50 protein-coding genes and 1 rRNA gene (1 of these 51 cut by a window edge) are annotated in these 56,839 nt (G+C 67.5%); 35 read left to right on the top strand and 16 right to left on the bottom strand.

What is annotated here, in order from left to right; genetic code table 11:
• Both hisG and ABZ004_RS32935 read left to right on the top strand, forming a co-directional pair.
• Positions 1-332 carry the 3' end of an ATP phosphoribosyltransferase gene (hisG, locus tag ABZ004_RS32940; RefSeq protein WP_355685113.1) on the top strand. Its footprint begins 514 nt before the window's first position, so only the last 332 of its 846 coding nucleotides appear in the window; its start codon lies off the left edge, out of view; it ends in the stop codon at positions 330-332.
• 4 nt (positions 333-336) lie between these two features.
• The gene (locus ABZ004_RS32935; RefSeq protein WP_355685112.1) at positions 337-822 is read left to right on the top strand and encodes a PH domain-containing protein; all 486 of its coding nucleotides are present in this window, start codon (positions 337-339) and stop codon (positions 820-822) included.
• 44 nt (positions 823-866) lie between these two features.
• On the opposite strand, the gene ABZ004_RS32930 is transcribed toward ABZ004_RS32935, so the two are convergent.
• From ABZ004_RS32930 to ABZ004_RS32920, 3 genes are all read right to left on the bottom strand, one after another.
• Positions 867-1,754, bottom strand: coding sequence for an aldose 1-epimerase family protein (locus tag ABZ004_RS32930; protein WP_355685111.1), 888 nt, complete (start codon positions 1,752-1,754; stop codon positions 867-869).
• Between the two features lie 65 nt (positions 1,755-1,819).
• Positions 1,820-2,491, bottom strand: coding sequence for a hypothetical protein (locus tag ABZ004_RS32925; RefSeq protein ID WP_355685110.1), 672 nt, complete (start codon positions 2,489-2,491; stop codon positions 1,820-1,822).
• Entirely contained in the window at positions 2,478-2,978 is a 501-nt protein-coding gene (locus ABZ004_RS32920; protein ID WP_355685108.1) for a hypothetical protein, read from the bottom strand. The genes ABZ004_RS32925 and ABZ004_RS32920 overlap by 14 nt, the downstream gene beginning before the upstream one ends.
• Positions 2,979-3,066: 88 nt before the next feature.
• Here ABZ004_RS32920 and ABZ004_RS32915 point away from each other — a divergent pair, with 88 nt between their 5' ends.
• Complete coding sequence (locus ABZ004_RS32915; RefSeq protein ID WP_355685107.1) at positions 3,067-3,555, top strand: SseB family protein; 489 nt, start codon at positions 3,067-3,069, stop codon at positions 3,553-3,555.
• 162 nt (positions 3,556-3,717) lie between these two features.
• Here the strand turns inward: ABZ004_RS32915 and ABZ004_RS32910 are convergent, their stop codons facing one another.
• Genes ABZ004_RS32910 through ABZ004_RS32900 form a run of 3 tightly spaced genes read right to left on the bottom strand, consistent with a single transcriptional unit; the run spans position 3,718 to position 7,357 of the window.
• Positions 3,718-6,189 (bottom strand): ABC transporter permease, encoded by a 2,472-nt coding sequence (locus ABZ004_RS32910; protein ID WP_355685106.1) that lies wholly within the window; start codon positions 6,187-6,189, stop codon positions 3,718-3,720.
• The gene (locus ABZ004_RS32905) at positions 6,186-6,926 is read right to left on the bottom strand and encodes an ABC transporter ATP-binding protein (RefSeq protein ID WP_355685105.1); all 741 of its coding nucleotides are present in this window, start codon (positions 6,924-6,926) and stop codon (positions 6,186-6,188) included. The genes ABZ004_RS32910 and ABZ004_RS32905 overlap by 4 nt, the downstream gene beginning before the upstream one ends.
• Positions 6,923-7,357, bottom strand: coding sequence for a hypothetical protein (locus ABZ004_RS32900; RefSeq protein ID WP_355685103.1), 435 nt, complete (start codon positions 7,355-7,357; stop codon positions 6,923-6,925). The genes ABZ004_RS32905 and ABZ004_RS32900 overlap by 4 nt, the downstream gene beginning before the upstream one ends.
• 162 nt (positions 7,358-7,519) lie before the next feature.
• On the opposite strand from ABZ004_RS32900, the gene ABZ004_RS32895 reads away from it, so the two are divergent.
• Positions 7,520-8,251, top strand: coding sequence for a TetR/AcrR family transcriptional regulator (locus ABZ004_RS32895; RefSeq protein ID WP_355685102.1), 732 nt, complete (start codon positions 7,520-7,522; stop codon positions 8,249-8,251).
• A gap of 509 nt (positions 8,252-8,760) precedes the next feature.
• Here the strand turns inward: ABZ004_RS32895 and ABZ004_RS32890 are convergent.
• On the bottom strand, positions 8,761-9,933 hold the full coding sequence (locus tag ABZ004_RS32890) for a glycosyl hydrolase (RefSeq protein WP_355685101.1): 1,173 nt from the start codon (positions 9,931-9,933) through the stop codon (positions 8,761-8,763).
• 141 nt (positions 9,934-10,074) lie between these two features.
• A complete protein-coding gene (locus tag ABZ004_RS32885) occupies positions 10,075-11,094 on the bottom strand; it encodes a LacI family DNA-binding transcriptional regulator (protein ID WP_355685100.1) in 1,020 nt (339 codons plus the stop codon).
• A 127-nt stretch (positions 11,095-11,221) separates the two neighbouring features.
• Between ABZ004_RS32885 and ABZ004_RS32880 the strand changes: the two genes are divergently transcribed.
• From ABZ004_RS32880 to ABZ004_RS32855, 6 genes are all read left to right on the top strand, one after another.
• Positions 11,222-12,514, top strand: a complete 1,293-nt coding sequence (locus tag ABZ004_RS32880) for an extracellular solute-binding protein (RefSeq protein ID WP_355685098.1) — start codon at positions 11,222-11,224, stop codon at positions 12,512-12,514.
• 27 nt (positions 12,515-12,541) lie between these two features.
• A complete protein-coding gene (locus ABZ004_RS32875) occupies positions 12,542-13,420 on the top strand; it encodes a sugar ABC transporter permease (RefSeq protein WP_355685097.1) in 879 nt (292 codons plus the stop codon).
• A complete protein-coding gene (locus tag ABZ004_RS32870) occupies positions 13,417-14,334 on the top strand; it encodes a carbohydrate ABC transporter permease (RefSeq protein ID WP_355685095.1) in 918 nt (305 codons plus the stop codon). The genes ABZ004_RS32875 and ABZ004_RS32870 overlap by 4 nt, the downstream gene beginning before the upstream one ends.
• Positions 14,335-14,372: 38 nt before the next feature.
• Positions 14,373-15,716: a discoidin domain-containing protein gene (locus ABZ004_RS32865; RefSeq protein ID WP_355685093.1), complete on the top strand. Its 1,344-nt coding sequence runs from the start codon at positions 14,373-14,375 to the stop codon at positions 15,714-15,716.
• Positions 15,717-15,845: 129 nt separating this feature from the next.
• Entirely contained in the window at positions 15,846-16,559 is a 714-nt protein-coding gene (locus tag ABZ004_RS32860) for a TetR/AcrR family transcriptional regulator C-terminal domain-containing protein (RefSeq protein WP_355685091.1), read from the top strand.
• Positions 16,556-17,701 carry an NAD(P)/FAD-dependent oxidoreductase gene (locus tag ABZ004_RS32855; RefSeq protein ID WP_355685089.1) on the top strand — a complete coding sequence of 382 codons (1,146 nt, stop codon included), beginning with the start codon at positions 16,556-16,558 and terminating at the stop codon, positions 17,699-17,701. Before ABZ004_RS32860 ends, ABZ004_RS32855 begins: the two co-directional genes overlap by 4 nt.
• A 5-nt stretch (positions 17,702-17,706) precedes the next feature.
• Here ABZ004_RS32855 and ABZ004_RS32850 read toward each other — a convergent pair whose 3' ends face one another.
• Positions 17,707-18,717 (bottom strand): AraC family transcriptional regulator, encoded by a 1,011-nt coding sequence (locus tag ABZ004_RS32850; protein ID WP_355685087.1) that lies wholly within the window; start codon positions 18,715-18,717, stop codon positions 17,707-17,709.
• A 65-nt stretch (positions 18,718-18,782) separates the two neighbouring features.
• Between ABZ004_RS32850 and ABZ004_RS32845 the strand changes: the two genes are divergently transcribed.
• Positions 18,783-19,037, top strand: coding sequence for a DUF4242 domain-containing protein (locus ABZ004_RS32845; RefSeq protein WP_355685085.1), 255 nt, complete (start codon positions 18,783-18,785; stop codon positions 19,035-19,037).
• A gap of 47 nt (positions 19,038-19,084) precedes the next feature.
• On the opposite strand, the gene ABZ004_RS32840 is transcribed toward ABZ004_RS32845, so the two are convergent.
• On the bottom strand, positions 19,085-19,861 hold the full coding sequence (locus ABZ004_RS32840) for an arginase family protein (RefSeq protein ID WP_355685084.1): 777 nt from the start codon (positions 19,859-19,861) through the stop codon (positions 19,085-19,087).
• Positions 19,862-20,193: 332 nt separating this feature from the next.
• Positions 20,194-20,622, bottom strand: coding sequence for a DUF1844 domain-containing protein (locus tag ABZ004_RS32835; RefSeq protein WP_355685082.1), 429 nt, complete (start codon positions 20,620-20,622; stop codon positions 20,194-20,196).
• Positions 20,623-20,956: 334 nt separating this feature from the next.
• Between ABZ004_RS32835 and infC the strand changes: the two genes are divergently transcribed.
• From infC to ABZ004_RS32815, 4 genes are all read left to right on the top strand, one after another.
• Complete coding sequence (gene infC, locus ABZ004_RS32830; RefSeq protein ID WP_112243537.1) at positions 20,957-21,646, top strand: translation initiation factor IF-3; 690 nt, start codon at positions 20,957-20,959, stop codon at positions 21,644-21,646.
• 89 nt (positions 21,647-21,735) lie between these two features.
• On the top strand, positions 21,736-21,930 hold the full coding sequence (gene rpmI / locus ABZ004_RS32825) for a 50S ribosomal protein L35 (RefSeq protein ID WP_112243535.1): 195 nt from the start codon (positions 21,736-21,738) through the stop codon (positions 21,928-21,930).
• 76 nt (positions 21,931-22,006) lie between these two features.
• Complete coding sequence (rplT, locus tag ABZ004_RS32820; protein ID WP_355685080.1) at positions 22,007-22,396, top strand: 50S ribosomal protein L20; 390 nt, start codon at positions 22,007-22,009, stop codon at positions 22,394-22,396.
• Positions 22,397-22,426: 30 nt separating this feature from the next.
• Complete coding sequence (locus tag ABZ004_RS32815) at positions 22,427-23,245, top strand: RNA methyltransferase (protein WP_355685079.1); 819 nt, start codon at positions 22,427-22,429, stop codon at positions 23,243-23,245.
• 41 nt (positions 23,246-23,286) lie between these two features.
• Here the strand turns inward: ABZ004_RS32815 and ABZ004_RS32810 are convergent, their stop codons facing one another.
• Positions 23,287-23,985, bottom strand: coding sequence for a TetR/AcrR family transcriptional regulator C-terminal domain-containing protein (locus ABZ004_RS32810; RefSeq protein ID WP_355685077.1), 699 nt, complete (start codon positions 23,983-23,985; stop codon positions 23,287-23,289).
• Positions 23,986-24,043: 58 nt separating this feature from the next.
• Here ABZ004_RS32810 and ABZ004_RS32805 point away from each other — a divergent pair, with 58 nt between their 5' ends.
• The 9 genes from ABZ004_RS32805 to ABZ004_RS32765 all read left to right on the top strand — a co-directional run bounded on the left by ABZ004_RS32805 (position 24,044) and on the right by ABZ004_RS32765 (position 42,817).
• Positions 24,044-25,561 carry an MFS transporter gene (locus ABZ004_RS32805; protein ID WP_355685075.1) on the top strand — a complete coding sequence of 506 codons (1,518 nt, stop codon included), beginning with the start codon at positions 24,044-24,046 and terminating at the stop codon, positions 25,559-25,561.
• Between the two features lie 213 nt (positions 25,562-25,774).
• Entirely contained in the window at positions 25,775-26,491 is a 717-nt protein-coding gene (locus ABZ004_RS32800) for a hypothetical protein (RefSeq protein WP_355685073.1), read from the top strand.
• A gap of 212 nt (positions 26,492-26,703) precedes the next feature.
• On the top strand, positions 26,704-27,813 hold the full coding sequence (gene pheS / locus ABZ004_RS32795) for a phenylalanine--tRNA ligase subunit alpha (protein ID WP_355685071.1): 1,110 nt from the start codon (positions 26,704-26,706) through the stop codon (positions 27,811-27,813).
• On the top strand, positions 27,813-30,362 hold the full coding sequence (gene pheT / locus ABZ004_RS32790; protein WP_355685070.1) for a phenylalanine--tRNA ligase subunit beta: 2,550 nt from the start codon (positions 27,813-27,815) through the stop codon (positions 30,360-30,362). Before pheS ends, pheT begins: the two co-directional genes overlap by 1 nt.
• A gap of 231 nt (positions 30,363-30,593) precedes the next feature.
• Positions 30,594-32,141 carry a gamma-glutamyltransferase gene (locus ABZ004_RS32785; RefSeq protein ID WP_355685068.1) on the top strand — a complete coding sequence of 516 codons (1,548 nt, stop codon included), beginning with the start codon at positions 30,594-30,596 and terminating at the stop codon, positions 32,139-32,141.
• A gap of 131 nt (positions 32,142-32,272) precedes the next feature.
• Complete coding sequence (locus ABZ004_RS32780; protein WP_355685066.1) at positions 32,273-33,253, top strand: glycosyltransferase family 2 protein; 981 nt, start codon at positions 32,273-32,275, stop codon at positions 33,251-33,253.
• Between the two features lie 5 nt (positions 33,254-33,258).
• Complete coding sequence (locus ABZ004_RS32775) at positions 33,259-35,574, top strand: hypothetical protein (RefSeq protein ID WP_355685166.1); 2,316 nt, start codon at positions 33,259-33,261, stop codon at positions 35,572-35,574.
• A 101-nt stretch (positions 35,575-35,675) separates the two neighbouring features.
• Complete coding sequence (locus tag ABZ004_RS32770) at positions 35,676-41,522, top strand: Ig-like domain-containing protein (protein WP_355685064.1); 5,847 nt, start codon at positions 35,676-35,678, stop codon at positions 41,520-41,522.
• A gap of 329 nt (positions 41,523-41,851) precedes the next feature.
• The gene (locus ABZ004_RS32765) at positions 41,852-42,817 is read left to right on the top strand and encodes a hypothetical protein (RefSeq protein ID WP_355685062.1); all 966 of its coding nucleotides are present in this window, start codon (positions 41,852-41,854) and stop codon (positions 42,815-42,817) included.
• On the opposite strand, the gene ABZ004_RS32760 is transcribed toward ABZ004_RS32765, so the two are convergent.
• Genes ABZ004_RS32760 through ABZ004_RS32750 form a run of 3 tightly spaced genes read right to left on the bottom strand, consistent with a single transcriptional unit; the run spans position 42,795 to position 44,636 of the window.
• Positions 42,795-43,331, bottom strand: a complete 537-nt coding sequence (locus ABZ004_RS32760) for a GNAT family N-acetyltransferase (RefSeq protein WP_355685060.1) — start codon at positions 43,329-43,331, stop codon at positions 42,795-42,797. The two genes, ABZ004_RS32765 and ABZ004_RS32760, sit on opposite strands and share 23 nt — an antisense overlap.
• 31 nt (positions 43,332-43,362) lie before the next feature.
• Positions 43,363-44,250 carry an RNA polymerase sigma-70 factor gene (locus tag ABZ004_RS32755; RefSeq protein ID WP_355685059.1) on the bottom strand — a complete coding sequence of 296 codons (888 nt, stop codon included), beginning with the start codon at positions 44,248-44,250 and terminating at the stop codon, positions 43,363-43,365.
• An 8-nt stretch (positions 44,251-44,258) separates the two neighbouring features.
• The gene (locus ABZ004_RS32750; RefSeq protein ID WP_355685058.1) at positions 44,259-44,636 is read right to left on the bottom strand and encodes a hypothetical protein; all 378 of its coding nucleotides are present in this window, start codon (positions 44,634-44,636) and stop codon (positions 44,259-44,261) included.
• 96 nt (positions 44,637-44,732) lie between these two features.
• Here ABZ004_RS32750 and argC point away from each other — a divergent pair, with 96 nt between their 5' ends.
• The 8 genes from argC to ABZ004_RS32710 all read left to right on the top strand — a co-directional run bounded on the left by argC (position 44,733) and on the right by ABZ004_RS32710 (position 52,708).
• Positions 44,733-45,764, top strand: coding sequence for an N-acetyl-gamma-glutamyl-phosphate reductase (argC, locus tag ABZ004_RS32745; protein ID WP_355685056.1), 1,032 nt, complete (start codon positions 44,733-44,735; stop codon positions 45,762-45,764).
• The gene (gene argJ / locus ABZ004_RS32740) at positions 45,761-46,960 is read left to right on the top strand and encodes a bifunctional glutamate N-acetyltransferase/amino-acid acetyltransferase ArgJ (RefSeq protein WP_355685055.1); all 1,200 of its coding nucleotides are present in this window, start codon (positions 45,761-45,763) and stop codon (positions 46,958-46,960) included. Before argC ends, argJ begins: the two co-directional genes overlap by 4 nt.
• Complete coding sequence (gene argB, locus ABZ004_RS32735; protein ID WP_355685054.1) at positions 46,957-47,865, top strand: acetylglutamate kinase; 909 nt, start codon at positions 46,957-46,959, stop codon at positions 47,863-47,865. Before argJ ends, argB begins: the two co-directional genes overlap by 4 nt.
• Positions 47,862-49,064 carry an acetylornithine transaminase gene (locus tag ABZ004_RS32730; RefSeq protein ID WP_355685052.1) on the top strand — a complete coding sequence of 401 codons (1,203 nt, stop codon included), beginning with the start codon at positions 47,862-47,864 and terminating at the stop codon, positions 49,062-49,064. The genes argB and ABZ004_RS32730 overlap by 4 nt, the downstream gene beginning before the upstream one ends.
• Before the next feature lie 115 nt (positions 49,065-49,179).
• The gene (argF, locus tag ABZ004_RS32725; protein ID WP_355685050.1) at positions 49,180-50,103 is read left to right on the top strand and encodes an ornithine carbamoyltransferase; all 924 of its coding nucleotides are present in this window, start codon (positions 49,180-49,182) and stop codon (positions 50,101-50,103) included.
• Positions 50,082-50,615, top strand: coding sequence for an arginine repressor (locus ABZ004_RS32720; protein ID WP_355685049.1), 534 nt, complete (start codon positions 50,082-50,084; stop codon positions 50,613-50,615). Before argF ends, ABZ004_RS32720 begins: the two co-directional genes overlap by 22 nt.
• A 10-nt stretch (positions 50,616-50,625) precedes the next feature.
• A complete protein-coding gene (gene argH / locus ABZ004_RS32715) occupies positions 50,626-52,032 on the top strand; it encodes an argininosuccinate lyase (protein ID WP_355685048.1) in 1,407 nt (468 codons plus the stop codon).
• 10 nt (positions 52,033-52,042) lie between these two features.
• Positions 52,043-52,708, top strand: coding sequence for a DNA-3-methyladenine glycosylase (locus ABZ004_RS32710; RefSeq protein WP_355685046.1), 666 nt, complete (start codon positions 52,043-52,045; stop codon positions 52,706-52,708).
• Here ABZ004_RS32710 and ABZ004_RS32705 read toward each other — a convergent pair.
• Positions 52,705-53,664 carry an LLM class flavin-dependent oxidoreductase gene (locus tag ABZ004_RS32705; protein WP_355685044.1) on the bottom strand — a complete coding sequence of 320 codons (960 nt, stop codon included), beginning with the start codon at positions 53,662-53,664 and terminating at the stop codon, positions 52,705-52,707. The genes ABZ004_RS32710 and ABZ004_RS32705 overlap by 4 nt on opposite strands.
• Before the next feature lie 75 nt (positions 53,665-53,739).
• Between ABZ004_RS32705 and ABZ004_RS32700 the strand changes: the two genes are divergently transcribed.
• From ABZ004_RS32700 to ABZ004_RS32690, 3 genes are all read left to right on the top strand, one after another.
• Positions 53,740-54,777 (top strand): phosphatase domain-containing protein, encoded by a 1,038-nt coding sequence (locus ABZ004_RS32700; protein ID WP_355685042.1) that lies wholly within the window; start codon positions 53,740-53,742, stop codon positions 54,775-54,777.
• Between the two features lie 48 nt (positions 54,778-54,825).
• A complete protein-coding gene (gene tyrS / locus ABZ004_RS32695) occupies positions 54,826-56,130 on the top strand; it encodes a tyrosine--tRNA ligase (RefSeq protein ID WP_355685040.1) in 1,305 nt (434 codons plus the stop codon).
• A 623-nt stretch (positions 56,131-56,753) separates the two neighbouring features.
• Positions 56,754-56,839 (top strand): 16S ribosomal RNA (locus ABZ004_RS32690); the annotation flags it as partial.

Genomic DNA, 56,839 nt, shown 5'->3' with positions numbered 1-56,839 from the left:
AACCAATCCTTAAATCACAGGCTGTCCTGATCCGGCGCAACGGGGTCGCGCAGCCGGCCGGGCTCGAACAGCTCGTCCGCCGGCTGGAAGGCGTCCTCGTCGCGCGCAACTACGTGATGATGGACTACGACATCCGCGCCGAAGCGGTCGAGGCTGCCAACGAGGTCGCGCCCGGTCTCGAGTCGCCGACGGTGTCACCCCTTCATCGCGAAGGCTGGGTCGCCGTCCGCGTGATGGTGCCCCGAGCCGAAGCGCAGCGGATCATGGACCAGCTCTGGGAGATCGGTGCCCGTGCCATCCTCACCACCGACATCCACGCCTGCCGGATCTGACGCCATGGGCGACGCCGTGAAGCACGATCCTGAGAAGGCGAAGCCGCTGTGGACCTTTCATCCGGCGATCATCGCGATGATGACCGCGGTGATGGGGGTCTGCATCGTCGCGGTCTTCGCGGTGATCTGGTTCCGGTTCGACGCCGAGTCCCGGGCGACGTTCTCCTGGTTCCAGCGGCTGACGTTGCTGGCGTTCTTCGGCGTGGTGCTGTGGCTGCTCTACCGGATGGGGACGGTCCGCGTCACGGCGTACGAGGATGCGCTGGTCGTGCGGAACGTCTTCAAGTCGTATCGCTTCGGTTGGACCGAGGTGAAGAAGCTTCGGTTCAACCCGGGCGATCCGTGGCTCCAGCTGTTCGATGCCGACGGCAACCGACTCGGCGTACTGGCCGTGCAGGCCTCCGAAGGCGGCAGGGCGAGCGCCGCGGCCAAGCAGCTGGCCGCGGTCGCCCGCTCGCACGGCGCCGGCTCCACCGCTGAGCCGGCCTGACCGCGGTCCGGCCTAGCAACGGTCCGTTCTAGCAACGCTCCGTTCTAGCAGCTGATGCGGAAGGTCGTGGTGTGCTCGTCGCCCGGCTTCAGCACGATCAGGTCTTCGCCGCTGATGAACGCGTCCGGCGGGCACGTCATCGGCTCGACCGCGAGCCCGGCCCGCCCGATCGCGCTCCCGCTATAGAGCTGCATCCAGGGCGTGTCACTGGTCAGTACGGCGCGATTCCCGCTGTCCGGATCAGTCAGCGTCACCGACCAGACCGGAGGCAATCCGGTGAACGCGTTGTCGATATCGAGGTCCTGCAGCAGCCGCGCCTTGCCGAACTCGTACTGCGAACCCGCAACCGCCGCCGTTCCGATCGGACTCAACCGGTCCGGCGTCACCTCGAGCCACTTCTCGGCCGTGAACTCCAGCTCGCACTCGTCGATCTTGCGCCCGACGCTGAGATAGGGATGCGTGCCATACCCGTACGGCGCGTCGCTCGCGCCGATGTTGGCCGCTGTGGCCGTGACGGTCAGCCCCTCGTCGCCGAGCCGGTAGGTGATCCCGAGATCGAGCTGGTGCGGGTACCCCGGCAGGCCGTGCAGCCGGTGCGCCACCTCGACCACGGACTCGTCGATCCCGTCGTCGACGCGCTCCCAATTGGCCCAGCGGGTCAGCCCATGGATCGCGTTCGAGCGGGCCGGCTCGCTCAGGTACAGCTGCTGGTCGACGCCTTGGAAGGTGTACTTCCCGTCGGTGATCCGGTTCGGCCACGGGAACATGTGCTGCCCGATCCCGGCGTGCGCACCTTTGTCCTCGGGATATCCGACCAGCAGCTCGCGCCCCTGGTAGGTCAGCCCGCGCAGCCCACCTCCGACACTCACCACGGTCCCGCTGTATCCACCGGCCCGGATGGTCCACTGATCGCCCGACGGCAAAACGCTCATGAACTCATCCTTACCCACCGCTACCGCCGCTGTCCGCTACAACCACGTGACGGACACCACGGCCCCTACGATGCGGCGGAGTCGTGGACGAGGTTGACCGCCTTGGCGATCAGTTCGAGCTCGGGGTCGTGCGGGACCGACGGCGAGCCGTCGACGACGACGTTCGCGCGGGCGCGGGTGTGCTCGGCGGCGAAGTGGTCGCGTTCCCAGCGCATCCAGTCGAGCCAGCGGTCGCGCAGCGCCTCGCCGTCGCGGGCGATGCCACGGTCAAGCCGGACCTCGTTACTGGTCTCGATCCAGACCCGCAGCGACTGCCAGGGATCGGCATCGCGGTCGGCCGAGGTGACACCCTCGACGATCAGCAGATCCAGGGTCACCGGTACGACGTGCAGTTCGGCGTACGCGCCCACGTTCCAGTCGTACCGCCGGTACCGCCCCTCGCGGCCGTCCGCGAGCCGCTTGAGCACATGGTCGCGGAGCAGCCCGAAGCCACGGACGGCTCCGTCCCACCCGTCGTACAGATCGTCCATGTGGATGATCAAGGTGTGAAGGTCGCGGGCCTCGGCGCGGGCGGCGAACCGCGCGGCCAGGGTGCTCTTGCCGGAGCCGGCCGGACCGTCGATGCTGATCAGCCGGGTCCGGCCGAGCCGGGCGGGCGTGGTCTGGACGTGGTCGAGCAGGCTGTCGATGGTCAGGGGAGTGACTGGTTCGCTGGTCAGGCGGTCAGTTGATTCCATGGCGTTTCAGGATGTCCTCGATCTCGTCGAACTCCGACGACTCCTGCTTCGAAGCCTTCGCCTTGGAGGCTTTGGCAGGCTTGCTGGCAGGGACGGAGGCCGAGGCGGGGGCCGGGCCGGTGGCGGTCAACTCACCAGCGGCGGGCTTGGACTTCGGTGTCTTCTCCGCGGACTTGCTCCCGCCGCGGCCACGGGCGACCCCGGACACGACGTACAGGACGACGGAGACGCCGAACAGCGCGACGCCGGCCCAGACGGACGGGTGGAAGACCAGATGGGTGAACCACGTCACCGTGGACCTCACGATGTCCCAAAGCAGCTTCAGCAGACCGGTCATGTACAGGGAGACCGGCAGCAGCGACCAGGCGACGCCGCGGGTCCCGGCAGCCAGGCCGCGGCGTTTCCAGGCGAGCCACGAGCCGATCAGGCCGAGCAGGGTCAGACCGACACACAGCGGCAGCATCGTTGCACCATCGAAGTTGGACACATCCCCAGGCTCGCACAGGTAGCGCAGGATCCAAGAGGGGAACAGCCCTGACGCCACCCTGAAACCGTGCTCCGGGGACAATGGGCGGGTGCAACCAGAACGCCGCTTGGCCTTTACCGGGTTCGACCACGACGACGGGTCGGTTGATCCCGCGCTCGGTGCCGCGCTGGTGGCGCGCGATCAGGGGGCGATCCTGCTGGCTCTGACCAAGGCGCGGCTGCTCGTGCCGGTGGTGGCGATGCTGGGCGAGGTCGAGTACGACGAGCGGGGGCTCGCGCACGACAAGACGTCCGACATGGCGGTGGCGCTGCTGCAGGGGCAGGACGGGCGGAACGCGCTCCTGGCGTTCACGAGTACGGAGAGCCTGGCTCGGTGGAGTCCGGAGGCTCGGCCGATGCCGGCTCAGGCGCAACTGGTGGCTACTGCCGCGGTCCAGGAGGGTGCGGCGGCGATCGTGCTCGACGTAGCGGGTCCGGCGCCCGCAGTACTGGAGACCGACGACGTACGCCGACTCGCCGCCGGCCTCCAGGTGGTACGCCTGGAAGACGGCGGCTACGCCTGGATCACCCCCGCCTGACCTCAGGAGCCCTGGCACTCCCGCACTCCACCTCGGAGCACCCACCTCGGAGCACCGCCGCGGAGCGCCGCCGCGGAGCGCCGCCACGGGGTGCCCGCCACGGGGTGTCCGCCTCAGGGCACCGGGTTAGGCGCGGTTGCCCGGGCTCCGTGCGCCCTGCGTTTACCCGGCGGGGGAGTTGACTGCGTCCATTGGCTTGGGGCGCATGGCGATTCGGCCGGCGATGGCGGTGACTGGGAGGACCAGGAGGAGGACCAGGGCGACCCAGGCGCCTAGGAGCCAGAGCGGGCCTGACGGGAGCGGCCAGCCTCGGGTGGCGATGGCGATGGGGAAGATGCTGAAGCAGGCGGCTGCGACTCCGAGAACCAGGCCCATCGCGGCGATGATCAAGTTCTCCAGGTAGAGCATCTTGGAGATCTGCTTGCGGGTGGAGCCGGTGAGGCGCTGGAGACCGAACTCCCGCCGCCGGTCCAGCACTGCGACTGCGATCGTGTTGATCGACGCGATCGCCGTGTACGCGATGGCGATCGCCGCCAGCAGGTAGCTGATCCACGCATCCACCCCGAGCCCGGCGTCGTAGTCGGCCGAGAGCAGGTCCCGATCACCCATGGTTGCCCCGGGCCAGTTCTGCAGATCGAGATTCAAGGCTTTGACTTTGGTACGCACCAAGACCTGACTGGGCAGCCCGGAGGTGGTGTGCTGCGCGAGCAGGTCAGCCGGCAGGATCAGCGACTCGTACCCCGAACTGCCGTCGACCAGTGCCACGATCTTCACCTTCACCAAGGCGTCGTCCCCCAGCCGTACTCCGAGTTCGTCGCCGACCCCGACCTTCAGCTTCTTCGCCGCCTTCGGAGGAATCGCGATGCTCTGCCCCTTCAGATCGACCAGCGATCCGGCCCGGACCTTTCCCTTGTAAACAGGCCCGTTGATGCCGAGCAACGGCCACGGGTCACTCGTGTGAGTCGTGTCGTACGGCTCCTCGATCCACCCCTTGCTCCGGACCAGCTCGGACGCCGCGGACACACCTTCCGTACTGCGTACCTGGTCGAACAGGCCGGCCGGGATCCCGCCCGAGGAGCTGGTCACCACCACGTCGGCGTGCAGGTTGTCCGTGTAGGCCTCGACAGCCGCCTTCTGCTGAGTGGTCTGCGAATAGATGTTGCCCAGGGCAATCGCTGAGGCGAGTGTGATCGGCACCAGGATCGCCGCGAACTGGACGGCACGGACCCGGAGGTTGATGACCGCGAGGATTCCGCTCACACCTTGGTTCTCGAGATAGTTCGTGATCCGGGTCGTGAGCAGGGCGCGGATCACGATCGGGCCGAGGACCGCGACGGCGATGGAGCCGGTCAGCACCGCGGGGCCGCCGATCGCCGCCGCGTTGGTGGGGCTCATGAAGATCGTGGAGACGCCGACTCCGACCGTGGCGGCGGCGAAGACCGCGCCGATGACGAGGCGGACGCGGCTGATCGTGACGGGCGGGACCACGGCTTCGTTCAAGGCTTGAATCGGCCTGATCGCCGCTGCCCGGCCGGCGGCGAAGCCGACCGTCACGCGGAGGATGACCAGCGTGAGGAGCGCGGCTCCGGCGAAGGGGAGGATGCTCTGGTCGAAGCGGAGGGCATTCGGGACGATTCCGTTGTCCGTGAGCAGGCCGAAGATCCAGCGGCCCATCGTCCGGCCGAGGAGCAGACCGCCGGCTAGCGCTGCTAGGGCGACGAGCATGGTCTCGGCGATCACCATCTTGCGAACCTGGGCCGGGGTGGCGCCGCTGGCTCGTAGCAGGGCGAGTTCGCGGCGGCGCTGGCGGACCGACAGGCCGATCGTTGCGGAGACCACCAGTGCCATCACCACGGCGACCATGCCACCGAACACGCCCGACAAGATGATCAACGGCAAGCTGGTTGCGATCCCTGCGAACTCGGCCGCGCCGCGCTCGTCACCGGTCAGCGCCGAGACGCCGGTGGGTAGGTCGAGTCGCTTCGCCAGGACCTTGGCAGAGGTGCCGTTCGCCGGAAAGATGCCGAGGGCATCGACCCGCGTACCGGCGTACCGGGTGGTGTCGTCGGCCGAGAAGAAGATGGACGGTACGTCGACCCGACGGCCCGGCGTGGCGATCCCGGCGAGCGTGAACTCCCGCACCTCACCGAAGACGATCACGCGTACTTTGTCTCCGACACTGACTTTCTTTGTCAGCAGGCTTGGGTCGAGTACGACCTCACCGGGCTTCGGGGCTTGTCCCGTGGTCAGGGTGTAGGGGGTGAGGGCGGCTGCGGTCCAGGGGTGGCCGAGTTGGGTGTCTTTGCCTGGAGCGATGACCGCGGGGAAGGAGATATCGGGGACGACCTTGCCGACGCCCGGCGTACGGGACAGTTTGGCTGCGAGTGTGGGGTCGACGCCGTGGTGTTCGGAGTAGGCGACCGAACCGGAGCCGTTCGGCGGGTGGTACGCCGGGCGGCCGGTCACCACGATCGGGGCGGCGGCCAGTCGCTGCGGCTCGGCGTTCAGGCGCAGGCCCGTCTCGAGCAACCCACCGGCCGCTGCCATCAGCGAACTGCCGAGCAGGACGGCGACGAAGATCGCCAGGAACGCTGCCGTCCGGAAACGCAAGCTGGAAAGGGCAAGCCTGATCATGTCGGCACCTTCGTTCTGGACAACTTGGCGAGCACAGCGGCGACGCCTTCGGCGGTCGGGGAGGGGGTTTCGAAGACGATCCGGCCATCGACGAGGAAGACCACCTGGTCGGCGTACGAGGCAGCGACCGGATCGTGCGTCACCATCACGATCGTCTGGCCGGCTGCCCGGGCCTGATCGCGCAGCAATTGCAGTACTTCGGTCGCCGTCTGGGTGTCGAGCGCGCCGGTCGGCTCGTCCGCGAAGGTGATCGCGGAGGAACCGGCCAGCGCACGGGCGATCGCGACCCGCTGCTGCTGACCGCCGGACAGCTCGCTCGGGCGGTGCTTGGTCCGGTCGCCGAGCCCGACCCGGCGGATGACCTCGGTCACCCAGGCGTCGTCGGGCCGGCGGCCGGCCAGCGTCAGCGGGAGGACCACGTTCTGGCGAACGGTCAGCGCGGGCATCAGGTTGAACGCCTGGAAGACGAAGGCGACATGTTGACGACGCAACGCGGTGAGGGCGGTCTCGTCGAGTCCGCGTAACGGCGTACCGGCCAGTGACACTTCGCCGGACGTGGGTTCGTCCAGCCCGGCCGCGCAGTGCAGGAGCGTGCTCTTGCCGGAGCCGGACGGACCCATCACCGCGGTGAAGCTGCCTTGCGCGAAGCCGTAGGTGACTCCGTCGAGGGCGGTGACCGCGCTGGGACCGGTGCCGTAGATCTTGTGCACATCGGTGAGCTGGACCGGGGCGCTCATCGGACCGCCACCAGCTGCGACTTGCGGTGGTAGGCGGACTCGTTGGTCCACCACAGGATCGCGACGACCGTGCCGAGGCCGACGTCCGACCACAGCCACCACGGCCAGTCGATGTGCCCGAACCCGGCCAGAACCAGCCAGATCACGAACTGGACGACGCAGACCACCAGCCAGCCGGCCGACGCGACCTGGAGTGCTGTCGCCAGGCCCTTGGACGGCTGGCGCTCGAGGCCGTCGAGGACCTGCCGGAGGTCGCCGCGGGTTCGGGCGGCTTCGAGCAGGTCGTGGCGTTCGGTCGCCTGCGGGAGGTGCAGGGTGCCTTGCCGTGCGGCCTTGTCGATCGTGGCGTGGGCGTGCTCCTTGTCGGCGGCGGTGAGCGGTACGTCGTACGGGGCGAGCAGCGGGCCGAGGGTGCTGAGCAGGTTGTTCATCGCGGTGTTCCTTCGCTGGAGGAGGAGTGCTTACGATGAAAAGCGTAGGGGTTGAACAGTTTCGCAGCCGAGGAGTTCAGGACCCGTTTCGATGGTGGTGCTAGGCCCACTCTTTGCCCGGAGGTACCGACGTCGGCGGGGAAATGCGGAAGGATGAGTGCCATGGGCGAGGTGACGGGTGACGGCGAGCGGTTGCCGCCGGGGCTCGCGCTGTCCTGGGGTGTGTACCCGGTCCAGCGTCGCGGGCCGAAGCCGGCGCTGACCGTCGAGCAGATCGTGGCCACCGGCATCGAGTTCGGCGACAGTCAGGGGTTCGAGGCGATCTCGCTGCAGAAGATCGCGGCGCATCTCGGGGTCAGCACGAACGCGATGTATCGCTATGTACGGTCCAAGGACGAGTTGATCGTGCTGGTTGCCGACCAGGCGTGGGGGCGGGCGCCCGCGTCGATCGTGCAGGCGGGCGGGTGGCGCGAGGGATCACGTGCTTGGGTGCAGGCACAGATCGACCGGTACGCCGTACGCCCATGGTTGCTGGAGGTGCCTATCCGCGGCGCCCCGGTCACGCCGAATCTCCTGCACTGGTTGGAGACCCTGCTCGTCGTACTGCACGACACGGGGTTGAGTCAGCACGACATGCTCGGGTGCGCGGTGCTGTTCGACGGGCATGTTCGCAGCTATGCCAACCTCTTCCGGCAGCTCGCGGCTAGCGATTCAGCTCCTGTTGAGTCTCAGGCGGTTGGTGAGTTCCTGGTGCCTCGGTTGATCTCTGCTGGTTACGACAAGCTTTTGTCGCTCTACACCAACCAGGAGTACGAAGACAGCGTCGACGACGACCTCGACTTCGGCCTCACCACAATCCTCGACGGCATCCAGTCCCTCATCGACCGCAGCTGAGTGGCGACCTTCGACAACTCCGTTGGATCGCGGACCTGAACCCGGGGGTCCGGACATGAACCCGGGGGTCCGGACATGAACCCGGGGGGTCCGGACATGAACCCGGGGGGTCCGGACATGAACGCGGCGCTGCGGACCTGAACGCGGGGGTGCGGACACCCTTCTCGGGGCGGGGACACCCCATCGGGAGTGGGGACATGGAGTGAGCTGTCCGCGCCCCCGAAGTGGGGTCCGGACTCCCGAGACGTGTCCGGACTCCCGAGACGGTGTCCGGAGTCCCGACATGGTGTCCGGAGTCCCGACATGGCGACCGGACTCCCGACATGGCGCACAGACCGGCGGCGGTGTCAGGACATGAAATGCGGGGGTTCGGACACCTTGTCGGAGGTGGGGACATGGAGTGAGTTGTCCGGGCTCCCGAGATGGTGTCCGGAACTCCGAGATGGCGTTCACGCCCTGCCGCCCGCAGCTAGTTGCTGGTGCCGTCGGGTGGGCGGGGGACAGGCAGGTTAGTTGCTGGGGAGGGTGATGTGGACTGGGCCGGTGGTTCGGGCGGTTACCCAGGCTTGGTGGAAGGGGCTGCCGGGGGCTAGCTCGGCGCGGCGGTCGGGGTGGGTGCGGGGGTTGATGGGGGCGGTGAGGGTGGTGGCGGGTGCGGGAGTCACGCCGTTGGTGCGGATGTCGGCGATGACTGAAGCCAGCGCTTCGGCGGCTGGTTTGCGCTGGTGGTCGACGGTGAAGAGGCCGAGGTCGTACTCGCGATCGGGGAAGTCCAACAGGCGTCGGTCGATGTCATGGGACGACCACCAGGTGATGCCCCAGAGCGCCGGGTTGTGGACGACGGCTTCGACGGTACGGCGGGTGAATTCGGCCTGGAGATCGACGGGGATGTCGGGTCCGGGTACGCCGATCTCCTGGAGCCAGACGGGGCGCGCGGGGTCGAGCGACGTGGCGGCGGCAAGGCTGACCAGGTAGTCGGCGTGGGTGAGGGTGGCGGGGCCGAGCGGGCCGTCCACTCGGGAGACCCCGTTGAAAACCCACGAGTGGACGGTGCTCAGCTCACCCAGATCGACGACGTCGACCGGGTGGAACGGGTGGTCCGGCTTGTACCAGGCGTCGTCGAACAGCGAGTGCAACGCCAGTACGTCGGGCGCCGCCTTCTTCACGGTCTCCAGAAGATCCTGCGCCCAGCTCGCCGACGCCACCGGAGTCGTCGAGCTGTCCGGCCAGAGGTTGTTGACCTCGTTCCCGAGGGTGATCGCGAAGATGTTCGGACGCGTGGCCACCGCACCGGCCACCGCCTCGCAGTACGACGTCAGCCCGTCGCGAACCTCCAGGTCTTGGAACAAGCTCCGACGGTGCCAGGTGAGGACCCACGACGGGAGGAAGTCGAAGCTGCTGAGGTGACCCTGGACGAGGTCGACCGCAACACCGAGCCCGTACTCCGCGGCCGCGTCGATCAGGTCGAGCAGGTCGTCGATCGCGCGCCGGCGGATGATCGCGCGGTTCGGCTGGATCCAGGGCCAGATCGGGAACACCCGGACGTGGTCGAGGCCCAGGCCGGCCAGGTCGGCGAAATCCCGGCGGACCGCCGCGCCGTCGTAGTCGAGCCAGCTGTAGAACCAGCCGGACGACGGGACGTAGTTCGCGCCGAACCGGGGCGTGACGGGATCCGAGAGCATGACAGCGATGCTAAATCGGTTTAGCCCAGAATGCCAACCATCGTGGCTGAGCCCGGCGCGAAGGTGATGGTAAGGGAAGGCGCTGGATCCGGCGGGGAGGTCCTGAGTGGGTGTGGCTGGGGTGCGAGCGCGGCGGGAAGGTCAGTGGGCGGGGGGAGCGGTGGATTCGCGGACGGTGAGGACCGGGTCGGCGGTGCGGCGGTTGATGGTGGCGGTGGGGGTGGCGATGACTTCGAGGAGGACCTCGGCGGCCTGCCGGCCGAAGTCGAAGGTGTCCCGGGACAGCGCGGTGAGGGCGGGGTGCATGAGCTGGGTGAGGATCGAGTCGTCGAAGGCGACGATCGACAGGTCGCCCGGCACCGAGACGCCCATCTCCATCGCGACGCCCAGTCCGGCGACCGCCATCACGTCGCTGTCGTAGACGATCGCGGTTGGCCGCACCGCCTGGGAGAGCAGCCTGCGGGTGGTCGCGGCACCCTCCGCGTCGCTGAAGTCGGTCGTCAGCGAGGGTGCATCGATGAGGCCGAGCCGGGGCGCCGCGTCCCGAACGGCCCGGATCCGGCGCTGGGTGTGCTGGAAGTTCGGCGTACCGGCGACGTGCGCGATCCGGCGGTGCCCGAGCGCGGCCAGGTAGTCCACAATCGACAGCATCGCGTCCCGGTCGTCGGCCCAGACCGAGGCGAGCGCGCCCTTGCCGCCGCGCCCACCGATCACCACCGCGGGCAGCTCCAGCGATTTCAGAGCGTCCAGTCGCGGGTCGCGCACGGTCAGGTCGACCAGGATCACGCCGTCGACGCGGTGCTCGGAGGCCCAGCGCTTGTAGACCTCGATTTCTGCCTCGGTGTTCTCCACAATCAGCAGTTGCAGCGAAATCGAGTGCGCGGACAGCCCGGACTGCAGCCCGGACAGCAGATGGGCGAAGAACGGCTCGACGCCGAGCGTCCGGGCCGGCCGGGCGATCACCAGCCCGACCGAGTCGACCCGGGAAGCGCCGAGCGCGCGGGCGGCACTGTGCGGCCGCCAGCTCATCTGCTCGGCGATCTGCAGGATTCTGGCCCGGGTCGCGTCACTCACCCCGGGGCGCCCGTTCAGCGCGAACGAGACCGCGCCTTTCGAGACGCCTGCCTTGTCGGCGATGTCGGCGATCGTCGGTCGCGCCATCGGCCCTCCCTCACCTGGTGTCTCGTCGGTCCACGTACCCCGGAAACGAAGTATGTCCCCTTGACAGCGGATTCTACGATGTGGATAGTGCAGGAGCTATACCGGTTTATCACTTCAGGAGAACCTCATGCGTAGTCGGCGTCTCAGCGCGGTGGCAGGTCTTGCCGTCGCGGCCCTCGCTCTTGCTGGTTGCGGGCTCGGTTCGTCGGACGACACCTCGTCCGGCAGCAAGCCCACAGTGGATGCGAACACCAAGGTGACCGGCGAGGTGAGCCTGCAGACCTGGGCGCTGAAGCCGAAGTTCACGACTTACGTCGAAGGCGTGATCAAAGCCTTCGAGGCGAAGTACCCCGGCACCAAGGTGACCTGGCTGGACCAGCCCGGTGACGGCTACGACAAGAAGGTGCTGAGCCAGGCCTCGGCCGGGCAGCTGCCCGACGTGGTCAACCTGCCGCCGGACTTCGCGCTGCCGCTGGCCAAGCAGAACCTGCTGCTCGACGTCGCGGCCGCCGACCCGAAGCTGGGCGAGGAGTACGTCGAGGGCGGCGTACAGGCGTACCAGTACCAGGGCCAGACCGGCACCTTCGGCTACCCGTGGTACCTGAACACCGACATCGACTACTGGAACGCGACCAAGTTCGCCGCCGTCGGGCTGGACGCGAAGAACCCGCCGAAGACCTTCGACGAGCTGCTCGCGGCCGCCAAGGTCATGCACGACAAGTCCGGCGGCAAGGAATACCTGATGAGCCGGCTGCCGGGCATCGGTGACTTCACCAACGCCGGCGTGAAGGTGCTGTCCGACGACGGCAAGACCTTCACCTTCAACACCCCCGAAGCTGTTGCCCTGCTGGACAAGTACGCCGCGGCGTACAAGGCCGGCTACCTGCCGCGCGACATCCTGACCCAGGAGTACCTGGGCAACTCCAAGCTCTTCACCCAGGGCAAGGTCGCCTGGACCACCGGTGGCGGCAACGCGATCCAGGACTTCGTCAAGGACAACCCGTCGCTGAAGGGCAAGGTCGTCCCGTCGCCGGCGCTGGACACCCCGCCGCTGTACGTGCAGGGGCTGTCGGTCTCGGCGAAGACCAAGAACCAGGCGGCCGCGATCGCGCTGGCCCGGTTCGTCACCAACGCCGAGAACCAGGCGGCGTTCGCGAAGATCGTCAACATCTTCCCGTCCACCAAGGCCTCGGCGAACGACCCGTACTTCTCGAAGTCCGACGGTACGCTGGAGTCCGACGCCAAGGTGCTCGCGTTCGCCTCGCTGGCCAAGGCCAAGTCGCTGCAGCCGGCCGTGATCAGCGGTGCGACGAACGACTTCATCAACCAGCAGATCTCGCTGGCGATCTCCGGCAAGGTGACGTCGAAGGCTGCCCTGGATGCCGCGGTGGCGAAGGCCAACCAGCTGCTCACCCAGTAATCGCGCGGATCGAAGAAGCGGAGAGGCATGCGCTACCACCGTTGGTTCACCCCGTGGGTGCTGGTCATCCCGGCGCTGGTCTGGCTACTGGTCTTCAACCTGTGGCCGTCGGTCAACACCGTGATCCTGTCCTTCACCAACGCCCGGCCGATCGGTGGTGGCACCTTTGTCGGGCTGAAGAACTTCGAGACTCTGCTGCACGACGAGCAGCTGCGGTACGCGCTGCTGAACAGCGTGATCTACATGGTCGTCTGCCTGCCGTTCCTGACGATCTTCCCGCTGCTGCTCGCCGTGCTGGTGGAGAAGAAGCTGCCCGGCATCACCTTCTTCCGGACCGCGTTCTACACCCCGGTGGTGGCCTCGGCCGTCGTGGTGGCGCTGATCTGGCAGTGGATCCTCGACGATCGCGGCCTGGTCAACGGCCTGGCCGAGAAGCTCGGCGTGATCTCCGGGCCACTGCCGTTCCTCAGCGACCAGTGGCTGTTGTTGCTCAGCGCAATCAGTCTGACGATCTGGAAGGGCCTCGGGTACTACATGATCATCTACCTGGCCGCCCTCGGGAACGTCGGTCGTGAGCTGCACGAGGCGGCCGCCGTGGACGGGGCGTCGGCGTTCCGGCGGTTCCTCAACGTCACGATCCCGGGTGTCCGCGGGACGATGGTGCTGATCTCGATCCTGATCTCGGTGTCGGCGCTGCGGGTCTTCTCCGAGCTGTTCATCCTGTCCGGCGGCAAGGGTGGCCCCGGCGGCCGGGACAACTCGGTGGTGATGCTGATCCAGCAGTACAGCCAGGGTTTCGAAGGCAATCTCGGCTACGCGTCGGCGCTGTCGATCGTGCTGTTCTTCGTCACCGTCGTACCGATGCTGGTGCTGGCCCGGCTCAACCGGCAGGGGGCCGAGGCATGAGTCTCGTGACCGATCCGGCCCGCCCGGTCGAAGTACCAACGCAAGCCGGTACGCCGAAGCCGCGGCGGCGTGGATCGTTCGGGTTCAACTCGATCTCGCGGACCGAGAAGGTGGTCCGCTACCTGCTCCTGGTGTTCGTCCTGCTGATCACGATCGGGCCGTTCCTCTGGCAGCTGTCCACCTCGCTGAAGGGATCCGGGGAGGACATCTACACCCGGATCCCGCGGCTGCTGCCGGCCCAGCCGACGCTGTCGCACTACGGCGAGGTCGCGGACACCATCCCGGTCTGGGACTACATGAAGAACTCGCTGCTGGTCGCCGTACTGGTTGTCGGGGGCAACATCGTCGGCTCGTCGCTGGCCGGCTTCGCCTTGTCGCGCTTGCAGTTCCGGTTCCGCCGGATCGTGCTCGGGCTGTTCCTCGCGACGCTGGTGCTGCCGGGTGAGGTGACGATCATTTCGCAGTACGTGACCGTGCGGGAGCTCGGGCTGGCGAACACGCTGGTCGGCGTGGCGCTGCCGGGGATGATCGGCGCGCTGAACGTACTGCTGATGTTCAACGCGTTCCGCTCGCTGCCGATCGAGGTCGACCAGGCCGCTGTGGTGGACGGCGCGAACGTGTGGCAGCGGTTCGTCTACATCGGGCTGCCGTCGGTGCGCGGAACGATCAGCGTGGTGGCGATCTTCGCCTTCATCGGCGCCTGGGACGACTTCCTCTGGCCGCTGATCGTGCTGACCGATCCGGACAAGTACACCCTGACGGTCGGTCTGCAGTACCTGTCCGGAACCTTCAGCAACAACCCCCGGCTGATCGCCGCGGGCACGATGATCGCGTTCATCCCGATCGTGATCGTGTTCGCCGTCTGCCAGCGATTCTTCTTCAAGGGCGTCGAGGAGGGCGCCGTGAAGGGGTAAGTACGCATTGCAATCCGCCCATTGCAAGGAGTTCCGTCATGTTGCGTAAGACAATCGCCCTTGCGGCGGCAGCGCTTCTCGGCGCCGCGCTGCTCTCCACCGGAACGGCCCAGGCCGGTACGACGGCCGACAGCAAACGAGTCGTCGTCTATTACCAGACCCAGTACGTCAATGGCGTCTATGTGTCGCCGAAGGCGTTGACCGACAACAACACCGGCGTCACGAATGTCCTGGTCGGTGCGATCCACCTCGACCCGGACGTCGTGCATCTCAATGACGACCCGCCGGACGCGGCCAAGTTCACCCAGATGTGGGCCGACCTGCATGCGATGCAGGCGGTCGGCGTCAAGGTGTCCGCCTTCGTCGGCGGTGCCGCGCAGGGCAGCTTCCAGCGACTCGACACCGACTTCAACACTTATTACCCGCGCTTGAAGAACCTGGTCACGACGTACGGGCTGGATGGGCTCGACCTGGATGTCGAGGAGAGCATGTCGCAGGCCGGGATCAACCGGTTGATCGACCAGCTCACCACCGACTTCGGGACCGGCTTCATCATCACGCTGGCGCCGGTCGCGCCGGCGCTGACCGGCGGCGGGAACCTGTCCGGCTTCAACTACGAGACGCTCGAGCGCGATCGCGGCGCCAAGATCGACTGGTACAACGCGCAGTTCTACTGCGGCTGGGGCTCGATGGCGAACACGACCGGCTACGACAACATCATCAACCGCGGCCTGTTCACCCCGGCGAAGGTGGTGGCCGGAGTGGTGACGAACTCGGCCAACTGCAGCGGATATGTTTCGCTTCCCACGTTGAAGTCGACGCTCGGTGCACTGGTGGCGAAGTACCCGACATTCGGTGGCGTCGACGGCTGGGAGTACTTCAATTCCGACCCGGGCGGCACCTCGGCGCCTTGGCAATGGGCTCGCGAGATGACGTCCGCGATGTCCGGTTCGACCGGTCCGGTGAACTTAGCCTTGAACAAAGCCGCGACCGGATCGGCTGCCTGCGCGACCACCGAAGGCCCGGCCAAGGCGGTCAACGGCTCGGTCTCCGGCGGCAACTCCGACAAGTTCTGCTCGTTGGCCGCCACGAAGTTCCTTCAGGTGGACCTTGGTTCATCGCAAAGTCTTGGCAGTGTAGAAATCTCCCACGCCTCGGCCGGCGGTGAGTCGGCGTCGTACAACACCCGCGCCTTCACCCTCCAGACCTCGACCGACGCCTCGACCTGGACCACCCGCGCCACCGTCACCAACAACACCGCCGCAGTCACCACCCACGCCCTCACCGGCGTGACGGCCCGCTACGTCCGCCTCAACATCACCACCCCCACCCAAGGCACCGACCCAGCAGCCCGAATCTACGAACTGAAGGTCTTCGCCTAGATCCACCTTCTCCGAGCGGCCCGGTCATTCCCCCCGACCGGGCCGCTCGGTCTTTTGTGACCTAACGAACTTGTTCGTAACGAACATGTTCGTTAGGGTGTGGAGACAGGCGAGAGGAAGTGCTGGGAGATGGCTGAGGAGAAGGTGGGGCCGCGGAGTCGGCGGGAGCGGCCGGCCAAGGCGGCGTTGTCGCGGGCGGGGATCGTCGCGACGGCGGTCGGGTTGGTGCAGGCCGAGGGGCTGGCGCGGGTGACGATGCGGCGGTTGGCGCAGGAGCTCGATACGGGGGCGGCGTCGCTGTACGTCTACGTGCGCAATACCGATGAGCTGCACGCGGCCGTGCTCGAGGAGTTGCTGGGCGCTGTCGACCTCAGCCCGGTGACGGCGAAGGGTGATTGGCGGGACCGACTCGAGCGCGTGCTCACGTCGTACGCCGAAGTGCTTTTTGCGTACCCGGGATTGGCGCAGTCCGCCATGGTGGCTAGGCCGTCGGGGGAGCATTACCTGAAACTGATCGAAGCTCTGCTCGCCCTGCTCGACGAGGGTGATGTGCCCAAGGGGCAGGCGGGCTGGGGGATCGACATCCTGCTGGGCTTCGCCACCGCGTCCGCTGCCGAGCATTCGGCTCCGGATCCGCGAACGAAGAAGACGGTCGCGCCCGGCGAGGAATGGGCTGCGCTGGCAAACGTCATACGGAATGTTTCCGCGGAGTCCTATCCGCAGCTCGCAGCGCACGGGACCGACCTGCTGGCCGGGCCGGGGAAGGCGCGGTTGGCGTGGGGGTTTCGCGTCTTGATCAACGGAGTGCTGAGCACCCCACTGCCTGAAGGAGAAGCGAAATGACCCACTACCCGATCGCGATCATCGGTGCGGGACTCGGCGGGCTCATGCTCGCTCGTGTTCTGCACGTCAACAGCTTCGAGGCTGCCGTCTTCGACCTGGACGCCTCGCCGACCGCACGCACCCAGGGCGGCATGCTCGACATCCATGTCGAATCCGGCCAGGCCGCGCTCCGGGCAGCGGGTCTGTACGACGAGTTCCGCGACCTCGTGATGCCGGGCGGCGAGGCGACGCGGGTGCTGGACAAGCACGCCACCGTGCGGCTCGCGGCGGACGAGGACGATCGGGATGACGACCGGCCCGAGGTCCACCGTCGTTCGCTGCGTGATCTTTTGCTTGGTTCATTGCCTGAAGGAACGGTTCGGTGGGGCGCGAAGGTGGTCGGGGCCACGAGGCTCGCGGACGGCCGGCACGAGGTAACGCTTGCCGACGGCAACAGTTTCACCACCGACCTGCTGATCGGCGCGGACGGCGCCTGGTCGAAGGTGCGGCCGCTGGTCTCCGCCGCGAAACCTCTGTACGCCGGTTTGTCGTTCGTTGAACTAAGCCTTGAAGACGCCGATCGCCGCCATCCTCGCGCAGCCGAGTTGGTCGGTGGCGGAATGATGTTCGCGCTCGGCGACAGCAAGGGGATGCTCGGGCACCGGAACCCCGACGGCTCGCTGCATGTCTATGCCGCGCTGCTGACGGACGAGGGCTGGTCCACCTCGGGTGAGATCGACTTCGCCGACACGGACAAGGCCAAGGCTGCACTGGTTGAGCACTTCGCGGATTGGCACGAGGACTTCCACGGCATCATCACCGAGGCCGACGGCGCGCTGGTACCCCGCCCGATCCATGCCCTCCCCGTCGGTCACCAATGGGACCGGATCCCCGGCGTCACCCTCCTCGGCGACGCGGCCCACCTGATGTCCCCCTTCGCCGGCGAAGGCGCCAACCTGGCACTACAAGACGGCGCCGAACTAGCCCTCGCCATCGTCGCCAACCCGGCTCGCCCGGAAGACGCACTCACGCAGTACGAGGCTGCCCTCTTCCCCCGCAGCACAACAGCAGCCAACCAATCAGCCCAAGGCCTAGCCCTCTGCTTCAATCCCCAAAGCCCCCAAGGCCTGCTCGACTTCTTTGCTGAGATGAGTGAACGCTGACTCGATCAGGTGGAGGTGTGGGTGAGGCGCCAGGGGGTGGGGGCGTTGCCTAGTTCGCGTTTGAAGGCGCGGCTGAAGGCTTCTTCGGACTCGTAGCCGACGCGGCGGGCCACGGTGGCGACGCCGAGGTCGGTGGAGCGGAGGAGGTCGGTCGCTAGGTGCATGCGCCAGCCGGTGAGGTAGCGGATCGGTGCCAGGCCAAGCACCGAACGGAAGCGCTCGTCGAGGAGTGAGACGGACACCTGGGCGGCACGAGCCAGCTCCAGCAGCGTCCACTTGTGCTCTGGCGAAGCGTGCATCGCGGCCAGGGCCGGTGCCAGTACCGGATCGCGCAACGCCTGCAGCCAACCGGTCTCGGTCGCGGGGGAGTCCGCGAGGTGGATTCGCAGTACCTCGGCCAAGAGCAGTTCGGGGATCCGGGTCGGCGCCTCGAAGTGGTCCGGTCGAACGAGGGCGGTTTGCTGTACGGCGTACTCGATGCTTGCCCGGACCCACGGTCGGGCGGCACCGTCCGGGCGGACGACGAATACCCGCGGCAGGGCTCGGGTCCGCGGGTCGAAGAGGGGATCGTCGCAGGCGAGGTAGCCGCAGACCAGGTGCGTCTCCGCACCACCTGAGCCGTGCTGGATGACCGGCATCCGTTGCCACGGCGGCGGATCGATCAGGCTGGACACCGAGACGCAGACGGCCGGTTCGGTGCCGCCCATCCGATGGCTGTCGCCGTACGGGAGGACGATCACGTCGCCCTCGGCGGCCCAGTGCCGTTCGCCGTCGAGAGTCTCGATCCAGGTGCGGCCGGCCGCCACGACATGGAAGAGGATCACCCGGCCGGCGCCCGGCGACAATACGGCGACCGCGTCCTGGGGTGGCAGCGACTCGTAGGCCCAGGGTTCTGAATACTCGCCGCGGAGGAAGATCGCGCCCTCGAGGCGCAGCCTGGCCAGCGCCCGCGCGAGCGTGGCTTCTCGGTCATCGAGTGCGGCGGAACGGTCATGGTGCAGACCTGGGTCGGCCATGAAACTGATGATGACACAGCGTGAGCCTGCTGGGGGTGGCTCGAAGATCCAGGGAGGGAACTGTCATGGCACTGTTCATGGACGTACACCAGAATCTGCCCGAGGGCGCGACCTTGCAGGACGTCGCCGATGCCCACGCCGCCGATCTGAAGACGCAGGACGAGTACGGCGTGAAGTACTTGCACTACTGGGCGAACGAGCAGGAAGGAAAGGTCTTCTGCCTCGTCGAGGCGCCGGACGCCGAGGCGGCGATCACCGTCCATCGCGAGGCCCACGGCCTCGTCGCCGACGAGATCTACCCGGTGACCGAAGGATCCTGATCACCCACTGTCCGTAAGCGTCGCCGAAGCACTCGCTCCGATGACGCTTACGGTCTGTACGGGTTGGCTGTCCGGCTTGCCAGGATGCTGGAGATGAGCTGCTTGCGGGGTTCGCCGGGAGCGTCGGGGCCGGGGTCCCAGGTGCAGGCGATGTTGAGTACTGCCACCCGTCCGGTGTTGAGGATGGTGTCGGCGGCTTGGAGGACGGTCTCGATGTCGGGTCCGTTGGGGGCGGGGAAGCGGAGACCGGGAAGTGCTTCCGGGTCGACGACGTCCAAGTCGAAGTTGACGATCAGCGGGCCCGGTGGGAGGTCGTCGGGCGAGAGGGCGGGCAGTGGCGTTCGCTTCAGGCCGGTTGAGGCGAGGTAGTCGGCTTCGGCTTGGTCCAGGTCTCGCGCTTCGACGAGCAGAACGCGCTCGGGCGCGGGCGGTCGCAGGGCGAGACGGTCGGCGATGTAGTCGGGCCGGTAGCCGAGAAGCAGACGCAGAGCCATGCCGCCGAGGTAACCGGATTCCGTTGTTTCCAAGGACTGCAGGTCGCCGTGAGCGTCTACCCAGACAACCGACGGATCCAGCCCCGCCCGCTGCAGGCCAGCCACCATGCCGATCGCCAGCGTGCAGTCACCGGATACGACGGTGACGCTGGAGTCCGCCTCAAAAGCTTGCCGAGTGGTGTCGCCGACTGCGTCGTACAGAGCCGCCATCCGAGTCCAGACGTCCGCATCCGGCAGGTCGGCCGAGAACTCCATGAAGCCGTCCGGCATCGGCAGATCGAGCCGAGTCAGATGGTCGTCCAGGTGATACGGCATATAGACGACGGACATGAGGCCAAGCTAACAGCGCCGAAGCCCAGCCACCTGAGCGCTTCGTAGTACGGGAGGTGCCCGCAGATGGTTGTTAGGGTTTGATGTCCGGACCGACAGGTAGTGCACCTCGAGACGGTGTACACGCGCCGCCGGGTTGCGCTCCGGTTCACTAGTTGCCCTCGGCTACTTCCTGTCGGTCGGGACAACGGCCCCCGAGATTCTTGAGCGGATTAGGGGGATGAGGCAGCCTGGGGGTGTCTGGGCGCGGTGGGTTTGGGGTTCAGGGCGGATGCCGCGGCGGCCGATGGAAGGTGGGCGGCGCGGGCGGGCCGTTCGGAGTACGGGGAGGGTCAGCGACGGCGGGTGGCTGCGGGGTGGACTTCGCCGGTGTATTTCTCGCCGGGGGCGGTGCCGGGCTCGTCGGGGATCGTCGAGGCTTCCTTGAAGGCGAGTTGGAGGGAGCGGAGGCCGTCGCGCAAGGGGGCCGCGTGGTGGTGGCCGAGGCTGGGGGCGGCGGCGTCGAGGAGGCCGGCCAGGGCGTCGATCAACGACCGCGCCTCGTCGAGGTCCTTGTGTTCGGGGAGGTCCTCGGCGAGGCCGAGGTTAACCGCGGCGGCGCTCATCAGGTGCAGGGCGGCGGTCGAGATGATCTCCACACTGGGTACTTCGGCGATGTCGCGCGAAACGGTCGACATCGGATCCACCCGGTGCTCGGCCGGGCCCTCGGCAGCGGGGCCGGCAGGGGTGGTTTCGGGTGAAGTGGAGATGGGGTCGGTCATGCTGCTACTCTTGCACGGCGACCGACCCGGTCCACCGGTGACCCCTGAGCGGAATACTCGAGGGCTGCCGATGGTTCGAGTCTAAGCGGAGGGCCACCTCCCACCCAGTCGATGAAGAGTCGGCGGGTCCCGGTCAACGCCGGTTTACCGGTCCCGCGAGGGAACGGAAAAACGGTGATCGTACGGCGTACTTCGGGTGACCGGGGCTGCACCGCTGCTGATCTGGGAATTGGGCCTTCGTGTGGACGCACGAGGGCCTTTTGCTGTTTCCGGCGGAAGTGACCTCGGGCGGTCACGAGGTGGTACTCAGAATACGAACAACCCAGGAGGACCCATCACCATTGAACTGCGCGTCAACGAGCGCATCCGCGTTCCCGAGGTGCGACTGGTCGGACCGAACGGTGAGCAGGTAGGCATCGTCCGGATCGAGGACGCACTGCGGTTGGCACAGGAAGCCGATCTCGACCTGGTCGAGGTTGCGGCCACGGCACGTCCGCCGGTCTGCAAGCTGATGGATTTCGGCAAGTACAAGTACGAGACCGCGCAGAAGGCGCGCGAGTCCCGCCGGAACCAGACCAACACCGTCATCAAAGAGATGAAGCTGCGGCCGAAGATCGACCCGCACGACTACGAGACCAAAAAGGGTCACGTCGTCCGGTTCCTGCGTGCCGGTGACAAGGTCAAGATCACGATCATGTTCCGCGGTCGCGAGCAGTCCCGCCCCGAGCTGGGGTTCCGGCTGCTGCAGCGGCTGGCCGAAGACGTCAGTGAGCTCGGCTTCGTCGAGTCCTCGCCGCGTCAGGACGGCCGGAACATGATCATGGTGCTCGGACCGCACAAGAAGAAGTCCGAGGCGCGCGTGGACGTGGAAGCCGAGAAGGCCAAGAAGCTCGCGGAGCACGAGGCCGAGCAAGAGGCCGAGCGGATCGAGCGTGCCGAGCAACTGAAGCAGTACGAGGCCGAGAAGGCAGCCGGGGCCACCAAGAAGCCCAAGGGTCCGGCAGACAACCTCGACCCGGAGTGACGCGTCGCTCCGGCGGCGAGGTCGAAACGCATCGCAGCCGGAGCAACAGCACCGGTCGAGTCAACGAAAGAGACCAGGAGTACATAGCCATGCCGAAGATGAAGACCCACTCGGGTGCCAAGAAGCGCGTCCGGGTCACGGGTTCGGGCAAGCTGCTGCGCGAGCGCACCGGCCGTCGCCACAAGCTCGAGGAGAAGTCGAGCCGCCGCACCCGCCGGCTGGCCGGCACCATCGAGGTCTCGCCGACGCACGCCAAGAAGTTCAAGAAGCTGCTCGGCATCTGAGCTGCCCTCCCCCACCCCGAACACCCCGCCGGGTGGACGACTTCTCTCGGCGCAGAAATACAAGGAGTAACACCTCATGGCACGCGTGAAGCGGGCAGTCAACGCCCACAAGAAGCGCCGGGTCGTACTCGAGCAGGCCAGCGGTTACCGCGGCCAGCGCTCGCGGCTTTACCGCAAGGCGAAGGAGCAGGTCACCCACTCGCTCGTCTACGCCTACCGTGACCGCAAGGCGCGCAAGGGCGACTTCCGCAAGCTGTGGATCCAGCGCATCAACGCTGCGTCCCGCGCGGAGGGCCTGACCTACAACCGCCTCATCCAGGGTCTTCGCCTGGCCGAGGTCGAGGTCGACCGCAAGATCCTCGCCGACCTGGCCGTCAACGACGCGCCGGCGTTCTCGGCGCTGGTCGCGCTGGCGAAGGCGGCCCTGCCGGCCGACGTGAACGCCAAGAGCGACGCCGCGGCCTGAGCCGCAGCGATCTCTCGAGCAAGCACCGAAGTGGCGAGCCCAGGTCTGCTGACCGCGCAATCCGTGCGGATCAAACAGGCCCGGAGGCTCGCCACTCGTGCGTTCCGGCGCAAGTCGGGGCGCTTCCTCGTCGAGGGTCCGCAGGCCGTTCGGGAAGCCCTCGAACACCGCGAGCTGGTCGTCGAGGTCTACGCGGAGCCCGACGTCGCCACCCGACACCGGGATCTGCGCGACCTGGCCCAGTTCGCCGACGTCCCGTGGTACGACGTGAATCGCGCGGCGATCGAAGTACTGAGTGAGACCGTCACCTCCCAAGGCGTCGTGGCCATCTGCACCTTGGTCGACGTCGCGCTGGAAGAAGCAGTACGCCGTACTGCGCGGTTGGTGGCCGTCGGCGTCCAGGTGCGGGACCCCGGCAACGTCGGCACCTTGATCCGTACTGCGGACGCGGCCGGCGCGGATGCCGTCGTACTGTCCGCGGAGTCGGTCGATCCGCACAATCCGAAGGCTGTCCGGGCGAGTGTGGGCAGCCTGTTCCACCTGCCGATCACGGTCGAGGCCGATATCGTCACCGCCGCCAAGTCCTGGCGCGAGCAGGGACTCCAGGTGCTCGCCGCCGACGGCTACGGCAGCTCGGATCTCGACGAATGCATCGACGACGGCACCCTCGCGAAACCGTCGGTCTGGCTCTTCGGCAATGAAGCGCATGGGCTTCCGGACGGCTTCGACGCGATCGTCGACCGCTCGGTGAAGGTTCCGATCTACGGGCGAGCCGAGTCACTCAACCTCGCCACCGCGGCAGCCGTCTGCCTCTACGCCTCGGCTCGCGCGCAACGGCGTACGGACTGAAACACCGTCGCACCTTCTGAAACGCCGTCGCAGCGGCTGGGCTACTTCTCGACGCGGGTTTCGAGGCCGTCCAGGAGGGCTTCGAGTCCGAACGCGAAGGGCTCGCTGAAGGTCGTGTCGATGTCGCGGGCGACCCGGCGGTTCAAGGCTTCGCGCATGGTGGGGTCGGCGACGGCTTCGGCCTGCTGGATCACCTCGCCCGCCCACTCGGTCAGTGAGCGCCCCGACCTGCTGGTGATCTCGCGGGTCGCGACCTCGGCGCTGGCGGTCCCGAGGGTGTAGGCCATCACGCTGCCCATCGCGTAGTCGAGATCCTTGCCGGTGAAGCCGGCCGCGCCGAACAGGACCAGGCCGCGGGACCCCATCGCCATCGCGTTCGGCCCGATGCTCGGCCGGTGGTACATCACGTCGGGCATCCAATGATGCCGGAGCACGGCCGCGCGCAGGCTGTGCCCGAACAGCAGAGCGCCGTTGCGCCAGCCGGCCAGGGACGGATCCGGTACGTCGATCTCGCCCCAGACCTCGTCGATCAGCAGGTCGATCAGATCGTCCTTGGTCGGCACGTGCCAGTACAGACTGGTTGCGCCCGAGCCGAGCTTGGCGGCCAGCTTACGGATGCTCAGTCCGGCCAGGCCCTCGGCGTCGAGCGTCGTCATCGCGGCCTTGGTGATCTGCTCCCGGGTGAGGGTCTCCCGCGCCGGGGCCGCGGCTGGTTTCCGGGTCCAGATCGATTCCTTCATGCGCCCAGCCTAACCAATTCACTGGAACACTGTGCGAGTCTTGTCGTACAGTGTGCGAGTGACTAGTACACCGTACGAGTCCACGGCGACCGGTCATCCGCGACGCTGGTGGATCCTGCTGATTCTGTGTCTCGCCCTGTTGGTGCTGGTGGTCGACAACACCGTCCTCAACCTGGCGATCCCGTCCCTGATGCGCGACCTGTCCGCGACCCCGGCCGATGTGCAGTGGATCATCGACGCCTACATCCTGGCGTTCGCCGGACTGCTGCTGACTGCGGGCAGCCTGTCCGACCGATTCGGCAGGCGGAAGGTGCTGCTGGTCGGGCTGGTGCTGTTCGGATTGGCGTCGCTGCTGGCCACCCTCGCCGAGAATCCATGGCAGCTGATCGGCTGCCGCGCGCTGATGGGCGTCGGCGGATCGCTGCTGATGCCGAGCACCCTGTCGTTGCTGTTCACGGTGTTCCCGCCGGAGGAGCAGCGCAAGGCGATGGCCGGTTGGTCGATGGTCGCGATGGTCGGGGTGATCGCCGGTCCGACCGTCGGCGGCGTGCTCCTCGAACACTTCTGGTGGGGTTCGATCTTCCTGCTGAACGTGCCGATCGCGGTGGTCGCGATCATCGGTGCGGTCGCGCTGATCCCGGAGTCCCGCGGCCCGGCGCGCGCTGTCGACCCGGGCGGCGCGGTGCTGTCGATGGTCGGGATGACGGCACTGGTCTGGGCGATCATCTCCATCCCGGCGGACGGATTCTTCTCGGCGAAGGTGCTCGGCGGGTTGCTGGTCGGGGTGGCGGGGATGACCGCGTTCGCGTTGTGGGAGCGGCGGAGCGAGCACCCGATGGTGCCGTTGGCGCTCTTCAAGGACCGGAATTTCAGCGGAACCAGTTTCTCGATCGTGCTGTTGTCCTTCACCGCCGGTGGGTTGCTGCTGGCACTGACGCAGTACCTGCAGTTCGTGCTCGGGTACAGCCCGTTGAAGGCGGGCCTTGCGCTCATTCCGTACGCCGCGTCGGCCATGCTCTTCAACGGTCTCGGCGCGACGCTCGGGAAGAAGCTGGCCGACCGGACGCTGATCGCGGGCGGGTTGGTGATCATCGCGGCCGGGTTCGGGATCTTGGCGCAGGTCGGTGCTTCCAGTGGGTATGGGCTGCTGATTGCTGGGTTGCTGGTGATGGGTGTCGGCGGCGGATTGGCCGGGCCGGCGGCGTACACGTTGCTGATGCAGTCGGTGCCGGCGGAGCACCGGGGCGTCGGATCGGCGATGAACGACACCGTGCAGCAGGCGGGGGCGGCGCTGTCGGTCGCAGTACTGGGCAGTGTTCTTGCTGGTGCGTACTCATCGTCGCTACCGGATTCGGTGCCGGAGGGTGCGCGGAAGTCGATCGCCGACACGCTTGCCCTCGGTACGGACTTTGTCGCAGCGGCTCGGAGCGCCTTCACGGATGCGATGTCCATCGCAATGACGGCCGGTGCCATCGGTGCAGCCGCCGGGGCCGTCGTCGCCATCGTTGCCCTGCCCCGTCGGCGCCCTGCCGCGGAGCCGACTCCCGAGTTCGCCGAGGTCTCCACAGACTCCTGATCAAGCGAGCCGGTACGCCGGGAGGCCGGCGTACCGGCTGTGCGTTGACGGGAGCCGTGGTGGCATGTCAGCGTTGGGGCAGCGCGCGCCAGGGCGCCTCTTCTCCGCGGCAAGCACCGAGTGCACCTGGGTAGATCTGAGCAACCGTGTGGCCGACGAACCCTTCGGGGCGGCCCGGTTCAGCGGAGCGGGCAGTCCCGGAAGGATTCGCAGATGACCACCACACCCCTGCCCGCCAAGCCCAGCCTGAGTCAGCTTCGCGCGCGGGCCAAGGACCTCCGCAAGGCCGTCACGAAGGCGCGCCCGGATGCGGTCGAGCGCGTCCGGGCCCACCACCCGGCGTACGCCGAAGGGCCCTTGGACGCGTTCACCTTGCGGGACGCGCAGCTGACCATTGCTCGCGAGTACGGGTTGCCCGGCTGGAGCGAGCTGATGGAGAAGGTCGCGACCGAGCTGGTCGAGGGCAGAGAACTGCACCGGTACTTCGGGGTCGAGCTCAACAACGAGACCTGGGACCTGATGGAGCAGATCGACGAGACCAGCCCGCGGGAGGACCAGGAGAGGCTGCTGTACGGCGCGTTCGCGGCCTGCCTGCACTGGCTCGAAGCCGGCAACGAGGCGAACCACGCCCGCGGCGAACACCTGATCGCCCGCGCGGCGCTCCGGATCGGACGAGGTCAGCTCGGCTTACATCACGCCCGTCGCTGCCTCGAGGTGATCCACGCCCACCCCAGCCAGATGTCCGACTGGGACGAGCCCTTCGCCCGCGAAGCCCTCGCCCGCGCCCTCGCGGCTACCGGTGACCTACCTTCCGCCCGCGCCGAACTGGCCAAAGCCATCGAACTGACCACCCACGTCGCCGACCCGACCGACCAGCAAGTCCTCCGAACCGAACTAGCCAAAGAACCCTGGTTCGGCCTGCGCCCGTAGTTACGGGGATCGTTGGTGTCTCCGGACACCGTGTCGGGGCTTCGGACAAGGTATTGCCTGTCCGAAGCCCCGATGCAGTGTTCAAGCCTCCGACTTGGTGTCCAAGGTTGCTTGATTGGGTGCCTGTGGACAACCGATTCACGCTGAGGGGCTGCGGGTTCCTAGACTGCGGGCAGCAGTTTGTTCAGATCAGCGACCCCGGGAAGAGAGCCATGTCCGGTCCCAATAAGAACTACGACCCGGTCGAGGTGACGCCTCTGCATGCCGATGAGGTCGAACGGACGCGCGACGAGGCTCTTGATGCCTTCGCGAAGGCGGCCGATCTGGCGGCGTTGCAGGAGGCGAAGCTGGCTCACCTCGGCGACCGGTCGCCGATCGCGCTGGCGAACCGGGAGATCGGTGCGCTCCCGCCGCAGGGTCGCAAGGAGGCCGGGCAGCGGATCGGTTCGGCGCGGAAGGCGATCAATGACGCCTACGCAGCCCGGCTCGCCATCTTGGAGGCCGAGCACGAGGAGCGGATGCTCGCCACCGAGCGCGTCGACGTGACGCTGCCGTGGCACACCCCGCAGCTCGGCGCACGCCATCCGCTCAGCCTGATCTCCGAGCAGGTCGCGGACGTCTTCACCGCCCTCGGCTGGGATGTCGCCGAGGGGCCCGAGGTCGAGGCCGAGTGGCTCAACTTCGACGCGCTCAACTTCCAGCCGGACCACCCGGCGCGGCAGATGCAGGACACCTTCTTCGTCGAGCCGGCTGGTGCCGGGACCGTACTGCGGACGCACACGTCGCCGGTGCAGGCGCGATCGATGCTGACCCGCAAGCCGCCGATCTACGTGATCTGCCCCGGCCGCGTGTTCCGCACCGACGAGCTGGACGCGACGCACACGCCGGTCTTCTACCAGGTCGAGGGCCTGGTGGTGGACGAAGGCATCACGCTCGCGCACCTCAAGGGCACTCTGGACCACTTCGTCGTCTCGATGTTCGGCGAGGGCCTCGAAGCCCGCCTGCGACCGAACTTCTTCCCGTTCACCGAGCCGTCGGCCGAGGTGGACCTCAAGTGCTTCGTCTGCCGCGGTGCGTCAGTCGGCAACCCGGATCGCCCGTGCCGCACCTGTGGCAGCGAGGGCTGGATCGAGTGGGGCGGCTGCGGTGTCGTCAACCCCCGCGTCCTGCAGGCGTGCGGCATCGACACCGACCGGTACTCCGGGTTCGCGTTCGGGATGGGCCTGGAGCGGACGCTGATGTTCCGCAACGGGGTCGAGGACATGCGCGACATGGTCGAGGGTGATGTGCGGTTCAGCCGCCAGTTCGGGATGGAGATCTGATGCGGGTCCCACTGTCATGGCTTCGTGAGTACGTCGAACTGCCCGCCGGCGTGACCGGTCGCCAGGTCGGCGAGAAGCTGGTTCGTGCCGGGCTCGAGGTGGAGACGGTCGACGAGGCCGGCGCCGGGATGACCGGGCCGCTGGTCGTCGGCAAGGTGCTCAGCTACGAGCCGGAGCCGCAGAAGAACGGCAAGACGATCCGCTGGTGTTCGCTCGACATCGGCAAGGACGAGCCGCAGTGGGTCGTCTGCGGCGCGAGCAACTTCGAGGTCGGCGACCTGGTCGTCGTCGTCCTGCCGGGTGCGGTGCTGCCGGGCGGGTTCGCGATCTCCGCGCGCAAGACCTACGGGCACGTCTCCAACGGGATGATCTGCTCATCGGCCGAGCTGGGCCTGGGCGACGACGGTACGCACGGCATCGTCGTACTGGAGCCGGGCGAGGCGACCGTGGGTGACGACGCGATCGAGCTGCTCGGTTTGCGCGACGACGTGCTCGACATCGCCGTCACGCCGGACCGCGGGTACTGCTTGTCGATCCGTGGTGTCGCCCGCGAGGCAGCTACGGCGTACGGCGTGCAGCTCAAGGATCCGGCCGCGCTCGAGCTAACGGGCTCTGGGACCAACGGCTATCCGGTGCGGATCGAGGACGCACAGGCTTGCAGCGTGTTCGTCACCCGGACGGTGACCGGGATCGATCCGAAGGCGCCGTCGCCGCGCTGGTTGCAGCAGCGGCTGGTGATGGCGGGGATGCGGCCGATCTCGATCGGTGTCGACGTCACCAACTACGTGATGCTCGAACTGGGGCAGCCGATCCACGGGTACGACAAGGACCGGCTGAGCGGCGATATCGTCGTACGGCGGGCGTCGGCCGGCGAGAAGCTGATGACGCTGGACGACCAGACGCGTGAGCTGGATGTCGAGGACCTGCTGATCACCGACGACTCCGGTCCGATCGGCGTGGCCGGTGTGATGGGTGGCGCGTCGACCGAGATCTCCGAGTCGACCACCGACGTGGTGATCGAGGCGGCGCACTTCGACCCGATCGTGATCGCCCGCTCGTCGCGCCGGCACAAGCTCTCCTCGGAGGCATCACGCCGCTTCGAACGCGAGGTCGACCCGGAACTCCCGCGCTACGCCGCGCAGCGAGTAGCCAACCTCCTGGCCGAACTAGCCGGCGGCACCATCCAGCCGGACGAAACAGTCATCGACACCCACCTCCTTCCGAAGCGGGTGGCGATCCGGGCCGATCACCCGGTCCGCGTCTCGGGCGCGCCGATCACGGTCGACGAGACGATCGCCAACCTCGCGTCGGTCGGCTGCGTAGTTGCCAAGGGCAACGGAGTGGCGGCGCTCGCGCCGTTGGCGGTCGGTGCCGACGCGGCCGAGGGCGCGGTCCCGGGTGGGACCGACGTGCTGGTGGTGACGCCGCCGTCGTGGCGGCCGGATCTGCGGGACCCTAATGACTTTGCTGAAGAGGTTATTCGGCTGTTCGGGTTCGACAACGTGCCGTCGGTGTTGCCGAAGGCTCCGGGTGGCAAGGGGCTCACCAACTCGCAGCGGCGTCGGCGGCGGATTGCTACTGCGCTCGTCGGGGCTGGGCTGACCGAGGTTGTGTCCTACCCGTTCGTCGGGGATGCGGACTTCGACGCGATGGGGGTGCCGGCGGACGACGTACGGCGTACGACGGTGAAGCTGGTCAATCCGATCTCGGACGAAGAGCCGTTCATGCAGACGACGTTGCTGCCGACGTTGCTGCGGACGGCCGAGCGGAACGTCGGACGTGGGTCGTCCGACCTCGCGATCTTCCAGACCGGGTTGGTGTTCCTGCCGCGGCCCGACGCGAAGCCGGCGCCGTTGCCGTCGGTCGAGCACCGGCCGAGCGAGGAAGAGATCCAGGCCCTGTACGACGCGTTGCCGGTGCAGCCGTTGCATCTCGGCGTCGTGCTGACGGGGAGCCGGACGCCGACGGGCTGGTGGGGCAAGGGGCAGCAGTCGACGTGGTCGGACGCAGTACAGATTGCCAGGACTGTGACTGCCGCCGTTGGTGTCGAGGCTCAGTTGCGCAATGTCGAGCTGGCTCCGTGGCACCCGGGTCGGTGTGCCGAGGTGTCGGTTGACGGCAAGGTGATCGGGCATGCGGGTGAGTTGCATCCGAAGGTCTGCCAGGCGTTCGGTTTGCCGGCGCGGGCGGGTGCCATCGAGCTCGACCTCGATGCGTTGATCGCGGCCGGTCCGCAGTCGGTCACGGCGACGCCGTTCTCGTCGTATCCGGTGGCGAAGGAGGACGTGGCGTTGATCGTCGCGGCCGACGTTCCTGCCGACGAGGTGGAGGCCGCGCTGGTCGAGGGCGCGGGCGAGCTGCTGGAGTCGATCCGGCTGTTCGACCTGTACACCGGCGAGCAGATCGGCGAAGGCAAGAAGTCGCTCGCCTTCGCTCTCCGGTTCCGAGCGCCGGACCGCACCCTCACCGAGACCGAGGTCGCGGAGGCACGCCAGGCAGCGGTCCAGGTAGCAGTCGACCGCTTCCAGGCCATCCAACGAGTCGGCTAGTCCGGCATCACCAGACCGGACCACCAGACGCCGGAACCCGCCGGACACCAGACGCCAAGAGTCGGACCGGCGGGTAGTCCGGTGGAAGCGGACCGCCACGCCATCAGTACTCGGGTTCCTGCTGACCGGCGGCGCCACCGTGCGCCTGAGGTCGGCGGTCTCGCCGCGGCAGCTGGGCGGTACTGATGGTCTGGCGCTCCGCTCAGGCGTTGGGTGCGGGAGGATGAGCGGGTGAAGGTGATCGGTACGAATCCGAGGGTTGCGGTGGCGGCGCCTAACAAGGCGGCGGCTGAGGCAGGGGTGCGTGTCGCGGCGGAAGGTGGCAACGCCGTTGACGCTGCGATCGCGGCGACGTTGGTGACGATGGTCAATGAGATCGGGGTGGTGTCGCCGGCGTCGGGTGGGTTTGTGACGTTGCAGGTTGCCGGTGGTGAGGCGGTGACGATCGACGGTTGGGTGGAGATGCCCGGGCGTGGGTTGCCGACGGACAAGTTCGGCCGGGGCGTCTGGGACGTGACGACGGAGTACGGCGGCGGCACGACCACCACCGTCGGGCATGGGTCCGTCGCGACGCCGGGTGGGATGAAGGCGCTCGACCTCGCCCACCAGCGATCCGGCAAGGCGCCCTGGAGCGAGGTGGTCCGGCCCGCGATCGAGGTGGCCCGCCAAGGGTTCCCGCTCAGCCGTACGTCGGGGTACTACCTCGGCTACACCCACGAGATCATCTTCGGCTGGCACCAACCGAGTCATCGGGCCGTCCACGACGACGACGGCGTGGTGATCAAGGCCGGCTCGATCGTGGTGATCCCGGAGCTGGCCGAGGCGCTCGAGCTGATCGCGAAGGACGGCGCCGAAACGCTCTATACCGGTGAGCTCGCCGAGTTGCTGATCCGCGACATGGCCGACAACGAGGGCATCCTCACCGCACAGGACCTGGCGGAGTACGAGGCTGTCGTCCGGCCCGCCCTCATCGTGCAGCAGAACGGCTGGCGGCTGGCGACGAACCCACCACCCGCTGTCGGCGGAGTCGCGGTCGCCGCGATGCTCGCGTTGCTGGACGGCGTACCGGGGCAAGGTAGCTGGAATCCGAAGGAGCTCGAGCGGCTCGTCGACGTGCAGCATGCCGTCTTCGGTCGCCGGTTGGCGGAGCTCGATGAGGAAGACGTCCGCAAGCTCGAAGGTCAGAAGCTGCTCGACCTCGCTGCCGGCGGAGACTTGAGAGCACTCAGCTCACCCAGTACGGCGACCGTCTCGGTGGTCGACGACGAGGGCGACGCCTGCGCGATCACCGTCTCGTCCGGTTACGGCTCCGGCGTGATGACACCGGGCACCGGCATCTGGCTCAACAACGCCCTTGGCGAGCAGGAGCTCGTGCACGGCGGCCCACACAGTCTCGCGCCCGGCACCCGGCTGACCTCGAACATGGCGCCGAGCGTCGCCCGGCGCGACAGCGACGGCGCGGTACTGGCGATCAGTTCTCCCGGCTCCGACCGGATCCCGACCGCGATCGCCCAGGTCTACGCGCTCTACACGCACGGTGGGCTGTCGCTCGAGGAAGCCGTCGAGCATCCCCGGCTGCACGTCCGGGTCCGCGAGGACGTCGTCGTCGACTACGAGGACGACCTGCCGGTCTCCGGATCGACCAGCCTGCCGACCCGCCCGATGCCACCGCATTCGATGTACTTCGGTGGGGTGGCCGCAGCCTTCTGGGACCCTGCCGAGGGCCTGACCGCGGTCGGCGACCCACGCCGTACGGGAGCGGTCTCGGTCTCTGCTTGATGACGCAGCGTTCTGGTCTAAACCCGATTTTGGACCCAACTTGATGTCACTTTAGGATCTGAGTCATCTTTTTGGGCGTCTCGGGCGTTCACTCTTGTGGTTGCTGGAACTGCCTTGGAGGCCTGCCGGACATGTTGGACCCCGAACTCGAACTCTCCGTCGTCGTACCCATGTACGACGAGGAAGAGGTGCTGCCGATCTTCTTCGACCGGATGCGCCCGTTGCTGGACGGCCTCGGCATCCAGTACGAGGTGCTCGTGGTGGACGACGGCAGCCGGGATGCGACCGCGTCGATGCTGATCGCCGCGGCCGGGGACTGGCCCCAGCTCCGGCTGGTCCGGCTGCTCCGCAACAGCGGTCACCAGGCCGCCTTGTCGGCCGGTTTCCGCCGCGCCCGCGGGAAGTACCTGGTCACCATCGACGCCGATCTGCAAGATCCGCCCGAGGTGATCGCGGAGATGATGACCGCGGTGAAGTCCGCCGATGTCGACGTCGTGTACGGCGTGCGCTCGGACCGCTCGAGCGACAGCTTCGGCAAGCGGACCACCGCCCGGATGTACTACCGGCTGATGAGCCGCCTGGTCGGCAAGGACATCCCGTTCGACGGTGGTGACTTCCGGCTGGTCTCGCGGCGGGTGGTCGACGCGGTCAACGGCCTGCCCGAGGACGGCCGGGTGTTCCGGCTCGTCATCCCGTGGCTCGGCTTCCCGAGCACCGAGGTCGCCTACGTGCGCGCCGAGCGGGCCGCGGGGCACACGAAGTACAACCTGACCAAGATGTTCCGGCTCGCCTTCGACAGCGTGACCGCGTTCTCGGCGGCGCCGCTGCGGCTGGCGACCTGGCTCGGCCTGCTCGGCGGGCTGCTGTCCGCGGTGTTCGTGGTCGGCGCCCTGGCGATCAAGCTGGCCGGCCAGAGCGTTCCGGGGTGGACGTCGACGGTGCTGGCGGTCAGCGTGATCGGCGCGATCCAGTTGCTGTGTCTTGGACTTTTGGGGGAGTACGTGGCGCGCTTGTTCCAGTCGAGCCAGAAACGGCCGCAGTTCCTGGTCGGCTACGACAGCCTCGAGGACAAGGGCCATCAGGCCCTCGACGAGGAATCCGTCCGCTCTTGAGCGTCGTGGCCGTCGCCGAACCGGAGTCTGATCAAGCTCCGGCCCGGCGGCATCCGGCCGGTACGGCGTGGGCGCGCGGCCTCCCCTGGCTGCTGCCGCTGATCGTCACCGCGATCGGCCTGCACGCAGTCGATGTGTCGGGCTGGACGATGCTGAAGTACTTCCTGTACTTCGGCCTGGCGGTCGCCCTGCCCGGCGTACTGCTGCTCCGCGCGCTCTGGCGGAGCACCGGCAACTGGACCGAGGACCTCGGGATCGGCAGCGTCGTCGGCATCGCCTACCAACTGATCGGCTGGGCCGTCTTCACCGCGCTCGGCGTGCAGAGCTGGCTGATCGTCTGGCCGGCCCTGGTACTCGTCGTGTTCGGCGCGGTGCCGAGGCTCTGGCAATTCTGGCGGATCGCTGACCCGAAGCCGTTGCCGCTGCTATGGACCGCCGGCCTGGTGCTCGCGGCTGTGGTGTTGCTCGGCGCTGCCGTCTTCGGCCTGATGCCGTACCACCCGATGCCGCCGAACGGCACGGCGTACTACCCGGATCTGCTCTACCACCTGTCGATGGTGAGCGAGCTGACCCGTTCGGTGCCGCCCGAACTTCCGCAGGTCGCCGGGATGCGGCTGGACTACCACTGGTTCGCGAACGCGGACATGGCCTCGGCCGTGGACATCACCAAGATCTCGCCGATCATGGTGCTCTACCGGCTCTGGCTGGTGCCGGCGCTCGTGGTAACGCTGCTGGTCTTCGCGACCCTGGCCCGCACGGTCAGCAAGACCTGGTGGACCGGCGTCCTCGCGGCCGGCGCGATCGCAGCTCCGCAGTTGCCGATGTGGTGGGAGACCCGGGTCGACCTCGAGCCACCGGTCAGCTTGCTGAGTCCCTCGCAGACGTTCTGCATGCTGATGGCCGCGACCGCCGCCATCTTCTTGATCGAGTTGCTGTTCCGCGGTCGTCAGCCGAAGACGCTCTGGCTGCTGGCCCTCACGATCGCGGTGATCGGCGGCGGTTCGAAGCCCACCGTGCTGCCGATCCTGGTCGGCGGTGTCGGCCTGGCCGCGCTGTTCGTGCTGATCCGGGACCGGCGGTTGCCGATCAGGTTCGTCGTCGCCGGATCGCTGCTGGTCTTCGCGGCTGTCGGGACGATCGTCACGGTCGCCGGTAGTACCAGCGGTTCGGGCATTCAGTTCCTCGCGGTGGTCAAGGTCGCGGGCGGCTACACCGCCGCCACCGGCGACAAGACCGAGGCCGGCGCCGGCGGTCACATTCTGCCCGCCTTGGCATCGGGTCACGTGTTGTCGATCGTCGGTGCACTGGTGGTGTTCGCACTGCTGATCGTGAGCCAGGCAATCGTCGCGGCCGGCTACGGTCTGCTGGGCCGACGGGAAGCCCGCGGAGACCCGCTGGCCTGGTTCCTGCTTGGCACTTTGGTCGCGGGCTGGGCGGCCTTCCTGCTGGTCGACCACCCGTCAGTGAGCGAGGGGTACTTCATCCGTACTGCGGTCCCGTTCGGCCTGGCCGCAGTGGGCTGGCTCGCGGTGATCCTCGTGAAAAGGCACCGTCCGTCGCCTTGGCTCGTGCCCGCGGCGCTGGTGCTCGGCGCCCTGTACGCGTGGGTGATGCTCCAGGCCAAAATCGCGCCGACCGGTCCGCAAGGCCACCGGATCCTCGACGTCGCCCGGCCCCTGATCGCAATAGTCCTTCTGAGCGTCGTACTACGGGTCGCCTGGCCGTTCCTGACCCGGCTCTTCCCGAAGGCGGCCGGGCTCGGGGGAGTGCTCGCGATCCTGACGCTGCTCGTGGTGCCGTCGGCCGGCGTGGTGGCGCACAGCCTCCATGTCCATGGCGAGGGGGTGCGGGCGACATCGTTCACGTCGAACCTGTGGACGGTTCGCACGGACGAGGCGCTGGCCGCGATCTGGTTGTCGCGAAACACCGGCTCGAAGGACATCGTGGCTGGTAACGCGTGGTGCCGGCCGGCCGGCGTACCGAAGCCTGGTTGCGATGCGCGCGGCTACATCATCAGCGGGATCGCGGGCCGGCGGGCGTTGATCGACGGCTGGGCCTACACCTCCGAGGCGATGGCGCATCACGGACTCAACGGGCTGCGCTACACGCAACAGCCGTCGCCCTGGCCGGACCGCACGACCATCACCGAGCAGGCGCTCTACGCACCGAACGTGGACGTGCTGCGACGCCTACGCCACCAGTACGGCGTGCGCTGGCTCTACGCGGATCGCTGGGACGGACCCGTCTCCCCGCGCCTCGACCAGCTCGCCACCCTCCGACACCGCGAAGGCAAGATCGGCATCTACGAACTCACCCAGTAGTTCTCCCGTAACATACGGTCAGCGTGGAACGTTACGTCTACGCCGGCCCGCTCGCCCCGAGCCGATGCATGCAGCAACGGTGATCGATAAGGGGCGTGGGAATGACGGCGAGGCGGTCACTTGTCGCAGTCGTTCTCGTCCTGGCGCTCGGCGCGCTCCCGCTCGCGGCCGGCGCCTACCAGGTGCCCTCGGCCCCCTTTGCCGACGGCAACGTGGCGACTGCGACGATGCCCGGTTCCGGGCTGGTCCAGACGATCTCGGTCACCGGTAAGACCGCGCTCTCCGATCCGGGGACGGCCGGCGAGCGCGGTACGACGGATCGCACCTACTCGCCACCGATTGCCCGGACGACTCCCGCGCAGGATCTCGTCGTCGACACCGGCGACTGCGCCGCAACCGGAAGCTGTGGCAGCCGCGGAACGCTGACGGTCGCGTTCTCGCAGCCCGTCCGCGACCCGGTGCTGCATCTCGCCGGGATCGGTGGATCGGCCACCCAGACGGTCAACGGCCGCCCGACCCGGCAGTCCGAACTCCACTCGGTGCTCAAGCTCACCACGGCGGGCGTCAGCCTGACCAAGGTTGGTGAAGGCAACAACCTCGCGGTCACCAGCGACACCATCACCGCCGCGAACCCCGACGCCGGACCCAGTTGCATCAACGGCAAGACCGGCACCGGCCCGGATGCCGCAGCCACGGCCGCCTGTGGATCGGTCCGGGTGCTCGGCGTGGTCAAGTCGGTCACCTTCGACGTCACCGCGCTCTTCACCAAGAACCCACAGCTCCCCGCGTTCAACGCGTCCAGCTCCGGCGATGTGTTCTCGATCGTCGCGTCGGTCGGTGAGGACTTCGGCGACGCGCCAACGTCGTACGGAAGTGCCTGGTCGGTGCTCGGCGATGCGCGGCTCGGTTCGGCGGCGACCGAGGACAACACGACCATCGCCAACAGCAGCACCGGCCCGACGGTCGCGGATCAGGGCGACGACGGCGTCACCTTCAAGCCGCTGCTCACCACAGCGAAGAGCTACTCGGCATCGGTCGCACTGACCGGTACGTCGAAGCCCGGCCGCGTCTGTGCCTGGATCGATCTCGACAAGAACGGCACGTTCGATCCGGCCGAGCGATCGTGCGCCGCCTTCAGCGCTGGGCAAGGCGCGGTCACTCTGAACTGGACGAACCTGGCGAACCTCAGCGCCAGTACGTCGTACGCGCGGGTTCGGCTCGGCTATACGACGGCGCAGGTGGACAAGGCAGTCGGTGCGGCGGACTCGGGCGAGGTGGAGGACTACCCGTTCGTCATCGCGCCGCCGCCCCCTCCGATCGCGGTGAACGACGCGGCGACGACGGCGTACGACACCGGGGTGACGGCCGATGTCCTCGGCAACGACAAGCCGGGCGATCCGGCGGCGCCGCTGCAGCCCGACTCGCTCTGCCTGATCGATCGCGACAAGTGCGGCGTGATGGTGAATGTGGTCGGCCAGGGCAAGTACGTGGCCGCGAGCGGCAAGATCGGCTTCGATCCGGTCCCTGGCTTCGTCGGCGTCGGCAAGCCAGTGACCTACCGGATCGCCGACAGCAACGGGACCACAGCGACGGCGAAGCTGACCGTCACGGTCTCCCTGCCGGCCAAGCCGGTCGCCGCCCCGGACACCGCGAGCACTCCGCAGAACGACAGCACGGCGGTCAATGTGCTCGCCAACGACAAGGCGGCTCCCGGCGTGACGCTGGACCCGACGTCCCTCGTACTACGGGATCCCGCCGACTCCCAGCTCAAGACGACTGTCGTCATCCCGGCCGAGGGCAGCTACACCGCACGGGACAACGGGCTCGTCGACTTCCTCCCGTTGCCACGCTTCACCGGCGTCGCGACGTCCGTCGGGTACCGGGTCACCGACAGCACCGGCCAGTTCGCGGAGTCGACCCTCACGGTCACGGTGACGCCGGTGATTCCGAAGGCGATCGGCGACTCGGTGAGCACGCCGTTCGACACCGACGTCGAGGTCGACGTTCTCGGCAACGACCTTCCCGGTTCGCCGGATGCCCCGCTCGACCCGGCCAGCCTGAAGCTGATCGACTCCGCGGGCGAACTCGTCGACAAGCTCGACGTGCCGCGCCAGGGCACCTACTTGGTAGCCGACGGCAAACTCGCGTTCCAGCCGGTGGCCGGATTCCGGGGGACGGCGACACCGGTCGGCTATCAAGTGCTCGATAAGAACGGTACGGCGGCGCGCGCCCAGCTCACCGTCTCCGTCGACGCACCCGGCCCGCCGGTGGCCAACCCCGACACCTTCACCACGATCCAGGGTCGGCCGGCCTTCCTCGTGGTACTCGCGAACGACAAGCCCGGCCCGACCGGTTCGGCACTCGACCCGGCCTCGGTCCGGCTGCTCAGCCCGGCGAAGAGCCAGCCGGTGACCAGTCTGGCGAAGAGTCAGCCGGTGACCAGTCTGGCGAAGAGTCAGCCGGTGACCAGTCTGGTGATCCCAGGTCAGGGCAAGTACACCGCGAAGCAGGACGGCCGGATTCTCTTCGAGCCGGTCCCCGCCTTTCACGGCAACGCGACGCCGGTCCACTATCAAGTGGCCGACGGCAACGGTGCTCTCGGCACGTCGACTCTGACGATGAGCGTCACTGCGGTGCAGCCCGACGCGGAGGACGACACCGTCACTACGGCGTACGACACTGCGGTGACTGTTTCTGTTCTGGCGAATGACGACTCCGGCGATCCGGGCGTGCCGCTCGTGCCCGGCAGTGTGCGGCTGATCGACCCGATCACGCAGAAGCCTGTGATGACGGTGCATCTGGCCGGGCAGGCGGTCCTGGTGGCGAAGGCGGACGGGACGGTGGACTTCGATCCGCTGCCGACCTTCACCGGTACCGCGGCGCCGGTGACCTACACGGTGTCCGATGTGAACGGCACGCTCGCCAAGGCGGTGCTGACGGTGACTGTCGCGAAGCCGCCCGCGCCGATCGCGCACCCCGACACGGCGACCGGCAAGCAGGATCTCAATGTCACGCTGGATCCGCTCGCGAACGACGAAGCAGGCCGAGGCACCAGCCTCGACCCGGCCAGCCTGGTGCTGATCGATCCCGCGGATGGATCGCCGGTGAAGTCGGTCGAGGTCGCGGGGGAGGGCACGTACAAGGTCACCGGGAGCGCGACGACCCGCGGTGCCGGCGCCGGGCTTGTCTTCGACCCGTTGCCGGCTTTCACCGGGACTGCGAAGGACCTGACCTACCAGGTGGCCGACCGATTCGGCCAGCTGACAAAGTCCACCATCACGATCACGATCACCGCGATCACTCCGACGGCGGTCGACGACATCGGCAGTACGCCGTACGACGCGACTGCGCACATCAATGTCCTCGGCAACGACAAAGCCGGAGATCCGAGTGCGCCGTTGATCCCCGGATCGGTGCGGCTGAAGGATCCCGCCGACGGCTTGCTGAAGACGGAGGTCATCGTCGAGAACGAAGGCGTCTACACAGTCGCCGCCGGAATCGTCACGTTCGACCCGGCCGCCGGATTCGCCGGTGCGGCCACCCCGGTGTCCTACGAAGTTGCCGACGACAACGGCTCCACCGCATCCGCAGTCATCAAGCTCACCGTCGGCGCACCACCGGTCGCGCGCCCGGACAACGCATCGACGCTGCAGAACGTCACCGTCACCATCAACGTGCTCTCGAACGACTCGCCCGGCACCGACGCTGACCTCGACCCGTCCTCCGTGCTGATCGGCACCCAACGCGACTTGGCCAAGACTCTGACGATCCCCGGCGAGGGCACGTACGCCGTACAGGCGAGCGGAGCGATCCAGTTCGACCCGCTGCCCGCGTTCCACGGCAAGGCCAAGCCGATCCAGTACCGGGTGGCCGACTCGAACAAGACCGTTGCCACGTCAACACTCGGGATGACCGTCGTCCAGGTGACGCCGTCCACCGTGAACGACTCGGCGATCACGCCGTTCAACCGGCCGATCACGGTGAATGTCCTGGCCAACGACAAGGCGGGCGATCCGAGTGCGCCGCTTGTCCCCGGATCGGTGCTGCTGAAGGACGGTTCGCAGTACGGGAAGAGCCTGACCAGGCCGGGGGAGGGGCGCTATGTCGTCAACCCTGATGGGTCGATCACGTTCACACCGGTGAAGGACTTCCAGGGCGTGACCAGGCCCGCGCAGTACAAGGTGAGTGACCGGAACGGGACGACGGCGACCGGGCTGGTGTTCCTGACCGTCGGCAAGGGGCCGGAGGCCAAGCCGGACACCGGTACGACGAAGCAGAATCGCGACGTGACCGTGGAACCGCTCGGCAACGACTCGCCGGGGACGTCGGCCGAGCTGGTGAAGTCTTCGGTTCGGCTGTTCGACGGCAAGGCGTGGCTGCTTTCCGTTCCGATCGCCGGTCAGGGGTCGTTCACGGTGACGCCGGCCGGCATCGGGTTCGATCCGCTGCCGTCGTACAGCGGGCCGAGTTCGATCAGCTACCAGGTCGCCGACACGACGGGGAACAAGGCGACCTCGACGGTCACGATCACGGTGACGCCGATCGTGCCCGTGGTGGTGAACGACGCGGTGAGTACGGCGTACGACACCGCTGTGACTGTGCCGGTGCTGGTGAACGACAAGGCCGGCGATCCGAGCGCTTCGCTGGATCCGAAGAGCGTGCGGGTGATCGATCCGGCGACCGGTGATCCGGTGCCGAGCCTGGCGGTGGCAGGGCAGGGGACGTTCACGGTTCAGCCGGACGGTGGGATCAGGTTCATGCCTCTTGCTGGGATGACTGGTGAGACGACGCCGGTGACTTACCAGGTCAGCGATGCCAACGGGACCATCGCAACGGCGACGCTCACCGTGACGGTCGGCGTCAAGCCGGTGGCGTTGCCAGACCTGGGGCGGACCAAGCAGCACGTGCAGGTCACCATCGACCCGCTGGCCAACGACAAACCTGGTGCCGGTGCCACTCTCGATCCGGCGACGCTTTTGCTGGTCGATGCCCAAGGCAACTTGGTCAAGAGCGTGACGGTGGCCGGCCAGGGGACGTATGAAGTTGCCGATGGCAAGGTGACCTTTGCTCCGACGACCCGGTTCAGCGGGACGACGCGCCCGACGGCGTACGAGGTGAAGGACTCCGCGCGGAACGCAGCGCGCTCGACGATCGCGGTAACGGTGTCGCCGGTGCGGCCGGACGCAATGGACGACGCGGCCAGTACGGCGTACGGGACTGCTGTTGGCGTGAACGTGCTGGCGAACGACAAGGCGGGCGATGCGAGTGCGCCGCTGGTCCCGGGCTCGGTCGTGCTGCGCGATCCGGCCGATGGGACAGAGAAGACTTCGGTGACGCTGGCGGGCGAGGGCACGTTCCTCGTCGGGGCGGACGGCACCGTCGGATACACCCCGGTGAAGGGCTTCACCGGTACCACCAGATCGCTGACCTATCGGATCAGCGACGCGAACGGGACGTCGGACACGGCCCGCCTGAAGATCACCGTGCGTGGTCCCGGCGGGGCGAAGGCCATCCCGGACAGTGGTACCGGTACGCCCGGCAACCCGGTGGTCGTGAACCCGCTGCTCAACGATGCCGCGACCCGCGGCGCGGTCTGGAGACCGGGCACGCTCTGCCTGGTCACCGGGACGGCCACCTGTGGGAAGCAGGTGGCCGTACCGTCCGTCGGTGTCTGGACGGTGGGCGCCGACGGGACGATCCGGCTCGTTCCGGAGCGCGGCTTCACCGGTACGGCGAAGCAGGCGTACCGGGTCACCGACACGAACCAGGTGTCTGCGACCGCGCAGGTGAAGGTGACCATCGGGGCCCAGCCGGCCGCACCCGTCCAGCACCACAAGACCGAACTGCCCGCCACCGGAGGGCCGTCCGTGTTCCTGCTGACGCTGGGCGGACTGCTGGCCGCGCTGGGTGCCGCGCTCCTCCTGATAGCCCGCCGCAGCCGCCAATAGTGGGAAACCGTGGCGCCGGGTCCCGTTGTGGAGCGGGACCCGGCACTACAGAACAGCAGGTGCCTGGCTGGCGTGGCTCCGTGGCTGACCGCCGGCACGTCGATTTCCTAACAGGCTCGACTGACCTTCCCCGCGCGTCCTACCGGCTCGACTGACCGTCCCCGCGCGACCTACCGGCTCGACTCGCGGTATTTCCGCCGCCAAAAAACCCGCGAGTCGAACCGGTAAGTGGCGGTGAAGCCGCGAGTCGAGCCGGTAAGCCGCCACGGAGCTGCAACTTATCGGCGTGCCTTTGCATCGTGGTGGGTGAAGAGCCCAGGAGGCGCGCAATGAACCGTCCGTTCCGACTACTCACCCTGCTAGCTGTGGTAGCAGCCGCCGTGCTCGTCCAGGTCGGCACCGCCCAGGCCGACGACCCCGGATGCGATTTTCCTGCCACCAGCGATGTCTACGCGTTTCCGTTGACTCCCGAGGCGACCATGCTCAGCGGCTATCTCGATCCCAGCCCGGGCTGTCCGTCACAGGGCGTCCTCAGCAGGATCGACGGTAGCGAGCAGACCGTCGTCGGAGAGGGCTTCTTCGAGCTGCCGCTCGATGCCCGGTCAGGCGAGTGGTACTTGTCCTCCTACACAGTGGGTGGCGAGACCCGCACCTTCGAACCGGTCGCGCCGTACCTGGTCAAGGTGCTCAACCTGACCAGGATCACTTCGACCGCCCCGCCGAGGCCGGACCCGTTCCCGTACGGGACCAGCCTGCACGTGTCCGGCGTGTTCGAGGGCTGGACCCCTGCCACCGGCTGGCAGCCGATGGCCGGACGCGAGCTGAGCATCATTGTCGGGAACATCTATGACGGACACCCGCCGGTTCCGACGACGACCGATACTTCAGGTGCCTACAGCCTCGATGTGCGGATCTACAGCAGCTTCCTCGGCGGCGCGCACTTCTCCGGTGACGACACCTGGGTGCACAGCAGCAGTTTCAGCGATGTGCAGATCCACGCTCTCGTGAGCGCCAACGTCAGCGATCAAACGCCACGCGTCGGTGAGCGGGTCCGCATCACCGGAACTGTGGCACCAGGAGCCGTGCCGGTCTGGCTCGAACGGCAGGTCGGCACTGAATGGGTGAAGGTGAGTCCGACTGTCATGGCTACTGCCCACGGGCACTACAGCCTGACCTACCGCCCGACGACGCGTGGAGTGCAGCACCTCCGGGTGTGGAACGACGGAACCGAGCCCGAGAGCCGAATGGGTGTACTGCCCTTCACCAAGGAGTTCACGCTGACCGTGCACCGCTGAGATCCTTTACCAGCATGATCTCGTCGCGGTAGTCGCCGGGCGCCACCAGGACAGCACGGGGGTGGCGCCCGACGATGCGGTAGCCGAGGGGTTCGTAGAACTTTTCCAAGCCCTGGCCGTCGCGGATGGTGAGCATCAGTTGCTCCAGGCCCAGGTCGACTGCCGACTCGCGGAGGCCTTCCATCAGGGTGCGGCCGGCGCCGTTGCCTTGGTGTTTCGGGTGGACCATGACGCGCAGTACGGTGCGCCAGTGTTTGCTGAGTTGACCGTCGTCGCTGACCAGCAGGCCCATCGCCATGAAGCGTTCGCCGTTGTGCAGTACGCCGAGCAGGTCCTTGCCGGCGGCGACCCTTTCGAGCGCGAGGTCGAGGGTGTTCGCGATCTCGTGCACCGGTGCGGGAGCGACGAACCCGACACTGCCGCCCGCGTCCGTGGCGGCGATCCAGGTGTCCAGCAGATCGGCCCGGAGCCCCGGATCGGACACTCTCTCGGGGTCGACCGCCAGGTACTCCATGATCTCCTCCTGCGACTGGGTTGCAGATAGCTTAGGTCAGCGAAGGGATCGCTCCGAGCTTGTCGGGGTTGCGTACGACGTAGATCTTGCTGATCACGTTGACAGCGTCCAGTTCCAGGAACGCGACGCTGTCGACCAGCTCACCGTCGTACGCGATGACCGCCTGTTCGCCGTTGACCTCGGCGAGCCGGATGTCGAAGGTGGCGATCTGCGGATCCGTCTTGAAGAGGCCGAGCAGCCAGCGAGCGACCTTGTCGGCGCCGAGCAGCGGCCGGAGCGCGGCCTTGCGCTTGCCGCCGCCGTCGCTGACGAGCACGACGTCGGGCGCGAGCAGCGAGACGACCTGCTCGAAATCGCCGGACCACGTCGCCGCGAGGAACTCCTGAGTCACCTCGGTATGCCGTGCCGGGTCGACCTGCTGCCTCGGCCGCCGCGCGTGCACGTGTTCGCGAGCACGATGAGCAAGCTGCCGTACTGCGGACTCGGAGCGACCCAACGTGTCGCCGATCTCGCTGAACGGCAGGTCGAAAACCTCACGCAGTACGAAGGTCGCCCGCTCCAGCGGCGTCAGCGTCTCGAGTACGACGAGCATCGCCATCGACACCGAGTCGGCGAGCTCCGCCATCTCCGCCGGGTCCTCGCCGGCAGCGATCGGCTCGGGCAACCACGGCCCGACGTACTGCTCCCGCCGTGCCTTCTGCTGCCGCAACCGATTGAGCGCGAGCCGGCTGGTGATCCGGATCAGATACGCCCGGACATCCAGTACCTCGGACCGATCCGCGGCGGCCCACCGCAACCAGGTCTCCTGTACGACGTCCTCGGCGTCGACCATGCTGCCGATCACCCGGTACGCCGCACCCACCAGCACGGCTCGATGCTCCGCGAACTCGGCCGCCAACTGCTCGTCATCCGTCGTCACCCCAGTGATTATTGCTGAGCGGTGAACAGGAAGCCGAGGACGGCTACGACGACCGCGAGAGTGGAGAAGAACGACGCGCTCCCGGCCGCGACCGGACCCATCCCGCCGCGATGAAACCGAGCGGTCAAGGCCAGTCCAAGGATGACTTGCGCCAGCAGCACCCAGAAACCGAAGACCAGGCCGAGCCAGACGAGGATCTCGCGTTCGGAGAAGCAGAGTCCGGTGCAGGTGCTCGACTGCTGATCCGAGGCGAGGGCCACCAGCAGGCCGTAGCCGGACAGCTCAGCAACGATCCAGCCCATGAAGGCGGCGGTGCCGTTGCTGGGCCGGGGCGCTCTCGCGCTCTTGGTCTGTCCCGCGCGCCGCCTACTCGTATCTGCATCCATAGCTCTTAGCCTGGAGACTCGCGGTCGCCTGCGCCTGAGTGGATCTACCTGATCCCGAGGTTGGATATTCATGCGACCTCTGGCATACTCATTCATATGAGCCTGAAGGTCGCGGTCGCGGGTGCCAGTGGATATGCGGGTGGAGAACTGCTCCGGTTGCTGTCCGGACACCCCGAGGTCGAGATCGGCGCGCTGACCGCCGGCGGTAGTGCCGGTACGGCGCTGGGCTCGCACCACCCGCACCTCGTGCCGCTGGCCGGGCGCATCCTGGTCGAGACCTCGGCGGAGACGCTGGCCGGTCACGACGTGGTGTTCCTGGCTCTTCCGCACGGGCAGTCCGCCGAAATCGCCGAGCAACTCGGTGAGGACGTCACCGTGATCGACTGCGGCGCGGACTTCCGGCTGATCGAGGCCGAGGCGTGGGTGGAGTTCTACGGCGGCAAGCACGCCGGCCACTGGCCCTACGGTCTGCCCGAGCTACCTGGTCAACGGGAGAAGCTGCGCGGAACGAACCGTGTCGCGGTGCCGGGGTGCTATCCGACCGTGTCGAGCCTTGCCCTGCTCCCCGCCGTACAGGGTGGTCTCGTCGACCCCGGCCAATTGGTGGTGGTCGCGGTGAGCGGGACGTCGGGAGCAGGCAAGGCGCCGAAGACGCATCTGATGGGCGCGGAGGTGATGGGTTCCGCCACGGCGTACGGCGTCGGCGGTGTGCACCGCCACACGCCGGAGATCGAGCAGAACCTGGGCGCGGTCACCGATGAGGCCGTCTCGGTGTCGTTCACGCCGGTCCTGGCGCCGATGCCGCGCGGCATCCTGGCAACCTGCAGCGCACCGATCACCCCCGGTACGACGGCCGAAAGCCTCCGGCAGGCGTATCACGACGCCTATCGCGACGAGCCCTTCGTGCACCTGCTGCCGGAAGGGCAGTGGCCGCAGACCCAGGCCACCCTCGGCGCGAACACCGTGCAACTGCAGGTCACCCTGGACCAGCGGGCCGGTCGCGCCGTGATCGTGGCCGCGATGGACAACCTCACCAAGGGCACCGCCGGCGCCGCCGTGCAGTGCATGAACCTGGCCGCCGGTCTCGACGAGACCCTGGCCCTTCCCCTCGTAGGAGTAGCACCGTGACCTTAGCTGTCACCCCGGATGCCCAAGTCGATCGGAGCGCCGGAGTCACCGCGCCGGCCGGCTTCCGTGCGGCCGGGGTGATCGCCGGGATCAAACCGGCCGGCAAGCCGGACCTGACCGTCGTGGTGAACGACGGACCGTCGTACGCCGCGGCAGGTGTCTTCACCACCAACAAGGTGAAGGCTGCCCCGGTGTTGTGGTCCCAGCAGGTGCTGACCGCCGGTCAATTGAAGGCAGTCGTGCTGAACTCAGGCGGCGCCAACGCATGCACCGGGCCGGAAGGTTTCCAGGACACTCACAAGACGGCCGAGCAGCTGGCCGAGCTGCTGGGTGTCGGTGCGGCCGAGATCGGCGTCTGCTCCACCGGCTTGATCGGCGAGCGGTTGCCGATGGACAAGCTGCTGCCGGGGCTGTCTGCTGCCGTTGATGCCTTGGGCAACTCTTCGGACCATGCTCTTGCTGCGGCGACCGCGGTGATGACGACGGACAACGTCCCGAAGCAGGCTGTCCTCAAGAAGGACGGCTGGAGCATCGGTGGGTTCGCCAAGGGCGCCGGGATGTGCGCGCCGAACATGGCGACCATGCTGAGCGTGATCACCACGGACGCAGTGGTCGACCAGCCGCATCTGGACCACGCGCTGCGGAACGCGGTCGCCAAGACTTTCAACCGGCTGGACGTCGACGGTGGTACGTCGACCAACGACACCGTGCTCCTGCTCAGCTCGGGTGCATCGGGCATCACGGTCGCAGCTGATGAGTTCGAAGCGGCACTGACTGCCTTGGCTGCCGACCTGGTCAAGCAGTTGCAGGCCGATGCGGAAGGCGTCACGAAGCACGTGAGCATCACCGTGCAGAACGCGGCCACCGAGGCCGAGGCGGTCGCCGCCGCGAAGATCGTTGCCGAGGACAACCTCTGCAAGACCGCGTTCTTCGCCTCCGACCCGAACTGGGGCCGGATCGCGATGGCCGTCGGCAACGCGCCGACCGCCTTCGACCCCTCGTTGCTCGACATCACCCTGAACGGCGCCGCGATCTGTATCGCCGGTGGCAAGGGCGTCGACCGGTCCGAGGCAGACCTCAGCGGACTGGAGATCGACGTCGTGATCGACCTGCACGCCGGGAACGCATCGGCGACGGTGTTGACCACCGACCTGTCGCACGCGTACGTCGAAGAGAATTCGGCGTACTCCTCATGACTGCGACCTCGGAGAAGAATCTTCATTCCACAACCCAGGCTTCGGCCGTCGAGAAGGCGGCCGTCCTCACCGAGGCGCTGCCTTGGCTGAAGGAGTTCCACGGCAAGACGATCGTGGTCAAGTACGGCGGCAACGCGATGGTGGACGACGAGCTGAAGCAGGCCTTCGCCTCCGACATCGTGTTCCTCCGGCACTGCGGCGTACGGGTCGTCGTCGTGCACGGCGGTGGACCGCAGATCAGCGAGATGCTCGGCCGGCTCGGGATCTCCTCGGAGTTCCGCGGCGGGCTGCGGGTCACCACGCCGGAGGCGATGGACATCGTCGGGATGGTGCTGGTGGGCAAGGTCGGCCGCGAGCTGGTCGGCCTGCTGAACGCGCACGGGCCGTTCGCCGTCGGCATGTCTGGTGAAGATGCCGGCCTATTCACCGCGGAACGTCGCGGCGCGATGATCGACGGCGAGTCGGTCGACATCGGCCTGGTCGGCGACGTGGTCGACGTGCGGCCGGAAGCGGTGATCGACCTGATCGACGCCGGCCGGATCCCGGTCGTCTCGACGATCGCCCCCGACGAGGACGGTCAGGCGCACAACGTGAACGCCGACACCGCCGCCTCGGCGCTGGCGGTCGCGCTCGGTGCGTCGAAGCTCGTCGTCCTGACCGATGTCGCCGGGCTGTACAGGAATTGGCCGGAGAGCGACGAGATCATCACTCAGATCGACGCGGCCGAACTGGCAGAACTGCTGCCGTCGCTGGCCTCGGGGATGGTGCCGAAGATGGAGGCCTGCCTGCGCGCAGTACAGTCCGGCGTCTCCCGGGCCACCGTGATCGACGGCCGCGTGCCGCACTCCCTGCTGCTGGAAATCTTCACCGACGCCGGAAGCGGAACCCAGGTGATCCCCTCATGAGTGAATTACTGACGGTCGAAGGCACCGGAGCGGCACTTGCCGAGCGCTACTCTCAGGCGTTGATGAACACCTTCGGTGCGCCGAAGCGGGTGCTCGTGCGTGGTGAGGGCGCGTACTTGTGGGACGCCGATGGGCGGAAATATCTCGATCTGCTCGGTGGGCTCGCCGTGAACTCGCTCGGGCACGCGCATCCGTTTGTGGTGTCGGCTGTGACGAGCCAACTGGCGACGCTCGGGCATGTCTCCAACTTCTTCGCGTCCGCGCCGCAGATCGCGTTGGCCGAGAAGCTGCTCTCGCTGTTCGATGCTCCTGGCAAGGTGTTCTTCACCAACTCGGGCACCGAGGCGAACGAGGCCGCGTTCAAGATCACCCGCAAGACCGGCCGGACCAAGATCGTCTCGACCATCGGCGCCTTCCACGGTCGCTCGATGGGCGCACTCGCGATCACCTGGAAACCGGCGTACCGGGAGGCCTTCGCGCCGCTGCCCGGTGACGTCACGTTCGTCCCGTACGGCGATGCTGCCGCGCTGGCCGCCGCTGTCGACGACGAGACCGCGGCCGTGGTGCTCGAACCGATCCAGGGCGAGAACGGCGTCGTCGTACCGCCCGATGGCTATCTCGAAGCGGCCCGGCAGATCACCTCGGAGCACGGCGCGCTGCTGTGGATCGACGAGATCCAGACCGGGGTCGGGCGGACCGGTGACTGGTTCGCGTTCCAGGCTTCGGGGATCACGCCGGACATCGTGACCGTTGCGAAGGGGCTCGGGGCGGGGATCCCGATCGGGGCGTGCCTCGGCTTCGGTGCGGCTGCCGAGTTGCTGCAGCCGGGTAATCACGGGACGACGTTCGGCGGCAATCCGGTGGCGTCGATCGCGGGTCTCGCAGTCCTGACCGTGATCGAGCGGGACGGGCTGCTCGCCAACGTCAATGCTGTCGGCAACCACCTCGCGTCGTCGATCGAAGCCTTGGATCATCCCTTGATCTCTGGTGTCCGGGGTCGTGGGTTGTTACTTGCGATCCAGTGGACGGCGCCGGTGTCCGACCAGGTCGCGGCGTTGGCGCTGGAGGCAGGGTTCATCGTCAACAATGCAGTTCCGGACGCGATTCGACTGGCACCGCCGTACATCTTGAGCAAGGCTGACGCCGACAGCTTCGTCGCAGCCCTCCCTGGGTTGCTGGACCTCGTGGAGGCCTCGTGACAGTGCTTTTTGCCTCGCCTCCGGCTCGGCGGGTCATGGGGCTAAGCTCCCGTCCTTCCCTCGTCCCTCCGGTCGCTTCGCTCCCTCCACTCCTCAGTCCAGGCCGGGAGGCCCCATGACCAGGCACTTCTTGCGCGACGACGACCTCAGCCCCGCTGAGCAGGACGAGGTGCTGACGCTGGCTCAGGAGCTGGTTGCCGATCGGTACGGGCACAAGCCGTTGGCCGGGCCGAAGACCGTGGCGGTGATCTTCGACAAAACCTCGACGCGGACCCGGATCTCGTTCGCGGTCGGCATCGCGGAGCTCGGCGGCGTCCCGCTGATCATCGACGCGCAGACCTCGCAGATGGGCCGCGGCGAGCCGATCGCCGACACCGCCCGGATCCTTGACCGGCAGGTCGGTGCGATCGTCTGGCGGACGTCCGGCCAGGTCCGGATCGAGGAGATGGCCGGGGCTTCACAGGTGCCGGTGATCAACGCGTTGACCGACGAGTTCCACCCGTGCCAGATCCTCGCGGACCTGTTGACTGTGCGGCAGCACAAGGGTTCGACCGCGGGCTTGAAGCTGGTCTACTTCGGCGATGGCGCCAACAACATGGCGCATTCCTACCTGCTCGGCGGGGTGACTGCCGGGATGCACGTGGTGATTGCTTCGCCCGCGGAGTACCAGCCCGACGCTGCTGTGCTGGCGAAGGCTGTCGAGATCGCCGGCGCGACCGGTGGTTCGGCCTCGTGGAGCTCGGATGCCTTCGAAGCGGTGGCGGGCGCCGACGTGCTGGCGACCGACACCTGGGTCTCGATGGGTCAGGAGGCCGAAGCCGGGGTGCGGGAGGCGCCGTTCGTTCCGTTTGCCGTCACGGAGCAGCTGCTGGCGAAAGCGAACGATGGCGCGATCGTGTTGCATTGCCTCCCGGCGTACCGGGGGAAGGAGATCGAGGCAGCCGTGATCGACGGGCCGCAGTCCGTGGTCTGGGACGAGGCGGAGAACCGGCTGCACGCACAGAAGGCGTTGCTCTCATGGTTGCTGGCGAAGTCATGACGATGGCGGTACCGACCACCAAGACGGCGCGCCAGCAGCGCATCGTGGAGCTGCTCGGCCGGCAGCCGGTGCGTTCGCAGACCGAGTTGGCCGACCTGTTGTCGGCCGCCGGTCTCGTGGTCGGGCAGGCGACGCTGTCGCGTGACCTGGTGGAGATCGGCGCGGTGAAGGTGCGCGATTCGGCCGGCCAGCTGGTGTACGCCGTACCGGGTGAAGGCGGTGACCGTACGCCGCGCGCCGGTGAAGCTGCTGCCTTCGAGGCGCGGCTGGCCCGGGTCGCGTCCGAACTCCTCGTCTCCGCGGAGGGCAGCGCGAACCTGGTGATGCTGCGAACCCCGCCGGGTGCGGCCCAGTACTTCGCGTCGGCCATCGACCACGTCGGACTGGACGACGTACTCGGCACCATCGCCGGCGACGACACCGTCATGGTCGTCTCCCGAGACCCCTCCGGCGGCCCCGCCCTAGCCGCTCGCTTCCTCAACCTCGCAGCCCGCCACACCGACCCCAAGTAAAGGACCATTTATGAATTCCGCCGCACTCTGGGGTGGCCGGTTTGCGGGTGGGCCCGCCGATGCGTTGGCAGCGTTGAGTAAGTCGACACATTTCGACTGGCGGCTCGCGCCTTATGACATCGCAGGATCCAAGGCCCACGCGAAAGTCCTGCACCAGGCAGGTCTGCTCACCGACGACGACCTCACCAAGATGCTGGCCGGTCTCGACGAGCTGCTCGCGGATGTTCTCTCCGGAGTCTTCGTGGCAGCCGAGGCCGACGAGGACGTGCACACCGCCCTCGAACGCGGCCTCGTCGATCGCCTCGGCGCCGCACTCGGTGGCCGGCTCAGAGCAGGCCGGTCCCGGAACGACCAGATCGCGACCCTCTTCCGCCTCTTCCTGCGCGACCACGGCCGGATCATCGCGCGCCTCGTACTCGACCAGGTGAACACCCTCGCCGACCAGGCCGAGCAGCACCTCGGCGTCGCGATGCCAGGTCGCACCCACCTCCAGCACGCCCAACCGGTGCTGCTCTCGCATCACCTGCTGGCCCACGCATGGCCGCTGATCCGCGACCTCGACCGGCTCGCCGACTGGGACAAGCGGGTCGCCGCCGATTCGCCGTACGGGGCAGGCGCTCTGGCCGGCTCGTCACTCGGCCTGGACCCGGTGTTCGTTGCTTCAGAGCTTGGTTTCACCGGTTCGTCGCCGAACTCGATCGACGGTACTGCGGCGCGCGACTTCGTCGCCGAGTTCGCCTTCGTCACCGCGCAGATCGGCGTCGACCTGTCCCGGCAGGCCGAAGAGGTGATCATCTGGGCGACCAAGGAGTTCGGATTCATCCAGCTGGACGACGCCTACTCGACCGGGTCGAGCATCATGCCGCAGAAGAAGAACCCGGACATCGCCGAACTCGCTCGCGGCAAATCCGGTCGCCTGATCGGCAACCTCACCGGCCTGCTCGCGACCTTGAAGGCGCAACCCCTGGCCTACAACCGCGATCTCCAGGAAGACAAGGAACCGGTCTTCGACTCGGTGGACACCCTCGAGGTCCTGCTGCCCGCCTTCACCGGCATGATCCGCACCCTCCGCTTCAACGTGGATCGCCTCGAGGAGCTGGCCCCACAAGGCTTCTCCCTTGCCACCGACATCGCCGAGTGGCTCGTCAAGCAGAAGGTCCCGTTCCGGGTGGCCCACGAGCTGGCCGGCGCCTGCGTCCAGGAATGCGAGAGCCGCGGGATCGAACTCTGGGACCTCACCGACGAGGACCTCGCCGCGATCTCCCCGCACCTGACGCCCGACGTACGCACCGTTCTGTCCGTCAAGGGCTCCATCTCGTCCCGCGACGCCCGCGGCGGCACGGCGGAAGTCCGGGTAGCCGAACAGCTGACCGAACTCCGCATCCGCACCGCCGAACACACCAAGCTCCTCGGCTAACCTTCCCGCCATGCCTGTACGCCGTACGTCGCTGGCGCGGCCCGTTCTCGAGGTCGCGCCGGCGTTGCTGGGAATGGTGTTGAGCCGGACCACCGAAGAGGGCACGGTCGCCGTCCGGATCACCGAGGTCGAGGCATACGACGGGCCGAACGACCCGGGCTCCCACTCTTACCGAGGCCAAACGGCTCGCAATGCCGTGATGTTCGGCCCGCCCGGCTTCCTCTACGTCTACTTCACCTACGGCATGCACTTCTGCATGAACATCAGCGCCGGCCCCACCAACCAACCCTCAGCCGTCCTCTTCCGAGCTGCCGAAGTCATCGAAGGCATCGACCTAGCCCGATCCCGCCGAGGCGCCACCCCACCCACTCCCACCACGACCCCGACCGCCCGACCGACCGCCACCGGCCGCAGGATTGCAGACCGCGACCTGGCTCGTGGGCCCGCGCGGCTCTGCGTTGCCCTCGCCATCACTCGCACCGAGAACGGCGCAGACCTGCTCTCCCGCACATCGCCGATCCAGCTCCTCCCCGGCACCCCCTTCGCCGGCGAACCCGCGACCGGCCCCCGAGTCGGCCTCCGCGAAGCAGCCGACCGGCCGTGGCGCTTCTGGATCCCCGGCGACCCCACCGTCTCGCCGTACAAACCCCACGTCCCGAAGCGCCGTTCGACCTAGCGGTTCGCGAGCTCCAGCACGTAGTCGAGCTGGGGGAGGCCGTGTTCGACCTCGGGGTCGGGGAAGAGGCCGATGTGGTGGACGCCGGCGGCGTTGAGGGCGTCCAGGTGGGTGGCGGCATCGTCGAGAGTGCCGATCGGGCCGATCTCGGTCCACCAGTCGTTGGGCATTGACACCAGTCCGGGGATGCCCTGGTCGTCGAACCGCTTGATCAGGTCGTCATAGAACGGGAGCGTCGGAAGCGCAGCGTTCTTCTGCGCGATCAGACCGGCCAGCCAAGGGGCAGTCCATTCGTACGCCGCCTTGCGGTCCGGGCGGACGCAGATTGCCGAGAAGACCGCGAGCACGAAGTTGTCCGGCGTACCGGCTTGTTCCAGAGCGGCGCGGACGTACGACGGGGTGGCGGGCTCGGCGAGCACCACGCCGGCCGCGACCCGGCCGGCCAGCGCCATCGACTTCGGCCCCTGAACCCCGAGCAGGATCGGCGGCGCAGTAGCCGGCGGCGCGTCGAGCTTCACCTTATCGAGTTGCACGTACTGACCGTCGACCGTGACCTCCTCACCCGCGAGCAGCCGGGTGACGGCATCGGTCACCTCCTCCAGCGCGGTCAGCGGCGACTTCGGCCGCACGCCCATCTGCCCCATCCACGCCTGGACGCCGTGACCGATACCGGGCAGGAATCGCCCGCCACCGAGGGCGTCCAGCGTCGCGAACTCCATCGCGGTGACCGCCGCCGTCCGCACCACGGCAGGCACGATGCCGAGGCCGACGGTGAGTCGCTCGGTGACGGTCAGAGCAGCGGAAACCAGCGACGGCCCGGCAGTGTAGAAGCAGTCTTCGATCACCCAGAGTTCGTCCGCGCCGCCCGCTTCCAGTCGCCGGGCGACGTCCTTCACGAGGGCAGCGGGATAGGTCCGCGGGAAGCACATCCCGATCGCAGCAGAGGTCCGTGTCATATCGAGACCGTAAAGGTCGCCGCCGACAGTCTCGTGAACGGGCGTACGGGCCCTCGGTACGGGTAGGTTTCGGGCATGGCCCGACAGCACTACTCCTCCCGTCTGGAGGACTGGTTCAACGCCGGCGTGCAGGCGATCCTGCGGCGCCGCGGCTGGCGGGAACGGATCATCCCGCACGTGGGCTACGGCAACCGGGAGTACGTCCGGGTGCTGGCCCGCGTCGTGCTGAGCCGCGACCCGCGCAATCAACCCCGGTACGACGAGGACCAGGTGGTCCGCGGCTGGAAGGTGTTCGTCACCGCACCGGCCACCGGCGTACAGGTGGCTGTCACCGTGGCCGGACAGAGCTTCGAGGGGACCACCGACCGCGGCGGCTTCATCGACTTGTCCGTGCCGGTGGTGCTGCCACCCGGGCGGCATGAGATCAGCCTGGGCGTCCATGGCGAACGGCAGGCGAGAGCACAGATCTATGTGCCCGACCCGGACGCCACCTTCGGACTGGTCAGCGACATCGACGACACAGTGATGCTGACGATGCTGCCGCGCCCCATGATCGCCGCTTGGAACACCTTCGTCCGCGACGAGCAGGCGCGCCGCGTAGTACCAGGCATGGCCGAGATGTACGCCGAACTGCTCGCGGACCACCCCGGTGCGCCGATCTTCTACCTGTCGACCGGGGCGTGGAACACCGCGCCGACGCTGACCAGGTTCCTCGCCCGGCACGGTTTCCCGGCGGGGCCGATGCTGATGACGGACTGGGGGCCGACCAACACCGGCTGGTTCCGCAGCGGCCGCGAACACAAGCGCACTGCTTTGCGGAGGCTTGCCGCGGAGTTCCCGAACGTCCGGTGGGTCCTGGTCGGCGACGACGGACAGCACGACCCGCAGCTGTACGGCGACTTCGCGCAGACGCATCCGGACCACGTCAGAGCGATCGGGATCCGCCAACTGACCCCTGCCGAGCAGGTGCTGTCCCACGGTCTCCCGGTGCCGAACCCGGACCCAGGTGCCCACGACCCGCATCGCCCGACCGCAGCCACAGTGCACGGCCCTGACGGCCACGCCCTGGTGGCGCAGCTCCGCGCAGTGCTGTCCCGCCCGGAAGCCACGTAGTACGGACTGGCACCCTTGTTGTCGACACGACGTACTCAAGGAGACCAAGTGACCGACAGCGGGACCGCAAGCCGCACGCAGGTGCTCGACGACCTGGACAGCCGCGGCCTGATCGCGCATTCGACCGATCCCGACGTACTGCGGGCCGCTATGGCGGCCGGGCCGATCACCTCCTATGTGGGCTTCGACCCGACGGCGCCGAGTCTGCACATGGGCAACCTGCTGCAGCTACTGACGCTGCGCCGGCTGCAACTCGCCGGTCACAACCCGATCGGTCTGGTCGGTGGCGCCACTGGTCTGATCGGTGACCCCAAGGAGTCCTCCGAGCGAGTGCTGAACCCCAAGGACGTCGTCCAGCAGTGGGTCGAGCGGGTCCGTAGCCAGGTGGAACGCTTCGTCGACTTCGACCAGTCGCTGCCGAACCCGGCCAGGATCGTGAACAACTACGACTGGACCAAGGACCTCAACACGCTCGACTTCCTCCGGGACATCGGCAAGCACTTCCCGGTGAACCGCATGCTCGGCCGCGAGGTCGTGAAGGCGCGTCTCGAGCAGGGGATCAGCTACACCGAGTTCAGCTACGTCCTGCTGCAGTCGCTGGACTACCTGGAGCTCTACCGCCGGCATGGCTGCACACTGCAGACCGGGGGGAGCGACCAGTGGGGCAACCTGACCGCGGGTGTAGAGCTGATCCGGCGTGCTGATGGCGGCAAGGCGCACGCGTTGGCGACACCTCTGGTGACCAAGGCGGACGGCACCAAGTTCGGCAAGACCGAATCGGGCAGCGTCTGGCTCGACCGGGAGCTGACCTCGCCGTACGCCTTCTACCAGTTCTGGTTCAACGCCGACGACCGTGACGTGATGCAGCTGGTGCGCTTCTACACATTCCGTACTGCGGAGGAGATCGCCGCGTTGGAAGAGGCGACCGCAGAGCGTCCGCACGCACGTGAAGCTCAGCGAGTGCTTGCAGAGGACGTCACCACGCTGGTCCATGGCGCCGACGAGACTCGTCGAGTCCAGGAGGCTTCCAAGGCACTCTTCGGCCAAGGGGAGCTCGCTGCGTTGAACGGCGAGACGCTGGTAGCCGCACTACGCGAAGCGCCTCACGTGGAGCTTGCAGCAGGGGAGCCAATGCCAACGTACGGCGACCTGTTGGTGAAGTCCGGCCTGGTCGCCAGCAAGTCGGCTGCGCGGCGCACTGTCGCCGAGGGCGGGGGATACCTCAACAACGTGAAGGTCAGCGACGCCGAGTACGTGCCTGGCGCGGACGACCTGCTGCCAGGCGGCGCGCTCGTACTCCGCCGCGGGAAGCGTTCATTTGCAGGGGTTCTGGCTTCGACCCCAGCCGGCTGACGGGTGGCGGAGGCTCCTGGCGTGCGCTGGGAGCCGTCCTGCTGAGGGTCGGCGAGGTATCCCACAAACTGGATGCCGAGGGCAAATTACAGCCGTGTGATTCGACCCACCGGGAATGGATTTGACCGGTCACCCGCAAGCCACGTAATGTTCTTCTTGTTGGAGCGAGTGCGGGACGCGAAAGCGGCCGGTCGCTCCGAACCCCCCAAGGCTAGCTGAGCCGAACCGCGTCTTCTTGACTCGGGGCGGTAGCTGCAACGCGGGAGGCGGATCGGAAAAACTCGGGCTTGACCCGGTGGATCTGGTCCGGTAAGGTAGCGCAAGTTGCCCCGGAGTCCTGGCCGAAAGGTCACAGACGCGGTGTGCGCCCGATTCTTGAGAACTCAACAGCGTGCCGAAAGTCAATGCCGAAATTTAGCATTAACCCCCTTCACGGGTCTCGGTGGTAGCAGGTCTGTCTGGCCTCTTCGAGGTTTTGATGGTCTGGTGTCGTCGTGGATTCCGTGTGGGATTCCTTTGTGATTATTTATTGAGATTCAAGTCAGTTTGATTGTCTCTGATTGCAATGGATCGTTTTTCGTTTTGTCTGTTATCCACAGCTTGCTGTGGTTGACATATAGATTTCAACGGAGAGTTTGATCCTGGCTCAGGACGAACGCTGGCGGCGTGCTTAACACATGCAAGTCGAGCGGTAAGGCCTCTTCGGGGG

The organism is Kribbella sp. NPDC006257, assembly GCF_040613535.1.
In the GTDB taxonomy this organism is placed as follows: domain Bacteria; phylum Actinomycetota; class Actinomycetes; order Propionibacteriales; family Kribbellaceae; genus Kribbella.
Note: the sequence above shows the minus strand (reverse complement) of the source record. Positions and strands in the feature narration are given on the sequence as shown.

What these genes read in the sequence shown, in the direction of transcription:
- ABZ004_RS32935 (WP_355685112.1), top strand. Translation starts at nt 337, where the DNA reads ATGGGCGACGCCGTGAAGCACGATCCTGAGAAGGCGAAGCCGCTGTGG.
- ABZ004_RS32930 (WP_355685111.1), bottom strand. Translation starts at nt 1,754, where the DNA reads ATGAGCGTTTTGCCGTCGGGCGATCAGTGGACCATCCGGGCCGGTGGA.
- ABZ004_RS32925 (WP_355685110.1), bottom strand. Translation starts at nt 2,491, where the DNA reads ATGGAATCAACTGACCGCCTGACCAGCGAACCAGTCACTCCCCTGACC.
- ABZ004_RS32910 (WP_355685106.1), bottom strand. Translation starts at nt 6,189, where the DNA reads ATGATCAGGCTTGCCCTTTCCAGCTTGCGTTTCCGGACGGCAGCGTTC.
- ABZ004_RS32905 (WP_355685105.1), bottom strand. Translation starts at nt 6,926, where the DNA reads ATGAGCGCCCCGGTCCAGCTCACCGATGTGCACAAGATCTACGGCACC.
- ABZ004_RS32900 (WP_355685103.1), bottom strand. Translation starts at nt 7,357, where the DNA reads ATGAACAACCTGCTCAGCACCCTCGGCCCGCTGCTCGCCCCGTACGAC.
- ABZ004_RS32895 (WP_355685102.1), top strand. Translation starts at nt 7,520, where the DNA reads ATGGGCGAGGTGACGGGTGACGGCGAGCGGTTGCCGCCGGGGCTCGCG.
- ABZ004_RS32890 (WP_355685101.1), bottom strand. Translation starts at nt 9,933, where the DNA reads ATGCTCTCGGATCCCGTCACGCCCCGGTTCGGCGCGAACTACGTCCCG.
- ABZ004_RS32885 (WP_355685100.1), bottom strand. Translation starts at nt 11,094, where the DNA reads ATGGCGCGACCGACGATCGCCGACATCGCCGACAAGGCAGGCGTCTCG.
- ABZ004_RS32880 (WP_355685098.1), top strand. Translation starts at nt 11,222, where the DNA reads ATGCGTAGTCGGCGTCTCAGCGCGGTGGCAGGTCTTGCCGTCGCGGCC.
- ABZ004_RS32875 (WP_355685097.1), top strand. Translation starts at nt 12,542, where the DNA reads ATGCGCTACCACCGTTGGTTCACCCCGTGGGTGCTGGTCATCCCGGCG.
- ABZ004_RS32870 (WP_355685095.1), top strand. Translation starts at nt 13,417, where the DNA reads ATGAGTCTCGTGACCGATCCGGCCCGCCCGGTCGAAGTACCAACGCAA.
- ABZ004_RS32865 (WP_355685093.1), top strand. Translation starts at nt 14,373, where the DNA reads ATGTTGCGTAAGACAATCGCCCTTGCGGCGGCAGCGCTTCTCGGCGCC.
- ABZ004_RS32860 (WP_355685091.1), top strand. Translation starts at nt 15,846, where the DNA reads ATGGCTGAGGAGAAGGTGGGGCCGCGGAGTCGGCGGGAGCGGCCGGCC.
- ABZ004_RS32855 (WP_355685089.1), top strand. Translation starts at nt 16,556, where the DNA reads ATGACCCACTACCCGATCGCGATCATCGGTGCGGGACTCGGCGGGCTC.
- ABZ004_RS32850 (WP_355685087.1), bottom strand. Translation starts at nt 18,717, where the DNA reads ATGGCCGACCCAGGTCTGCACCATGACCGTTCCGCCGCACTCGATGAC.
- ABZ004_RS32845 (WP_355685085.1), top strand. Translation starts at nt 18,783, where the DNA reads ATGGCACTGTTCATGGACGTACACCAGAATCTGCCCGAGGGCGCGACC.
- ABZ004_RS32840 (WP_355685084.1), bottom strand. Translation starts at nt 19,861, where the DNA reads ATGTCCGTCGTCTATATGCCGTATCACCTGGACGACCATCTGACTCGG.
- ABZ004_RS32835 (WP_355685082.1), bottom strand. Translation starts at nt 20,622, where the DNA reads ATGACCGACCCCATCTCCACTTCACCCGAAACCACCCCTGCCGGCCCC.
- rpmI (WP_112243535.1), top strand. Translation starts at nt 21,736, where the DNA reads ATGCCGAAGATGAAGACCCACTCGGGTGCCAAGAAGCGCGTCCGGGTC.
- rplT (WP_355685080.1), top strand. Translation starts at nt 22,007, where the DNA reads ATGGCACGCGTGAAGCGGGCAGTCAACGCCCACAAGAAGCGCCGGGTC.
- ABZ004_RS32810 (WP_355685077.1), bottom strand. Translation starts at nt 23,985, where the DNA reads ATGAAGGAATCGATCTGGACCCGGAAACCAGCCGCGGCCCCGGCGCGG.
- ABZ004_RS32800 (WP_355685073.1), top strand. Translation starts at nt 25,775, where the DNA reads ATGACCACCACACCCCTGCCCGCCAAGCCCAGCCTGAGTCAGCTTCGC.
- pheS (WP_355685071.1), top strand. Translation starts at nt 26,704, where the DNA reads ATGTCCGGTCCCAATAAGAACTACGACCCGGTCGAGGTGACGCCTCTG.
- pheT (WP_355685070.1), top strand. Translation starts at nt 27,813, where the DNA reads ATGCGGGTCCCACTGTCATGGCTTCGTGAGTACGTCGAACTGCCCGCC.
- ABZ004_RS32780 (WP_355685066.1), top strand. Translation starts at nt 32,273, where the DNA reads ATGTTGGACCCCGAACTCGAACTCTCCGTCGTCGTACCCATGTACGAC.
- ABZ004_RS32770 (WP_355685064.1), top strand. Translation starts at nt 35,676, where the DNA reads ATGACGGCGAGGCGGTCACTTGTCGCAGTCGTTCTCGTCCTGGCGCTC.
- ABZ004_RS32765 (WP_355685062.1), top strand. Translation starts at nt 41,852, where the DNA reads ATGAACCGTCCGTTCCGACTACTCACCCTGCTAGCTGTGGTAGCAGCC.
- ABZ004_RS32760 (WP_355685060.1), bottom strand. Translation starts at nt 43,331, where the DNA reads ATGGAGTACCTGGCGGTCGACCCCGAGAGAGTGTCCGATCCGGGGCTC.
- ABZ004_RS32750 (WP_355685058.1), bottom strand. Translation starts at nt 44,636, where the DNA reads ATGGATGCAGATACGAGTAGGCGGCGCGCGGGACAGACCAAGAGCGCG.
- argC (WP_355685056.1), top strand. Translation starts at nt 44,733, where the DNA reads ATGAGCCTGAAGGTCGCGGTCGCGGGTGCCAGTGGATATGCGGGTGGA.
- argB (WP_355685054.1), top strand. Translation starts at nt 46,957, where the DNA reads ATGACTGCGACCTCGGAGAAGAATCTTCATTCCACAACCCAGGCTTCG.
- ABZ004_RS32730 (WP_355685052.1), top strand. Translation starts at nt 47,862, where the DNA reads ATGAGTGAATTACTGACGGTCGAAGGCACCGGAGCGGCACTTGCCGAG.
- argF (WP_355685050.1), top strand. Translation starts at nt 49,180, where the DNA reads ATGACCAGGCACTTCTTGCGCGACGACGACCTCAGCCCCGCTGAGCAG.
- ABZ004_RS32720 (WP_355685049.1), top strand. Translation starts at nt 50,082, where the DNA reads ATGGTTGCTGGCGAAGTCATGACGATGGCGGTACCGACCACCAAGACG.
- argH (WP_355685048.1), top strand. Translation starts at nt 50,626, where the DNA reads ATGAATTCCGCCGCACTCTGGGGTGGCCGGTTTGCGGGTGGGCCCGCC.
- ABZ004_RS32710 (WP_355685046.1), top strand. Translation starts at nt 52,043, where the DNA reads ATGCCTGTACGCCGTACGTCGCTGGCGCGGCCCGTTCTCGAGGTCGCG.
- ABZ004_RS32705 (WP_355685044.1), bottom strand. Translation starts at nt 53,664, where the DNA reads ATGACACGGACCTCTGCTGCGATCGGGATGTGCTTCCCGCGGACCTAT.
- ABZ004_RS32700 (WP_355685042.1), top strand. Translation starts at nt 53,740, where the DNA reads ATGGCCCGACAGCACTACTCCTCCCGTCTGGAGGACTGGTTCAACGCC.